The 57,671-nt window shown below is 71.6% G+C and carries 41 protein-coding genes (1 of these 41 running past the window's edge); 26 read left to right on the forward strand and 15 right to left on the reverse strand.

Annotation, left to right across the window (positions count from 1 at the left end; genetic code table 11):
* Positions 1-204 precede the first annotated feature (204 nt).
* From asnB to Mco01_RS23425, 4 genes are all read right to left on the reverse strand, one after another.
* On the reverse strand, positions 205-2,121 hold the full coding sequence (gene asnB / locus Mco01_RS23410) for an asparagine synthase (glutamine-hydrolyzing) (RefSeq protein WP_204059055.1): 1,917 nt from the start codon (positions 2,119-2,121) through the stop codon (positions 205-207).
* 644 nt (positions 2,122-2,765) lie between these two features.
* A complete protein-coding gene (locus Mco01_RS23415) occupies positions 2,766-3,431 on the reverse strand; it encodes a YdcF family protein (RefSeq protein WP_239103860.1) in 666 nt (221 codons plus the stop codon).
* A 77-nt stretch (positions 3,432-3,508) separates the two neighbouring features.
* Positions 3,509-5,071, reverse strand: coding sequence for a Rieske 2Fe-2S domain-containing protein (locus Mco01_RS23420; RefSeq protein WP_204059056.1), 1,563 nt, complete (start codon positions 5,069-5,071; stop codon positions 3,509-3,511).
* Positions 5,072-5,296: 225 nt separating this feature from the next.
* Entirely contained in the window at positions 5,297-8,134 is a 2,838-nt protein-coding gene (locus Mco01_RS23425; RefSeq protein WP_239103861.1) for a DUF4082 domain-containing protein, read from the reverse strand.
* A gap of 1,136 nt (positions 8,135-9,270) precedes the next feature.
* Here Mco01_RS23425 and Mco01_RS23430 point away from each other — a divergent pair.
* The 3 genes from Mco01_RS23430 (at position 9,271) to Mco01_RS23440 (ending at position 13,252) form a co-directional block, all read left to right on the forward strand.
* The gene (locus tag Mco01_RS23430; RefSeq protein ID WP_204059058.1) at positions 9,271-11,244 is read left to right on the forward strand and encodes a DUF4082 domain-containing protein; all 1,974 of its coding nucleotides are present in this window, start codon (positions 9,271-9,273) and stop codon (positions 11,242-11,244) included.
* A gap of 95 nt (positions 11,245-11,339) precedes the next feature.
* Positions 11,340-12,497 carry a dTDP-4-amino-4,6-dideoxygalactose transaminase gene (gene rffA / locus Mco01_RS23435; protein ID WP_204059059.1) on the forward strand — a complete coding sequence of 386 codons (1,158 nt, stop codon included), beginning with the start codon at positions 11,340-11,342 and terminating at the stop codon, positions 12,495-12,497.
* Positions 12,494-13,252, forward strand: a complete 759-nt coding sequence (locus tag Mco01_RS23440; RefSeq protein WP_204059060.1) for a GNAT family N-acetyltransferase — start codon at positions 12,494-12,496, stop codon at positions 13,250-13,252. The genes rffA and Mco01_RS23440 overlap by 4 nt, the downstream gene beginning before the upstream one ends.
* Here the strand turns inward: Mco01_RS23440 and Mco01_RS23445 are convergent.
* A complete protein-coding gene (locus tag Mco01_RS23445) occupies positions 13,218-14,201 on the reverse strand; it encodes a glycosyltransferase family 2 protein (protein WP_204059061.1) in 984 nt (327 codons plus the stop codon). The genes Mco01_RS23440 and Mco01_RS23445 overlap by 35 nt on opposite strands.
* 78 nt (positions 14,202-14,279) lie before the next feature.
* Between Mco01_RS23445 and Mco01_RS23450 the strand changes: the two genes are divergently transcribed.
* The 4 genes from Mco01_RS23450 (at position 14,280) to Mco01_RS23465 (ending at position 18,251) form a co-directional block, all read left to right on the forward strand.
* Positions 14,280-14,735, forward strand: a complete 456-nt coding sequence (locus Mco01_RS23450) for a GtrA family protein (RefSeq protein WP_204059062.1) — start codon at positions 14,280-14,282, stop codon at positions 14,733-14,735.
* Positions 14,736-14,899: 164 nt separating this feature from the next.
* On the forward strand, positions 14,900-15,967 hold the full coding sequence (locus Mco01_RS23455) for a glucose-1-phosphate thymidylyltransferase (RefSeq protein ID WP_204059063.1): 1,068 nt from the start codon (positions 14,900-14,902) through the stop codon (positions 15,965-15,967).
* A complete protein-coding gene (gene rfbB / locus Mco01_RS23460) occupies positions 15,964-16,941 on the forward strand; it encodes a dTDP-glucose 4,6-dehydratase (protein ID WP_204059064.1) in 978 nt (325 codons plus the stop codon). Before Mco01_RS23455 ends, rfbB begins: the two co-directional genes overlap by 4 nt.
* Positions 16,942-16,991: 50 nt before the next feature.
* The gene (locus Mco01_RS23465) at positions 16,992-18,251 is read left to right on the forward strand and encodes a nucleotide sugar dehydrogenase (RefSeq protein WP_204059065.1); all 1,260 of its coding nucleotides are present in this window, start codon (positions 16,992-16,994) and stop codon (positions 18,249-18,251) included.
* Between the two features lie 26 nt (positions 18,252-18,277).
* Here the strand turns inward: Mco01_RS23465 and Mco01_RS23470 are convergent, their stop codons facing one another.
* The 4 genes from Mco01_RS23470 to def all read right to left on the reverse strand — a co-directional run bounded on the left by Mco01_RS23470 (position 18,278) and on the right by def (position 24,902).
* Positions 18,278-21,829: a lipopolysaccharide biosynthesis protein gene (locus Mco01_RS23470; RefSeq protein ID WP_204059066.1), complete on the reverse strand. Its 3,552-nt coding sequence runs from the start codon at positions 21,827-21,829 to the stop codon at positions 18,278-18,280.
* A gap of 300 nt (positions 21,830-22,129) precedes the next feature.
* Positions 22,130-22,885 (reverse strand): glycosyltransferase family 2 protein, encoded by a 756-nt coding sequence (locus tag Mco01_RS23475; protein WP_239103862.1) that lies wholly within the window; start codon positions 22,883-22,885, stop codon positions 22,130-22,132.
* 517 nt (positions 22,886-23,402) lie between these two features.
* The gene (locus Mco01_RS23480; RefSeq protein ID WP_204059126.1) at positions 23,403-24,209 is read right to left on the reverse strand and encodes a peptidoglycan recognition protein family protein; all 807 of its coding nucleotides are present in this window, start codon (positions 24,207-24,209) and stop codon (positions 23,403-23,405) included.
* Between the two features lie 216 nt (positions 24,210-24,425).
* Positions 24,426-24,902: a peptide deformylase gene (gene def, locus Mco01_RS23485; protein ID WP_204059067.1), complete on the reverse strand. Its 477-nt coding sequence runs from the start codon at positions 24,900-24,902 to the stop codon at positions 24,426-24,428.
* Positions 24,903-25,124: 222 nt separating this feature from the next.
* Between def and Mco01_RS23490 the strand changes: the two genes are divergently transcribed.
* From Mco01_RS23490 to Mco01_RS23520, 7 genes are all read left to right on the forward strand, one after another.
* On the forward strand, positions 25,125-26,486 hold the full coding sequence (locus Mco01_RS23490; RefSeq protein WP_204059068.1) for an MFS transporter: 1,362 nt from the start codon (positions 25,125-25,127) through the stop codon (positions 26,484-26,486).
* A gap of 254 nt (positions 26,487-26,740) precedes the next feature.
* Positions 26,741-28,852 (forward strand): molybdopterin oxidoreductase family protein, encoded by a 2,112-nt coding sequence (locus tag Mco01_RS23495; protein ID WP_204059069.1) that lies wholly within the window; start codon positions 26,741-26,743, stop codon positions 28,850-28,852.
* Complete coding sequence (locus tag Mco01_RS23500; protein WP_204059070.1) at positions 28,849-30,249, forward strand: FAD-dependent oxidoreductase; 1,401 nt, start codon at positions 28,849-28,851, stop codon at positions 30,247-30,249. The genes Mco01_RS23495 and Mco01_RS23500 overlap by 4 nt, the downstream gene beginning before the upstream one ends.
* Complete coding sequence (gene nirB, locus Mco01_RS23505; RefSeq protein WP_204059071.1) at positions 30,246-32,699, forward strand: nitrite reductase large subunit NirB; 2,454 nt, start codon at positions 30,246-30,248, stop codon at positions 32,697-32,699. Before Mco01_RS23500 ends, nirB begins: the two co-directional genes overlap by 4 nt.
* Positions 32,696-33,055, forward strand: coding sequence for a nitrite reductase small subunit NirD (nirD, locus tag Mco01_RS23510; RefSeq protein ID WP_204059072.1), 360 nt, complete (start codon positions 32,696-32,698; stop codon positions 33,053-33,055). Before nirB ends, nirD begins: the two co-directional genes overlap by 4 nt.
* Complete coding sequence (locus Mco01_RS23515; protein ID WP_051457568.1) at positions 33,052-34,215, forward strand: uroporphyrinogen-III synthase; 1,164 nt, start codon at positions 33,052-33,054, stop codon at positions 34,213-34,215. Before nirD ends, Mco01_RS23515 begins: the two co-directional genes overlap by 4 nt.
* Positions 34,212-34,970 carry a sirohydrochlorin chelatase gene (locus Mco01_RS23520; protein ID WP_204059073.1) on the forward strand — a complete coding sequence of 253 codons (759 nt, stop codon included), beginning with the start codon at positions 34,212-34,214 and terminating at the stop codon, positions 34,968-34,970. The genes Mco01_RS23515 and Mco01_RS23520 overlap by 4 nt, the downstream gene beginning before the upstream one ends.
* 154 nt (positions 34,971-35,124) lie before the next feature.
* Here the strand turns inward: Mco01_RS23520 and Mco01_RS23525 are convergent, their stop codons facing one another.
* Complete coding sequence (locus Mco01_RS23525) at positions 35,125-35,979, reverse strand: PAC2 family protein (RefSeq protein ID WP_036318679.1); 855 nt, start codon at positions 35,977-35,979, stop codon at positions 35,125-35,127.
* Between the two features lie 198 nt (positions 35,980-36,177).
* On the opposite strand from Mco01_RS23525, the gene metH reads away from it, so the two are divergent.
* The 8 genes from metH to Mco01_RS23565 all read left to right on the forward strand — a co-directional run bounded on the left by metH (position 36,178) and on the right by Mco01_RS23565 (position 47,269).
* Complete coding sequence (metH, locus tag Mco01_RS23530; protein ID WP_204059074.1) at positions 36,178-39,642, forward strand: methionine synthase; 3,465 nt, start codon at positions 36,178-36,180, stop codon at positions 39,640-39,642.
* 85 nt (positions 39,643-39,727) lie between these two features.
* Positions 39,728-40,369 carry an HAD family hydrolase gene (locus Mco01_RS23535; protein WP_239103863.1) on the forward strand — a complete coding sequence of 214 codons (642 nt, stop codon included), beginning with the start codon at positions 39,728-39,730 and terminating at the stop codon, positions 40,367-40,369.
* Positions 40,370-40,450: 81 nt separating this feature from the next.
* Positions 40,451-40,933, forward strand: a complete 483-nt coding sequence (locus tag Mco01_RS23540; RefSeq protein ID WP_204059075.1) for a cellulose synthase — start codon at positions 40,451-40,453, stop codon at positions 40,931-40,933.
* Positions 40,934-41,239: 306 nt separating this feature from the next.
* Positions 41,240-42,235, forward strand: coding sequence for an ABC transporter permease (locus Mco01_RS23545; RefSeq protein WP_036318687.1), 996 nt, complete (start codon positions 41,240-41,242; stop codon positions 42,233-42,235).
* Positions 42,236-42,289: 54 nt separating this feature from the next.
* Positions 42,290-44,074, forward strand: coding sequence for an ABC transporter substrate-binding protein (locus tag Mco01_RS23550; protein WP_204059076.1), 1,785 nt, complete (start codon positions 42,290-42,292; stop codon positions 44,072-44,074).
* 95 nt (positions 44,075-44,169) lie between these two features.
* Positions 44,170-45,189 (forward strand): ABC transporter permease, encoded by a 1,020-nt coding sequence (locus tag Mco01_RS23555; RefSeq protein WP_036318692.1) that lies wholly within the window; start codon positions 44,170-44,172, stop codon positions 45,187-45,189.
* The gene (locus Mco01_RS23560; RefSeq protein ID WP_204059077.1) at positions 45,186-46,211 is read left to right on the forward strand and encodes an ABC transporter ATP-binding protein; all 1,026 of its coding nucleotides are present in this window, start codon (positions 45,186-45,188) and stop codon (positions 46,209-46,211) included. The genes Mco01_RS23555 and Mco01_RS23560 overlap by 4 nt, the downstream gene beginning before the upstream one ends.
* Complete coding sequence (locus Mco01_RS23565; RefSeq protein ID WP_204059078.1) at positions 46,208-47,269, forward strand: ABC transporter ATP-binding protein; 1,062 nt, start codon at positions 46,208-46,210, stop codon at positions 47,267-47,269. Before Mco01_RS23560 ends, Mco01_RS23565 begins: the two co-directional genes overlap by 4 nt.
* A 227-nt stretch (positions 47,270-47,496) precedes the next feature.
* On the opposite strand, the gene Mco01_RS23570 is transcribed toward Mco01_RS23565, so the two are convergent.
* The 3 genes from Mco01_RS23570 to Mco01_RS23580 form a co-directional block, all read right to left on the reverse strand.
* A complete protein-coding gene (locus Mco01_RS23570; protein ID WP_036318699.1) occupies positions 47,497-48,180 on the reverse strand; it encodes a response regulator in 684 nt (227 codons plus the stop codon).
* 43 nt (positions 48,181-48,223) lie between these two features.
* Complete coding sequence (locus Mco01_RS23575) at positions 48,224-49,426, reverse strand: sensor histidine kinase (protein ID WP_204059079.1); 1,203 nt, start codon at positions 49,424-49,426, stop codon at positions 48,224-48,226.
* A gap of 138 nt (positions 49,427-49,564) precedes the next feature.
* A complete protein-coding gene (locus Mco01_RS23580; protein WP_204059080.1) occupies positions 49,565-50,428 on the reverse strand; it encodes a RecB family exonuclease in 864 nt (287 codons plus the stop codon).
* 183 nt (positions 50,429-50,611) lie between these two features.
* On the opposite strand from Mco01_RS23580, the gene Mco01_RS23585 reads away from it, so the two are divergent.
* Both Mco01_RS23585 and Mco01_RS23590 read left to right on the forward strand, forming a co-directional pair.
* Positions 50,612-51,742, forward strand: coding sequence for a site-2 protease family protein (locus tag Mco01_RS23585; protein WP_036318708.1), 1,131 nt, complete (start codon positions 50,612-50,614; stop codon positions 51,740-51,742).
* Between the two features lie 220 nt (positions 51,743-51,962).
* Positions 51,963-53,579, forward strand: a complete 1,617-nt coding sequence (locus Mco01_RS23590) for an FHA domain-containing protein (protein WP_204059081.1) — start codon at positions 51,963-51,965, stop codon at positions 53,577-53,579.
* 80 nt (positions 53,580-53,659) lie between these two features.
* On the opposite strand, the gene Mco01_RS23595 is transcribed toward Mco01_RS23590, so the two are convergent.
* Complete coding sequence (locus Mco01_RS23595) at positions 53,660-54,250, reverse strand: TetR/AcrR family transcriptional regulator (protein WP_204059082.1); 591 nt, start codon at positions 54,248-54,250, stop codon at positions 53,660-53,662.
* A 58-nt stretch (positions 54,251-54,308) separates the two neighbouring features.
* Here Mco01_RS23595 and Mco01_RS23600 point away from each other — a divergent pair, with 58 nt between their 5' ends.
* Positions 54,309-55,214 (forward strand): carbohydrate kinase family protein, encoded by a 906-nt coding sequence (locus Mco01_RS23600; protein ID WP_204059083.1) that lies wholly within the window; start codon positions 54,309-54,311, stop codon positions 55,212-55,214.
* A gap of 186 nt (positions 55,215-55,400) precedes the next feature.
* Positions 55,401-56,624: an aminotransferase class III-fold pyridoxal phosphate-dependent enzyme gene (locus Mco01_RS23605; RefSeq protein WP_204059084.1), complete on the forward strand. Its 1,224-nt coding sequence runs from the start codon at positions 55,401-55,403 to the stop codon at positions 56,622-56,624.
* Between the two features lie 14 nt (positions 56,625-56,638).
* On the opposite strand, the gene Mco01_RS23610 is transcribed toward Mco01_RS23605, so the two are convergent.
* On the reverse strand, positions 56,639-57,671 hold the 3' portion of the coding sequence (locus Mco01_RS23610) for a GNAT family N-acetyltransferase (protein WP_204059085.1). Its footprint extends 77 nt past the window's final position; 1,033 of the gene's 1,110 nt are visible here — the last part of the coding sequence; the start codon falls outside the window, past its right edge; the stop codon is at positions 56,639-56,641.

Genomic DNA, 57,671 nt, shown 5'->3' on the forward strand with positions numbered 1-57,671 from the left:
TCAACGCCTCGCTCTTGCAGTTCCTGCGCGAGCAGGGTCAGTTGCCGCTCCGCGCCTCCCAGTCCCAGTTGCCCGTTCAGGAGCGCGACGCGACGGAGGCTGGCTTGCTTTCTCGCAGGCACGGCGGACTCTCCCCTTGCTGCTTTCTCTGCTGGTTGATCGTGCTCGTCGGGCGCCGCGAAAGACCGGCGGTCTTCGGGCCCGTCAAATGTCCGCGGGAGGGCAGTGAGCCTCGACCCCGACGAGCTCACTCGCCTCGGCGTGCGCTCGGTGCCACAGCTCGAACTGAATCAGGGTCCACAGGCGGGCGCTGTGGTCGGCGCCGGCCGCGTGCCCGCTGAGGAGATCCCGCACAACCTCTGGCCGGAACAGGCCCCTGCCCCGCGCGGTGTCGTCGGTCAGCACGTCATGAGCGAGGTCGCGCAGCTCGCCGCGGAGCCACGCGGCGAGCGGAACCCCGAACCCCCGCTTCGGATAGTCCAGCAGCTCAGGCGGCAGCCACGAGGCGACCGCGCGCTTGAGCAACATCTTGGTCCGGCCGCCACGGACGTGCAGTTTGGGAGGAAGCGCCGCTGCCCATTCCATCAGGCGCTGGTCCAGGAACGGCGATCTCGCCTCCAGAGAGTTGGCCATCGTGGTGATGTCCACCTTGACCAGGAGGTCGCCGGGCAGGTAACTCATGACGTCCACATCGAGGATCCGCCCGAGGTCGGTGCCCGCGGAGGAGTCACGGTAGATCGCGTCGAGGAGCAGGTGACTGTCCGTGTCCGTCAGCCGGTCACGCAGCGCGTCGCCGTAGATCTCGGCCTTCTGCTCGGAAGTGAAGCAGGACATGAGGCCGGCGTAGCGGCGGGAGGGCTGCTGCGCGGCGAACCGCATCAGCCGGCCGAGACGACGGGAGAAGGACCGGGAGTGGCTCCGCCGGATGATGAGGTCGCCGGTCCGCGTGGACATGGCCGCGAGCGGTCGAGGCAGGGCCGGGATCCTCCCGGCCTGGTTCATCAGGGCGTACCGCTGGTAGCCGCCGAAGGATTCGTCGCCTCCGTCGCCGTTGAGCACGACGGTGACGTGTTTCCGGCTCAGCTGGGCGACGTAGAAGCTGGGGATCGCCGAGGAGTCGGCGAAGGGTTCGTCGAAGTGCCAGGCCAGGCGGGGCAGGATGTCGAGCAGCTCGGCGGACACCACCAACTCGTGGTGGTCCGTGCCGTACCGCTCGGCGACCATGCGGGCCTTGCCCCGCTCGTCGTAACGGCTGTCCTCGAATCCGATGCAGAAGGTCTTCACTGGTTCGGAGCTCTGCATGGCCATGGCCGCGACGACGGCGGAGGAGTCGATGCCGCCGGAGAGGAAGGCGCCGATCGGACGCTCGCTGACCATGCGGATTCTGGTCGCCTCCAGCAGGAGCTCCCGGAGCTGTTCCTCGGCCTCCCGCTGGTCCACCGGTTTGCGGGCGGTCCGGTCGAGACTCCAGTAGCGGCGTACGGTGACCTTGCCTCGTTCCCAGATGAGGATGTGACCTGGCGAGAGCTTCTGCACCCCCTCGTAGATCGACCAGGGAGCGGGGACGTACTGGTAGGTCAGGTAGTGGTGCAGAGCGACGAGATCGATGTCGCGGGACATGCGGGGGTCCTGGGCGAGGGATTTGAGCTCGGAGGCGAAGTGGATGGTGGTGCCGTCGGCTCGCCAGTACAGGGGTTTCTTGCCGACGCGGTCCCTGGCGAGGATGAGGCGCTGACGAGTGCGGTCCCAGATGGCGAAGGCGAACATGCCGCGAAGGTGGTGGACGAGGTCCGTTCCGTGTTCTTCGTAGAGATGGACGAGGGTCTCTGAGTCGCCTCGGCCACGGAGGCGGTGGCCCTTGGCGACGAGTTCGCGCCGGAGCTGCGGGTAGTTGTAGATTTCGCCGTTGAAGACGGCGACGACGCTGCCGTCCTCGTTGCGGACGGGCTGGTCGCCGGTGGCGACGTCGATGATGGCCAGGCGGCGCATGCCGAGTGAGGCGTGCTGGTCGTCGTGGTAACCGGCGCCGTCGGGACCGCGGTGGACGATCACATTGCACATACGCCGGACCAGGTCGGGGTCCGGGACAAGGGTGGACGCCGTTCCGGCTATTCCGCACATCGATTCTCCTGTTGCTGCTTGCAAGGGTTCGGACGCCGCGGTCGCCGACGGGTCACATCACACCGCGAACGAGTACAGGCCGCGGTGACGCTCGATGGAGACGGAACTCCAAGGCCGTCGCCTCGGCGCCGGTCTCGCAGAGGATCTCGGTGAACCGCCCGTCACCGGTGCAGCATTCGAGCACGTGCCGCCCGCGCGGTTGCCCGGGTTGCCCGTGACACCGCGGGCAGCGGAGCTCGAACCACCCTCGCATTCCGGTGCCCGCGTCTTCGCGAACGCACTTCGATAGAGCCATTCGGGTCGCCTGTCTACGAGAAGAAAGACGGCGGCCGTGCCGCTGTCTCGCCATCGATATGGATTCCACCCCGGGACCGCCGGTCTTTTCCGGTCAGGCACGCCGGTTCCACCAGAGGACGGCGGGGCACGCCCTCGGGCATCCCGGGTCCTGCGAGCACCATCGCCGAAACACCGGAGCCGATTCGGCCCTACGGGTGTCAGTTTTGGTTGCGTGACGGCCGCCGACGGGGACCGCCGTGCAGGTGCGGTGGTGTCCTTGCCGCGGTTTTACGCGCTTCCGACGCGTTTTCATGTCGTGTAACTGCGCGTCTGAATGCGGTCCTGGCGGGCTGGCCGGCCCGGCGGCTCTAGACCAGGGACCTGCTGTCGAATCCGGCGCGAAGGAGGGCCTTGTAGGCGGAGTGCACGACCTCCGGTACTTCTTGCGCGATCGCGAATCCGCGCTCGGGATACTCGATGACGCGCTGCAGGTCGCCCACGAGCATGTCGATCACGAGCCTCTCGTCACCGATGGCCTTGGCGTACTCGTCCAGCGTCCACGGCTCGGAGGCGCACACGACTTCCACTTCGGGCCACAGCTTGCGGGTGGTGGCGTACGAGCGCCGCTCCATGTACGGCTTGGAGATGAGCAGCACCGACTGCGGACGGACCCCGGTGGCGGCCAGGACCTGACGTGACAGGGTGATGTTTTCTCCGGTGTTGGTGGCACCCGGCTCAAGCAGGATCACCTCGTCCGGGACGCCGAGTCGCAGGGCGTGCTCGCGATAGTGCACGGCCTCGCCGCGAGGGAACCGGGCGAGCGTCCCCGGGCTGTTGCCCCCGCTGAAGACCAGGCGGGGGAACAGCCCCTCGTGGTACAGCCGGGCGGCGTGCCCGGCCACGCCGAGGTCGTGGCTGCCCAGGCCGATGGCCACGTCGCAGGGCCGAGGCGAGTGGCCCATCCGGTGGTAGTCCCAGATGAGCTTCGCCTGCCGCCGGTGCTGTTCGGTGATGGCCTGCCGGTCGCCGTTCACGGTAGCTCCTGGTCGTGATCGTGGAGGCGCGGGCTCAGCCCGCGCCGGATGCCCTCGATACCGCGCAGCGGTCGTGCTCAGGACGCCGTGATCTCACGGGTCGTCAGGGGGTTGCAGCGTGCGTTCACGCATTCCCCTGTGGCCAGGTCGAAGGTGAAGAAGTGGCCGAGGCATTGGACCTTGCCGTCCTCGATGACAGCGCCCTCGGACAGGTCCTCACCCGCGTGCGGGCAGTACCTGGCGATCTCGAACGTCCGGTCGCCGTCGGTGACGACGATGCGATCGCCCTCGTCCCTGCCGGTCTCGTATTCCTCGATGGCCTGCAGGGCCGGTGCGTTGGCGTGCTTCAGCAGCCCGACCAGGTAGCCGTTGAACACGTCGGGGTCGCGGTGGAGGCGCATCCGCAGGGACAGCAGCAGGTCCTCCCATGCGAGCTCGCCGGCCAGGATCGGTTCGACCCAGCGTCCCTGCACGCTGATCGTGTAACCGGGCCGCTCGGTGGTCGCGGGGCCGATGGCCAGGCCGTCCGCGTTCATCCGGACGTCCCAGACGCCGCCGTTGGGTCCCGTGATCTCGAAACGCACCGTCATGTCGATGTGCTTGAGGAAGTACGTGCTGAGCGAGCCCAGCCGGACGAAGTGGTTGACGAAGCGCTCAGGGAAGTCGGGGCCCGGTTCGGGGTACTCGACGTGGAGCTTCTCGAGGATCTCCGCCCGGTCCTCGGCGTAGCGCTGGATGTACTCCTCGACTCCCTCGGTGAAGCTGAACCGCGCCGATACGGGGTCCCGCGTCACCTCGAGGGTCTCCAGATCGAGCCGGTCGCCTGGCTTCAGCGTCTGGAAGACCTGTCTGGGCAGGTGCTCGCTCAGCCAGCTCCTCGCGGCCTCCGGGTGGACGAAGGCTCCGTTCTCGGTGTCCAGCACCCAGTTGACGTCGCGCAACTCGGGGTCCAGGAAGCAGGGCGGGCCGGCGAAGGGGATGGCCAGCTCCGCCCCGGTGGCGCGGATCAGGCGCTGGACGGAGACCAGCTTGGCGATTCGCTTCTCCATGGCGATGCGCCGTTCCTCCTCCTCGTCGTAGGAGTAACGCATCGGATGCCAGGTCGCCGAGGAGGCCTGAACGGCCATGACGTCGAGCCGGCCGCCCGCCATGTGCTTGGCGCGGCGGGTCTGCGACGCGATCAGCTTGGCGTCGTTGCAATTCAGCACCGACCTGCCCTCGGCCACGATGAGGAACGCCGAATCGTGGTAGAGCGGAGACGGCTGGGGAATCGTGGTGATCCATGATTCCCCGTCGTTCAGGGTGAACCGCTCCCAGGGCGCGATTTTGACGATATTCGTGACGCCGGTCTCCCGGATTCGATCGATGAGCGTGTCCGACGGATATGTGGGGATCAGCACCGTGGTCTCGTCGCTGAGCTGTTCGAGGAACCAGAAGTCCATGTGGTCGAGATGTTCATGCGAAATCGCCACATAAGTCGCCGAGGTCAGGCTCTTGACGTCTATATGATCGTTGCGGGGGAACTGGAACCATGATCCCATGTAGGCGCCGTGCGGGCTCATCCACGGGTCGAACACCAGGGTGAACGCGGATGCCTCGACGGCGAGCCCGGCGTGGCCGATGGAGGTGAGGGTTGCCATATTCCTCGGTTTTCCTTACTCGGGCATTCGTCACTTCGACGAAAATATGTATGCCCGCTAGGTCATCAGGTGATTACTCTCCGGCGTCGCAGTAAATCACGCCTGTCAAGCGGCCGTGAGGGTGCCCTGCAACCACGGACTAAGTTCTGAGTAAATATTCACAATGCCGTTTCGCCCGGCTCCGACGGCGAGTTCGGGAACCGTGGTCGCCCGACGCGTAATCGACTACCGAATCGCCCCCTTGTGAGCTGCGCGGCGGAGCGCCCGGCGGGCCGCGCGGCTGGTGGTCTGGACCGGGTCGGGGTCGAACAACACGTCGACCCAGTAATTGGTGGCCTGGAAGGTGCTGGTCGGGAAGGCGTTCGTCGCGCTGTAGACATAGACCCCGTTACCGCCGTCGCTGCCGTCGGCCAGAGCGGTCAGCGGGCCGTTGGTGTACGCGGTGATGAAGTAGGGGCGGTCCACCGAGTAGAACCCGGACGTGGTGTGGTACGAGGCGACATACGTGGTGCCGGCGCTGATCGATATGGCGGGCGAGAACTCGACCTGCTGCCAGCCGCTCGCGGTCTCGTTGGTGAACGTCGCGCTCGCCAGCAACTGGCCGGTACGGGTCCACAGGCTGCCGACATGGGTTCCCGTGTTCTTCGGGCCCTTGTAGAACCTGATTCCCCGGATCTTGCCGGACCGCGAGGCCTGGAACTTGACGCCGAGGACGGTCGCCTTGCCGTCGGGCTGGGACACCGTGCTCGGTGTCGTTGTGTCGTCCCACAACGAGGTCGTGGGTGCGAAGACCACGTCGACCCAGTAATTGCTGGTCTGGTAGACACTGGTCGGGAACGCGCTCGCCGCGCCGTAGGTGTAGAGGCCGTTGCCTCCTCCGTCGCCGTTGGCCGGCGCGGTGATCAACCCGTTCGAGTACTGGGTGGTGAAGTAGGGCCTGGTCACCGAGTAGTAGCCGGGTGTGTGGTAGGAGGCGACGTAATCCACCCCGGCGGACACGAGTACCGGTGTGGAGAAGTTCACCTGCTGCCAGCCGCTGGCCGTCTCGTCGCTGAACGTCGCCTGCGCCAGCAGTTGGCCGGTCGCGCTCCACAGGCTCCCGACGTGCGTCCCGGTGTTCTGCGGCCCTTTGTAGAACCGGACGCCGGAGACGTAGCCGGGTGAGGTGGTGCGGAACCTGACGCCGAGCTCCACCGGTTTGTTGTCCGGCCAGTTCGCCTGTGCGGGCGTGGCGCCGGGCGGCCAGATCGTGCAGGGGCATCCCGCGTTGACGCCGTACGTCATCGAGGTCGGCGGGCTTTGCAGGTTCCCGAGGTCGTCGACCGCCCGCGACAGCACTGTGACGTTCTGGGACGTCGGCGTCTTCCACCGATACTGCCAGTTGCCGCGGCCCGTCGCGCGATGCCAGGTCGCGCCGCCGTCGACCGAGACCTCGACTCCGGCCACGACGCCGCCTCCGGTGTCGGCCGCCGTGCCGCTGACCGTGACGGTCGTCCCACCGGGGACCGAGGCACCGGCCGTGGGGGTGAGGATCGCCGACGTCGGCGGCGCGGTGTCGGGCGACTGCGTGGCCGGGACCAGGCCCGATTCGAGTGTGGCCGGTTGCACCCCCATCTCGGCGAAGAGGTTCACCGTCATCTGCTTCATCGAGATGTTGGTGGGGGTGCCGGGGCGGTCGTGGACGGCGTCGAGCCCCCAGGCCCACTGGGTGGTTCCCGCACCGAAGACGAGTGAGCGACTGGGGTTGCGGTAGAGCGTCAGGTGATGGACGGCGGTTCCCGCGCCGTACGTGCTGCCGTAGTCCAGCAGGTACTTGTCGTTGGTGAACACCGCCGCCTCGGAGAGCAGCACCAGTCCCGGCGGGGCGAAGCCGTTGTCCGGGGCCTCGTCCCACTCGTAGCCGAGGGTGCCCGTGGGGAAGACCACGCTTTCGCCGGGCTGGAGGTTCGCGACCGCGGTGTTGCGCCACAGCCGCATCGGCGCGTACGCCGCGGGGACGGTGATGGAGTTCGCGCTGATGCCGTTGACGCGGAAGAGCGTGCCGGTCATGCCGTTCTCCGGCCGGCCGCCGTCCGACGGCGGAGAGAAACGGGGGTCGCGCCATGTGCCGGTCCACTGCGTGCTCGGGTCGATCTTCCGGTTGGCAAGGGTCTCCTTGTAGCAGACGAGCGTGCGGAACGGAGTGCCCGAACCGTCGATGCTCGTCTCCCACCTCGTCTTCCAGAACGACTCGTTGCCGGAGAAGAAGGTGACGTTCACGCCGTTGTTCATCGCGCTGACGACGTTCGTCCGCATCTCATTCGACCAGTACTCGTCGTGCCCGGACGACATGAAGATCTTGTGATTGAGCAACTGTGCGGGGCGCGTGGCCGTATCGACGTTGGCGGTGTAGGCGACGTCGTAGCTGTTCAGCTCGAGCCACCTGACCATCGGGTACTCCGAGTCGAAGAAGTAGCTCTCCGATCGGTCGGCGCGCAGGACGAACGGACGGTTGTAGCTGACCTTGAAGGCGCGGCCCGCCGGACTGCCCTGATAGAGGCTGTTGCCGCCGTAGGTGTTGTACGCCTGCCAGGTGGCGTCCGAGGTCTGCACGAGGATGTCCGAGTTACGGGCGTCGTTGCGTACGACGAAGATGTACTGACTGACGCCGCTGGTGCCGTCGGTCCTGACGAAGTTGGCGAGGTAGACGCCGGAGACCGCGTTCGCCGGCACCGCCCAGGACGCGGAGACGGCCCAGTTGCCGCAGTCGGTCAGTCCCGTGGCCGAGTCGCTGAGACAGGCGGGCTGCGTCTGCGGCAGGGACGCGGACGGGGTGAGAGTGGTGATCTGCCGTGCTCCCAATCCCTGGTAGTAGCCCACGCGGTAGATGTCGATCCGGTAGGAGGTGACGTTCGGTGCGGACACCTTGAACTGCTGGGTCTCTCCGGCGTTGACGCTCATCTGGGTGGCGAAGCCGACGATCGCGCTGCTGCCCGCACCCGGCACGTCCCACTGGGACGGCGGGGTGCCCGGCAGGCTGTTCTCCAGGCAGATGATCGAGCTCGGCGGACACGCCGCACGCAAGGCCCGGGTACGGGCGCCGTGTGTGCCGCGCCCTTTCCGGCCGCTCCCGGCGGTCGCCGCCGGAGTGGGAAGCGGGGACCGGGAGACGGCGACTCCGGACGGAGACGGCGCCGGTGCCCCGCCTGCGGTGGGAACCGGCTGAGCGGGCGCACCGCCGGAGGGAGAGCTTTCGGGGGAGGCGCCGGACGAGGGGTCGTGAGGTCCGCCGGGAGAGGCTTCGGCAAAGTCGCCAGGGGAAAGGTCGCGAGGGTCGCCGGTTGAAGCCGCCGCAGGATGGCTGTCCCCGGGGCTGTCGTCGGGGCTGTCGTCGGGGCTGTCGTCGGGGCTGTCGTGAGGCACGGTGCCGGGGGAGACGCCGGGTGGGATCTCCACGATCTGCGCGCCGTCCGTGCCACCCCCGCCGTTCCCGGCATGTGGGGGAGCCCAGGCGGCCAGGAGCAGGACGGTCGTCGCCGCGCACACCGCTCCGGCCGTCCGCGTGGCCGCGGCCCGCCCTTTCCGGATCGGGCCGTTCCCGTTCCCCGAACTTCGCATGCCCACTCCACAACGAAATGGCGTGACCGGGGGAGGTGACGCAGGATAGCGGTCGGCGAACCTCGGGGTGACATCTCGCTATCGGCGAGTTCCCGGCCGATGTGAAAACATCTCCCCGTCATCCCGCCAGTCACATGTGTGGCGCCACAATATTGACAAATGTGCCATATTTCCCCGTTCGGGCCGTTTATCCAGCGGGAAAGCGGGAGTGGTGATCAGTGAAGGCTCAGGGTAGCGTCAACGCCGAGTCGGCGTTCGGGCAGCTCATGGCCGATCTCCCATAGATCATCGGCACAGGTGTGGCAATCAAGGAGCTCGGCCGTCCTATTCCGCGAGATCGTCGTACACCTCTTCGGTCCTGCCGGCTCGCGGTTCCAATACATTGACAACCCGCATTTGGTCGGTTCTCGCGGCGCGGGGGCGGGGAGCGTCGATTCGCATATAAGTCCCACAAGGCGTGCGTTCGCACCATCATGCTAGGTAGGTCGGAAATGAATGGCTCAGCCGCCGACAGACACGGGCGCGAGCCCGCAGCGGGGGACGGAACCCACGAACGCCGTCGCCGCGGTCTGTTCCGCAAGGCCCGTCGTCACCGGTTCGCGGTGGTTCTCGTCGCCACCCTCACCGCGGGCGCCGTCGTCGCGACGCCGGGGCAGGCCGTCGCGGCCCCGTCGCTGTCCCTCGGCCGCGCGGCGTCCTACGCTGTGCTGGCCTCGGTCTCGGTGACCAACACCGATTCCACTCAGGTCACGGGCAACCTCGGGGTGAGCCCCGGCACCTCGCTGAGCGGTTTCCCGCCTGGCACCGTCAGCGGGTCCGTCCACGTTGGCGACACCGCCGCCGCGAACGCGAGGGCCGACGCGGTCGCGGCGCGCAATCAGATCATCGGACTGTCCTCCACAGCCTCCATCGGGCCTGAGCTCGGTGAGACGACCAGAACCCCCGGCGTATACGAGTCGACCACCGATGACTTCTCGATCAACGGAACCCTCACGCTCGACGCGCAGAGCGACCCCGACGCGGTCTTCGTGTTCCGGGCCTCGACTCTCACCGTCGGCAGATCGAGCAACATCGCACTGGTCGGCGGCGCGCAGGAAGACAACGTGTACTGGCAGCTCGACGACACCGTTTCGCTGGGCATGTATCCCACCTTCCGGGGCAACGTCCTCGCCTCCGGCGACATCTCGGTGGGTCCCGTTTCGGCGGTCTACGGCCGGATGTTCTCCCTTGGCGGCACGGTCGCCATCACGGGGACCACCAGCATCCCGGCCACGCGCATCACCGTGCCGGACAACCCGCCCACGACCACGACTCTCACGTCCTCTCCCAACCCGTCGACGACGGGGCAGGCGGTCACCTTCACCGCCACCGTCCAGGCGCAGTCCGGCTCGGTCGTGCCGGCCGGAGACGTGGCCTTCAAGGACAACGGCGTGGTCATCGGCAAGGACCAGCACTACCAGGGCCATCCCGCCACGTTGACAACATCGGGGCTCTCACCGGGACAGCACCGGATCACCGCCGTCTACCTCGGCGGGCCCACGTTCGACCACGAGGCCGTCATCTACTTCGCGCCCAGCACGTCGCCCGAACTCGTGCAGTCCGTGTCGAGCACCAGCCTGTGGAGCGGCAGCGCGACGCCGGCCGTCGCCTCCCAGAACGATCCGAATTCCGTCGTGCTAGGAGTGAAGTTCCGCTCCACGCAGGACGGCCTGATCACCGGCATCAAGTTCTACAAAGGCGCGCAGAACACCGGAACCCACACCGGCAGCTTATGGGCGGCCGACGGCCGGCGGCTCGCGAGCGTCACCTTCACGAACGAGACCGCGTCCGGCTGGCAGCGCATGGACTTCGATTCCCCCGTCGCCATCTCCGCGAACACGACGTACATCGCCTCCTACCACACGACGTCGGGGTTCTACTCGGTCACCCGGGACTACTTCACCTCCCCGTACGTCAACGCGCCGCTGACCGCCCTCGCCGACGGGTCCTCGGGTGGGAACGGCGTGTACGCCTACAGCCCGGCCGACACCTTCCCCGTCAACTCCCACCGCTCCTCGAACTACTGGGTCGACGTCATGTTCACCCCGGCGCAGACCCTGTGGGACGACGGGACGGACCCGGCCGTCGGCTCGCAGAGCGACGCGAACCCCGTGGTGCTCGGCGTGAAGTTCCAGTCGACCCAGGCCGGCAGGGTCATCGCCGTCCGGTTCCGCAAGAGCCCGCAGAACACCGGCACCCACATCGGCAGCCTCTGGACGGCCGGCGGGGCCAAGCTCGCGAGCGTGACCTTCACCGACGAGACCCCGGCGGGGTGGCAGCAGGCGAACTTCGCCACACCCGTCGCCATCTCCGCGAACACGACCTACGTCGTGTCGTACCACACGACTGCGGGGCGCTACTCGGTCGACCGGAACTACTTCGACTCCCAGCACGTCAAAGGCGCCCTCGTCGGCCTCGGCAACGACGTCTCGGGCGGCAACGGCGTGTACACCTACAGCGCGACCGACACCTTCCCCGTGAGCTCGTACCGCGCCTCGAACTACTGGGTCCAGCCCGTGGTCCAGTACGGAAGCTGACGCCCGGCCCCGGCGCGTAAGGCTTGCTCAATGAAATCCCCACGACGGGCGGTCCCGGGCCTTCCGGGCCGCCCGTCCGATGTTCACTACCGGAGGTGAGCACAACCAGCCTGACCGCGGTTCCCTTCAACCGGACCCACGTCTGCGACAACGAGGTCGGCTACCTCACGGAGGCCGTGCGCCAGGGGTCGACCTGCGGGGACGGGCCGTTCACCGGGAGGGCCCGCGCACTCCTGTGCGACATCACCGGTGCCGGCCACGCCCTGCTGACCACCTCCTGCACGCACGCGCTGGAGATGACGGCGATCCTGCTGGACCTGCGGCCCGGCGACGAGGTCATCATGCCGTCGTTCACCTTCGTGTCCACCGCCAACGCCTACGCGCTGCGCGGGGCGGTGCCGGTCTTCGTCGACTGCCGCCCCGACACCCTCAACATCGACGAACGCCGGATCGAGGCCGCCGTCACCGGCCGGACGCGCGCGGTGGTGGTCGTCCACTACGGCGGAGTCGCCTGCGCGATGGAGGCGGTCCACGCGGTCGCGGAGCGGCACGGCCTGGCCGTGATCGAGGACAACGCGCACGGCCTGGGCGGGTTCTACCGGGACAGACCCCTGGGGTCGTTCGGGCTGATGGCGGCGCAGAGCTTCCATGCGACGAAGAACGTGCAGTGCGGGGAGGGCGGGGCCCTGCTCCTGAACGACGCCCGTCTCGCCGCCCGCGCCGAGATCATCCGAGAGAAGGGCACCGACCGCGGCCGGTTCTTCCGCGGCCAGGTCGACAAGTACCAGTGGGTGGACATCGGCTCCAGCTACCTGCCGTCCGACGTCCTCGCCGCCATGCTGACGGCGCAACTGGAGTCGTTCGACCGCATCCAGGCCCTGCGCCACCGCGTATGGCGGGCCTACCACGAGGGGCTGTCCGAGTGGGCGGCCGAGAACGGCGTCGTCCAGCCCGTGGTGCCGGACGGCTGCCGGCACCCGGCACACCTCTACTACCTGCTGCTGCCCGGCTTGGGCGACCGCCAGGCGTTCATCGCCCACCTCGCCGCGGCGGGCGTCCAGGCGGCGTTCCACTACCAGCCGCTGCACAACGCCCCCGCAGGGCTGCGGTACGGGCGCACCGCTCCGGGCGGCTGCCCGGTCACCGAGGACGTCGCGGACCGGCTCGTACGGCTGCCGCTGTTCGCCGGGCTGGACGACACGGACGTCACGCGGGTGATCGAGGCCGTGCGCGGCTACCGGACGGCTCGATGAACCGGCACGACGTCGTCGAGTCGGAGGCGGTGCGGACCGGCCCGTCGCCCCTGGAGTCCGCGAGGTTCGGCCGCTCCATCGAGCGCCTCACCGTCCCCGCCGGATCCGGGGCGCCGTTCCCCGAGGTGCGTGAGGCGGTCGCGCGGTCGGAGGCGGACGTCGTCATCCTGCGCTACCCGGCCGAGCACGTGGGATGGTTCGCCGGGCTGACCGCGCTCGGGCGCACGGCGGTGCTGGCCGACACGCTCGTGTACTGGCGGTTGCGCGCGGGGGAGGGCAGAGCGCCCGAGCCCGTCCCCCACCTGGCCGCGGGCGGCCCCCTCGGGGCCGACGAGGTGCGCGCCTTCGTCAGGGAGACCTTCGCCGCATACGGCAACCACTACGCGGCCAATCCGCTCCTCGATCCGGCCGCCGCGTCCGAGGGGTACGTGGAGTGGGCGCTGATGTCGGCGGCCCGGGACGCGTGCGTGGTGGTGCGGGGCGCGGCCGGCGTGCAGGCGCTCGCCACAGTGGAGGAGGACGGGGCGCGCACGGAGATCCTGCTCGCCGGTGTGGCGCCCGCGGCGCAGGGACGCGGCGTCTACGCGCATCTCCTCAGGGAGGTCGAGGACCGGGCCGTCTCACGCGGGGCGGCCGAGATCGTGATCTCCACCCAGGGGCACAACACGCGGGTGCAGCGGGCCTGGGCGCGATACGGATTCGAGCCGGTGCACACCCTCGTCACCGTTCATCTGATCCGGAACCCGCCGTGGTGACGACGGCGTCGCCCGGCGGCCGGAAGCCCTGACCCGCGCGTTCCCGCACCACATAGGTGGGGCGGCCCATCCCGCCTCCGTGGATTCGCCCGATGTACTCCCCGAGCACCCCGATCGACATCAGCTGGGCCGACGAGAAGAGGGCGACCATGGAGGCCAGCGTGGTGAACCCCGCGACGGTGATGCCTCCGGTGAGGAAGCGCCACAGCACGACCCCGGCGAGCAGCAGTCCGAGGACCCCGGCGAGAAACCCCAGGAGGCTGGCCGCTCTGAGAGGGGCGGAGCTGTAGCCGACCAGCATGTTCACCGTGTGCCGGACCAGCAGGCGAGGGGTGTAGTTGGACCTGCCGTCGCCGCGCCGCCTCATGTGCACCCGGACGGACCCGACGCGTGTGGTGGCCCACGAGAGCGCCACGTCGACGGAGGCGTGCGGACCGCGCAGCCCGTCGAACCCGTCCCGGAGCCGGGTGCGGAACGCGCGGAACGCGCTGATCTCCCGCGCGGCGCCGATGCCGAGCGCGGCCGCCATCCCCGCCTTGACCGACCGGGACGCGAGACTGCGCAGACAGCCGTGCTCCTCCTGGTGCGGCACGCCGTACACGAGATCGAGCCGCTCGCCCTCCAGAGTGGACAGCAGGAGGGGGATCTGCTCCGGCGGGTGCTGCAGGTCGTCGTCCATCGTCACGACCACGTCGCCCCGGGCGTCCCTGATGCCGGCGACGAGGGCGTTGTGCTGGCCGTAGTTGCGGGACAGGTGGATGGCCCGCACGCCGTCCACGTCACGCGCGAGGCGGGACGCGGCCGCCCACGTGTCGTCCGGGCTCCCGTCGACGACGAGGATCACCTCATGGTCGGGGGAGACCTCGCGCAGCACCGGCATGAGCCCGGCCACCAGCCGCGGAAGCGTCCGCGCGGAGCGATAGCAGGGAATTACCACCGACACCGACATCGATTCCCCCGGTTCATTCTCGCCGCCGATTACACTCCCCTTGATCGGCGTCGACGGCAGATCCGGAGTGACCGCGTTATGCTCGAATCGAAAACCCGGGGACCCCACACAGTCCGTGGCGCGTGGGCCGCCATCCCGGCTCTTCTCGGCCAGCGCATCACATATCTGCTGGCCGGTGCCATGACGGCGGGGGTGTATTACGCTCTTCTTGTCGTGGGATTGCTGGTCACAAAGAATGCGGTGCCCTATCTTTTCCTCGTCGTGGCCGGGCACCTCCTCACCGTCCTGATCGTCTATCCGCTGTACCGCCTGGTCGTCTTCCAGGCGCACGGGATCGGCTGGGTCCGCGGCTACCTGCGCTTCTATGCCGTCGGGCTGACGTTCCTCGGTGCGTCAGCCGTCGGCCTGCCGATCCTCGTGCAGATCGCGGGCGTCCCGCTCCTGGCGGCGCAGGCGCTGATAATCCTGCTCAACCCGCCGCTCAGCTATGCGGTGAACCGGGCCTGGACCTTCCGGGAGCCGGGGAACGCCTGATTCCGGCAACCTCTGGGACGCCGTACGGCAAAACGAAGAAGCCACTGCGCGTGTATTTGACGATCCCAGCTATTTTCGGAATCGAACGGCCGCCGCGGCCGATGCTTCATCGGTGGACCCATGCGCGTTCCGCCGGTGACAATCCTGGAAGGACTCCAACAGGGGTGAAGGCGCTCGTTCTGGCGGGGGGTAAGGGCACGAGACTGCGCCCGCTTACCCATACCTCGGCCAAACAACTCGTCCCCGTCGCGAACAAGCCCGTGCTCTTCTACGGCCTCGAGGCGATCAGGGACGCCGGCATCACCAGCGTGGGGATCGTCGTCGGCGACACGGGGCGCGAGGTCCGCGAGGCGGTCGGCGACGGCTCCGCGTTCGGCATCGATGTCACCTACATCGAGCAGGAGGCGCCGCTCGGGCTGGCGCACTGCGTACTCATCGCGAGGGAGTTCCTCGCGGACGACCCGTTCGTGATGTACCTGGGCGACAACTTCCTCGTCGACGGCATCTCCGGCCTGGTCGACGCCTTCCGCGGCACGGACTGCGACGCCCGCATCCTGCTCACCCGGGTGAGCGAGCCGCGGTTCTACGGCGTGGCGGAACTCGGCCCGGACGGGGAGATCGTCGCGCTGGAGGAGAAGCCGGAGCATCCCCGCAGTGATCTGGCCATCGTCGGGGTCTACACGTTCTCTCCGGCGATCCACGAGGCCGTACGCGCCATCACGCCGTCCTCCCGGGGCGAGCTCGAGATCACCGACGCCATCACGTGGCTGATCGACACCGGCCGCCGGGTCCAGTCGCACTTCGTCACCGGTTACTGGCGGGACACCGGCCGGCTCCAGGACATGCTCGAATGCAACCGCATCGTGCTGGAGGCGATCGAGACCGACCTCGGGGGGACGGTGGACGGACTGTCGGACGTGACCGGCCGCGTCGTCGTCGCCCCCGGCGCGGTCGTGGAGGGCTCGGTGATCCGCGGGCCGGTGGTGATCGGCGCCGACGCCAAGATCAGCCGGACGTACATCGGCCCGTACACCTCGATCGGGGAGCGCTGCGTGCTGGAGGACACCGAGGTGGACTACAGCATCGTGCTCGGCGACTCCGCGATCAGGGGGGTCAGCGGCCTGACCCACTCCCTCATCGGACGCAACGTCGAGGTGACGCGGGCCACGGGGGTGCCCAACACCCACCAGCTCATGGTCGGCGACCACAGCAGGGTGCAGGTGCGGGCATGAGGATCCTCGTCGCCGGCGGCGCCGGGTTCATCGGCTCCCACTACGTCCGCTCCCTGCTGTCGGGCGCCTACCCCGGGTACGAGGGCGCCCGGGTCACCGTGCTGGACAAGCTCACCTACGCGGGCAACCCGGCCAACCTGGCCCCGGTCTCGGCCGACACCGCCCTCACCTTCGTACGGGGAGACGTCAACGATCGCGGTCTGCTCCGGGATCTGGTCCCCGGGCACGACCTCGTGGTGAACTTCGCCGCGGAGACGCACGTCGACCGGTCCATCGGCCGCGCCGGCGACTTCGTGACGGCCAACGTGCAGGGCGCCCAGCGGCTGCTCCAGGCCGCCCTGGAGGCCGGCGTCCGCACCTTTCTCCAGGTCTCCACCGACGAGGTCTACGGGTCGATCGAGGAGGGGGCGTGGACGGAGTCGGAGCCGCCGCTGCCGAACTCGCCCTACTCGGCGGCCAAGGCCGGCGCCGACCTGCTCTGCCGGGCCTACCACCGCACGTACGGGCTCGACGTCCGGGTGACCCGGTGCTCGAACAACTACGGCCCCTACCAGTACCCCGAGAAGGTCATACCGCTGTTCGTCACCAACCTGATCGACGGACGGCCTCTGCCCCTCTACGGGGACGGCCGCAACACGCGCGAGTGGCTGCACGTCGACGACCACTGCCGGGGAATCCAGCTCGTCCTGGACAAGGGCGCGCCGGGCGAGATCTACAACATCGGCGGCGGCGCCGAGCTGACCAACCTCGAACTCACGCGGCGGATCCTCGCGGCCTTCGGCGCGGGGTGGGAGATGGTCACGCAGGTGCCCGACCGGCCCGGTCACGACCGGCGCTACGCGCTGGACACCGGCAAAATCCGCGCGATCGGCTACGAGCCCCGGCTGGACTTCGAGGAGGGGCTCGCCGACGTGGTGCGGTGGTACCGCGACCACCAGGACTGGTGGCGGCCCCTGCTGGGCGGCCGAGGGTGAGGGGCGCGCGCCAATCTGTTCAGGACGAAGGCAACATGAGGGACGGTCTTATGAGCGAGAAGCTGGTCGTCGTCGGCCAGGGGTACGTCGGCCTGCCACTGGCCGTCCGGGCTGTGCAGGCCGGGTTCCGGGTCGTCGGCGTCGACGTCGACGAGTGGCGGGTCAAGCGCCTCAACGCCGGCGAGTCGTACGTCGAGGACGTCACCGACGAGGCGCTGGCCGCGGCCCACCGGACGGGCCGGTACCTGGCCAGCGCGGACGTCGCCGACGCCGCCGGCTTCGACGTCTGTGTGATCACCGTGCCCACGCCGCTGCGCGAGGGCGTCCCCGACCTCAGCCACATCGGGTCGGCCGGACGGTCCATCGCTCCCTTCCTGCGGCCGGGCGCGACCGTGGTCCTCGAGTCGACCACCTATCCGGGGACCACGGAGGAGTATCTGCGGCCGATACTCGAGGAGGGCTCGGGGCTCAGCGCCCCCGGGGACTTCTTCCTCGGGTACAGCCCCGAGCGGATCGACCCCGGAAACCCGCGATGGCGCCTGGAGAACACGCCGAAGGTCGTCTCCGGTGTGGACGAGGCATCCCTGGCCCGGGTGCGCGCCTTCTACGAAGCCGTCGTCGAGCAGGTCGTCCCGGTGTCCGCGCCACAGGTGGCCGAGCTGTGCAAGCTCCTCGAGAACACGTTCCGGCACGTCAACATCGCGCTGGTGAACGAGCTGTCGGTCTTCGCGAGGCAGCTCGGCATCGACGTCTGGGAGGCCATCGACGCGGCGTCGACCAAGCCGTTCGGCTACATGCGCTTCACCCCGGGCCCGGGCGTCGGAGGCCACTGCCTGCCGATCGACCCGTCTTACCTGTCCTGGAAGGTCAAGCGCACGCTGGGGCACAACTTCCGGTTCGTGGAGCTCGCCAACGACGTGAACGACCACATGCCGGCCCACGTCGTCGGCCGGCTGACCCTGGCGCTGAACGATCGGCGCAGGGCCGTGAACGGCAGCCGTGTGCTCCTGCTGGGCCTGTCGTACAAGAAGAACGCCGGAGACTGCCGCGAGTCCCCGGCGCTGGACGTGGCCCGGCGCCTGCGCAGGCTGGGGGCGGACGTCCGGGCGGCGGATCCGCACGTCGACCTCGCCCTCGTCCCGGAGGGCGTGGCGCTGGCCGAACCGTCGCGGGCGGAGCTGGCCGCGGCCGACGCCGTCGTGATCCTCACCGACCACGACAGCTTCGACTACGGGCTCGTCCAGCGCGAGAGCGCCTTCGTCTTCGACACGCGCAACCGCTGCCGCGGCCCCAACGTCGAACGGCTGTGATCGCAGGGCCGCCGCCTGTCCCGGTCTCAGATGCCCAGCGTGACGAACCGCTCGACGACGACGGCGATCGTGACCAGGCCCATGAGCACCACCAGCCGGACCAGGCGGCGGCGCAGCCGGACGCCGCCCGAGCCGGTGATGGCGAGCAGCTCGACGGTGACGAGCGCGGCCAGCCCGATCCCGAACGCGGCGAGCCCGACGGGCGTCCACGGGGTGTACCAGGGAGGCGTCAGCGTGAAGTCGGGCGCCGGCGGCACCGACCCCGGCGGCTGGTCGCGCAGCGCGTAGACGGCCGCGTCGTCGTTGGCGTACAACGTCACCAGCTGCGGCGAGGACGACAGGGCGGCCCGGATCCGCGGGCCCCAGTCGTCCGGGATCCCTTCGCCGAGCGGGTCGGTGACCTCGAGCATCGTGTCCTGGCTGCGGGTGGCCAGCAGGTACGACCCCGGCCCCAGCGTGCGCAGCGCGGCGGCGACGGGCGCGACGTCGGACGGGTCGGGCGGGGGCGGGGTGCTGGCCCACTCCACCCGCTCGACGTGCTTCTCCCGCCACGGCACCACGCTGTAGCCGACGTCGTCGCTGACCCCGCCGAGCTTGGCGTCGCTCGGCGACAGCAGCAGGATACGGGCGCTGGGCTTGTCGCGGGCGTAGATGTAGTCGAGCGCCGCCGCCTCGCCGGTCGTCACCCGCTCGAACTGCTCGTTGCCGTACCGGGCGACGAAGAAGCCCCCCGCGAGCGCGAGCACGGTGACGCACGCGAGCGGCAGCGCCAGCCGCGCGCGGAGCAGGTCGAGCAGGGACGGCCTGCCGACCACCTGCCGCATGCCGCGCATGCTGCCGGGGGACTCGGGGAAGAACGCGTACGCCGCGAGCAGGCAGGCGCCGGGCAGCATGAAGAAGTAGACCCGCAGGCCCATCTCGCCGCCGTAGCTCTGCATGGCCATCGCCGAGACCGGGGTGATGGTGAGCACCATCGCGACCCGGTCGATGACCTTGCGGCGCAGCCGCCGGGCCACGCCCACGCCCGCCATCACGACCAGGATCAGCGCGAAGCCCAGCCGCAGCTTCAGGACGTACGGGTGGATGGGGTCGCCGGTGGAGGCGGCGATGCGGCCGGTGGTGTTCGCGCTCAGGTTGCTGAGGAGCGACCCGATGCCGCCGAGCATGTCGTCGATGTGCCCGTACCAGTACGGCGTGGCCAGGTAGCTGACCCAGCCCACCGCGAACCCGGCGACGATCCAGGGGATCGTGCCGAGTGTGCACCGCCGGACGAGCACCAGCGCGAGCGACGCCGAGACCATCATGAACGGGGTGATCTGGTGCGCGGCGGTCGCGGCGGCGCCCAGCAGGATCAGCACGGCGTACAGGACGATCCGGGTGACCTTGTCGGCCGGGCGGGACGTGAACTCGCCGGGCTCGGCCTCGTCCAGGTGGCGCGCGATGCGGCGCAGCAGCCCGCCGGGCTCCTCGGGCTCTGGTCGCGTCTCCTGCCGCCCGAACCACGTCACGAGGACGGCCAGGAACAGCAGATACATGAAGTAGGTCGTGCCCTGCGGGGAGAAGTAGTCCTGGCCGATCCACTGCAGCGTGACGAACAGGACGGCGGCCAGCCACTTGGCCCGCCGGTCGGCCCGCATCCGGCGCAGGATCAGCAGCAGCGGCACGAGGTAGAGGAGGTTCGAGGCGACCGGGACCCAGTTGACGAACTCGCGGAAGTTCTCCATCCCCATCGCGCCGCTGACGAAGGCGAACACCGCGAAGAAGCCGGGCCAGCTGAACCGCGCGTCGAGGCCGGGCAGGGTGCCGCCGGTCCGCGCGATGTACTCGATGAACCCCACGTGCAGCCACGCCGTCGGGAAGCGTGGCTCGGTCGAGATGAGCGCGGACGCGCCGTGTAAGCAGAACGTGATGGCGAACAGCTGGACCAGCAGCAGCACCGGGCGGTAGCGCCGCTGGGCCAGCGTGGCGAAGAACGCCACGATCAGCAGCGCGAGCCCGCCGACGGCGGCGGGCGGCAGCACGGAGACGAGCCCGAGGCCGTTCATCCGGTCGGGGTTCACCCCGGTCAGGCGGCTCACCGGGCCGAGCAGGGCGACCAGGTAGATGCCGAACCCCTCGGCCGCCAGCAGGGGGAGCAGCCATCCCTTGGCCCGCTCCGGCCGGATCGCGGGGACCGCCAGGAGCCTGTGCCACGCCGTCGTCGCACGGTCGGCCATCGTCGTCACGATGACCATGATGCGGTACGGCGGGGCGCCCCCGGGATCACCCGGGACGACCAGCGCCCGCAGCAGCGGCGGGGTCACCGCGGCGGCCGTGATGAGCTGCGCGACCAGCAGGGCGACGCCCACGCCGTTGATGCCGAGGCGGGGGAGCAGCACGACCGTCCCGGCGAACGCCAGGGCGCACATCGCCCCCTGGACGTACGCCAGCTTCCTTGGGCGGCTCTTGGCCCGCAGCACGCCGAGGTACAGCTCGATGACCGCGCGCGGCAGCGTGGCCAGGGCGGTCAGCCGCAGCAGCGTCGTCGCGTGCTCCCGGTGCGCCGGGCTGAACGCGGCCATCACGTACGGCGCCAGGACCACCGCGCCGAGGACGATCGGGCAGAGGATCACGAACGTCCGGGTGAGCGCCCGGCGGCCGTTCTCGGCCAGCCTGGCCCTGTCGAACGCGCCCTCGACGGTCAGCGAGGTGGCCATCGTGATCGCGAGCGTCTCGAGGATCGCCCCGAGCATCCCGACGCTGTAGTAGTAGTTGAAGGTCGCGGCGTCGACGAACGCGCCCACGATCACCGGCAGCAGGTAGGTGATCGCCAGGACGAACGTCGACCCGAGGTAGTCGCCCGCGAGGAATCGGGAGAGCGTGCGGACCGCCGGGGGCCGCCGCCCGGCCGTCTCCCGCGCGTGCTGGGGGACCAGCCGCCCGAACACGAGCAGGTTGACCGGCAGCAGCGTGACGGCCACCGGCACGACCCACGACACCGTGATGCCGTCGCCCGGCAGCGCCTTCGCGAGCGCGACCAGCATCACGATCTTGACGATTCCGAACGATATGTTCTCGATCGGCACCCAGGTCGCCTTGCGCAGCCCGGTGAGCGCGACGTCCTGCAGCGTGAAGACGACCCACGTCAGCACCGCGCCGACGAACAGCAGGCCCGGCCCGAGGCCGGCGAGGCTGCGGTAGTTGTCGCCCCACTTGTCGAGCGTCAGCAGGAACACCACGGTGGCCATCGCCGCGGCGCCCATGGACACCAGGTAGACGCCGCCGATGAACCGCGCCGTCGCCCGGCCCGTGTCGGCGATGAACCGGGTGAGCGTCCCGACGAAGCCGAGCGACGTGACGGCCGCGAGCAGGCGCATGGCACCGATGACGGCCATCGCCCTGCCGCCGTCCGCCGTGTCGTACAGGCGGGCCGCCAGGACCCAGTAGACGAGGCCGAGCACGCCCGACGCCCCCGCGTTCACCATCAGGGCGTACGCGTTCTTGAAGAGCGGGTCGTTCAGGCCGAAGGAGAACCGGCGGCGGGCGGGTGCGCCGTCGCTGGCCGCGGCGCTCTCGGCGCGGGGGAGGGTCTCGGTCACGGCGCCGCGCCCGCCCTGTGCCCCGCCGCCCGGTGCCCCGGCCCCGCCGGGGTGGTTCGGGCCGGGTGGAGGAGGTCGAGGCGGCGTGTCCCGGCGCCGTACGGCGGCAGGGCGGGCGTCCGCCACACCGCTACCCGGCGGGGGCGCGTCTCCTGCGGACGCGCCTGCGGACGAGACACAGCCAACCCCCCTGGACGGCGACGACGGGACCTGCCCGCCTGGACGGCGGGCCTCACGCGGCCGCCGGGCGGCGCGCCCCCCTGGCGCGGCCGTCCGGACGGAGCGGGAGATCCGGCGCGGTCACGCGGCCCCCTGGTCGGCCGCCTGGGAGGGCGCCGGGGAGGGGGCGGTCGCGGCGGACCGGGCGGACACTGGGACCCTACCGCCACGCTCCCTCAGGATGGTCTTCAGGACCCGCCAGCCGTCGCGGACCGCGCGCAGGTTGCTGGAGCCGTGGATGCGGTTGCGCTCGTGGCTCGGGATCTCGTGGACGCGCAGCCCCGCCTTGGCGGCGCGGATGTTCATCAGCGTCTCCACCTCGAACCCGGCGCAGTCGGGGGTGAGCGCGTCGAGGTGCCGCGCCCAGAAGGCGTTGTAGCCGTAGCACAGGTCGGTGTAGCGGGTGCCGTACATCCGGTTGACCAGCGTGCTCAGCACGTAGTTGCCCAGGCGCCTGCTGGGCGTGATGTCGTCGCTGCCGCCGCCGTTGAGGAAGCGCGAGCCCTTCGCGTAGTCGGCCCCGGCCACCAGTGCGCCGACGAAGCGGACGATCTCACGTCCGTCGGTCGAGCCGTCGGCGTCGATCATCACGATGATGTCGCCGGTGCAGGCCGCGAACCCCTCGGCCAGCGCGTCGCCCTTGCCCGTGCCCCGCTGCCGCACCACCCGGAGGCTCGGCCGCAGCATCCGGGCCACCTCCACGGTGTCGTCGGTGGAGTTCCCGTCGACGAGCACCACCTCGTGCACCCATCGCGGCAGCGTCGCGAACACGTGGGGCAGGTTCTCGGCCTCGTTCATGGCCGGCACCACCACGCTGACGCGTGGTGAGATCGCCATCAAGGGTGAAATCCGGATATATCCATCTGCAGCGGGCTTTACGGCGAACGACCCTAAAGGGGAGAGGGGGAGAGGGCGGGTGCTCTCGGGGTTCATGGCGTGTGGATCCTCCGGGGCATTGTGCTGGCGGCGTCGTTGCACGTGGCACGGGCCCGTCGCGATAGGCGCGAGGGAATGGGACGTACCGGGGTGGCTTTCGCTGCGATCGCGGGAGCCGGACGGCGTGACCGTCCGAAAACCCGCGGAAACCCGAGATTACCGTCCCGATCTTGACTTGCGCGCGATGCCACGCGAATCGGCCGTCACCGTGATTTCGGTCCGGAACGTCATCGATGCCCCCACCCTCGCCGATAGCTGAAGAACGTCAGGCCCGCCCGTCGGCTCCGATCTCGGGGGACGAGCAGCGTAACCCGGGCGGCCGCTGATCGTTATACCTATCTGACCAAGTGCCTGAGCGGCTGTCAACGCGGACGTTCGACGCCCCCTTCGCGTGCACCGCCGTGGCCGAATCGTGACGTCAGGGCGCCAACCCGGCGGCCCGCGCCGCACGGTCGCGGGGGCCGACGGCCGGCCCGTGCTCGTATGGCCGGATCGCCTCCGGAGGCGGCGCCGGCGGCAGGGCGAGCCGCGGCGCCTCGGGCTCGGCGAGCCGGGTGGGCCTGCGGCCGAGCCTGCGGGCGACGTCGTCGCGCAGCCGGGGCAGGTAGTCGTACAGGCGGTCGCCCGGGCAGGAGGTGCGGTTGAGGTCGCGGTGGCCGACGATCGCCTGCTCCGGGTCGAGACGGTAGCAGGCGCACAGCCAGGCGAGCAGCGCGGTGAGCGAGCCCAGCTGGGCGGCCGGGGGGAGCTCCGTCATGTACGTCCCCTCGGTCTCGATTCCGAGGGTGTGGTCGTTGTGGTCGGCCGCCTGGGCCCCGACCGCGAGCCCGCCCGCGGCCAGGGCGGGCAGCGTGCGGTTGCGGCCCTCCATGATGTGGCCGCCGCGGCTGACGGTGAACTGCTCGCCGATGTCCTCCCAGCCGTTGTGGCCCATGTGGTAGCGCTGGATGGAGCGCGACAGCCGGAAGGCGGCGTCGAGGTCGCAGTCGTCGGTGTTGGCCGTGGCCGTGTGGTGGACGACGAGCCGGTCGGGGGCGTGGCCCACCACATCGGCCTTGCTCTTCGGCGGTGCGGCCCCCCACTCCGTGCGGTTGTAGACGCGGGGGCGGCGCGGCCGGCCCCGCAGCGGCACGGCGGCCGACGCCTCCGCCGCGCCGCACGCGAGGACGACGAGACCGCCCCCCGCGGACGCGGACGCGGCCGACAGGAACGCCCGGCGTGTCATCGCTGGCAAATGCGCCCTCCCCTGTGAGCGCGGGCCCTCGGGGGCGCGCGTCCGGCGGGAGGTTGCATCGATATCCCCGGCCGTCGCCGCGGATATTCATGCGGACCGGAAACCGGTCACATGTCGACCGATATGTCCGGGCCATCCCCGGTTCCCGAATACCGCGACCGCCGCACGGAATGGCGATACCGGGCACAGAGGAGATAAATGGAAACGTCAGGAAATGGACGCCAAGAAACGGAGCCGGTCCTCGTCCGGCAGATGGTCGACGAACAGGACCCCGTCGAGGTGGTCGGCCTCGTGCTGGAGGACCCTGGCCAGCATGCCGACGGCCCGCAGGGTCACCGGCCGCCCGTGCATGTCCCTGCCCCTCGCCACCACGGAGAACGCCCGCTCCCTCGGCCACCAGACCCCGGGCGCGGACAGGCAGGCCTCGTCGGCCACGACCGTGCGCCCGGAACGTTCGAGCCGGGGGTTGACGAGGTGGCCGGACCGGCCGTCCACGTCGTACGCGAGGACCCGGAGGGGGACCCCGACCTGCGGGGCGGCGAGCCCGGCGCGGCCCGGTCCGGCCCGCATGGTGGCGGTGAGCGACCTGACGAGGTCGCGGAGCGGGCGATCGAACTCGGTGACGGGCTCGGCCACGTGGCGTAACGACGGATCGGTGAACATGCGGATCGGCCGGACAGTCATGCACGCTCCCCACGGCGACGATGACACGAGAACGGAATTCCCCGTCCAGGGAGCGGGCAATCTTTGTTAAATCCATGTTGCATTCGTTATGCGTATGGATTGCCTGTTTCGCCCGTGCGAGACATGTAACTGGTGCACAGTCGCACTTCGCCGAAGTGCGTAACGCGATCCTCCTAGTTTCGGTACGGCTCCCGACAAGCAGCCGGACACGCAGGAGGAACGATGACGGTGGCACAGGTGGCGTCCGCGACCCCGGCCAAGGGCCGGTGGATCGCCGACTGGCGGCCCGACGACCCCGCCTTCTGGGCGGGCGGCGGCCGGCGCGTGGCCCGGCGGAACCTCGTCCTGTCGATAGCCGCCGAGCACCTCGGCTTCACGATGTGGACGGTCTGGAGCATCGTCGCCGTGAAGCTCGGCGCCTACCGGTTCTCCACCGACCAGCTGTTCTGGATCGTGTCGCTGCCCAACCTCGTGGGGTCGGCGCTGCGCTTCCCCTACACGTTCGCGCCCGCGCGGTTCGGCGGCCGGAACTGGACGGTCGTGAGTGCCCTGCTGCTGCTCGTGCCCGCGGTCCTCCTCGCGGTCGCGGTGAGCGACCCCGCCACGCCGTACTGGGCCTTCCTCGTCATCGCGGCGACGGCCGGGCTCGGCGGCGGCAACTTCGCCTCCAGCATGGCGAACATCACCTACTTCTATCCGCAGGACCGGCAGGGCGCGGCGCTCGGCCTGAACGCCGCCGGGGGCAACATCGGGGTCAGCTCGGTCCAGCTCGTGATGCCGCTGGTCATCGGCGGGCTGGGGCTGGCGGCGGCCGGGCTGTTCTGGGTGCCGTTCATCCTGGCCGCCGCGATCGGCGCGTACTTCCTGATGGACAACCTCACCGCGGCCAGGGCCGAGCCGAGGGAGATGGTCAAGGCGGCCGGCCGCGCCCAGACGTGGATCATGTCGGTCCTCTACATCGGGACGTTCGGCTCGTTCATCGGATACTCGACGGCCTTCCCGCTGCTCATCAAGTCGCAGTTCCCGGAGCGCGCCGGGCTGGTCTCGCTGGCCTTCCTCGGGCCGCTGGTCGGCTCGCTCATCCGGCCCGCCGGCGGCTGGCTGTCGGACCGGCTCGGCGGCGCGGCCGTGACGTTCTGGAACTTCGCCGCCATGATCGTCTCGGTGCTGCTCGTCTGGCGCGGGCTGGCCGGGCACTCCTTCGCCCTGTTCTTCGTCGCGTACATGCTGCTCATCGGCACGTCCGGGGTGGGCAACGGCTCGACGTACCGGATGATCCCGGCCATCTTCCGGGCCAAGGCCGTCGCCGGTCTGGAGGCCGGCACCCCCGAGCACGAGGAGGCCGCCCGGACCGCCCGGCGCGACTCGGCGGCGGCCATCGGCTTCATCTCTGCCATCGGCGCGTTCGGCGGCTTCTTCATCAACCGCGGCTTCGGCAGCTCCATCGCGGCGACCGGGGGCGCCGGCGCGGCCATCGCCGCCTTCGCGGCGTTCTACGCGGTGTGCTTCCCGATCACCTGGTTCTGCTACCTGCGGACGTCCGGCGCCGCGACGGCCCCCAGCCTCGCGGCGGCCCGCGTCTGAGCCCGGCCGCCTCCGCGCGGCCCGACGACGGCGGGCGCTCCCCTGAGCGCCCGCCCTTGCCGCGCGAGCGGAGGCGGCGGCAACTCCCGGCCCTCCCCGTCCACGAGTTCCCTCAGGCCGCGCACCGCGCGGCGGCGAGACGACGAGGTCTCTCACAGCCCGCGATCGCGGGTGTTAGCGCGGTTGGCGGCTTGTAGCACAGCGGTAACAGAAGGGACCCAGCGGTGAAACCGCCTGAAAGCACGATCGGATCCATGCCGATCTCACTGTCCGCTCCCGCTCCTGTGATGTCACAGGTGCCGGTGGGCTCGGCCACGCACTGCCCGTACTGCGCTCTGCAGTGCGGCATGCACGTGGCCGGCGGCGAGATCACGCCCCGCGAGGACGTCCCGGCCAACGCGGGCGCCCTGTGCCAGAAGGGGTGGACGGCCGCCGAGCTGCTGTCGTCGCCGGAACGGCTCACCACCCCGCTCCTGCACGGCCGGCCCGTCCCGTGGGACGAGGCGCTCGACTACGCCGCCGCCCGGATCAGGGCGCTGCAGGCCGAGCACGGGCCGGACGCCGTCGCCGTGTTCGGGGGCGGCGGCCTCACCAACGAGAAGGCGTACCTGCTGGGCAAGTTCGCCCGGGTGGCGCTGCGCACCAGCCAGGTCGACTACAACGGCCGGTTCTGCATGTCGTCGGCGGCCGCGGCGGCCAACCGGGCCTTCGGCATGGACCGCGGGCTGCCGTTCCCGATCACGGACATCGGCCGGGCGGACGCCGTCCTGCTCGCCGGCGGCAACGTCGCGGAGACCATGCCCCCTTTCGTGCGGCACCTGTCCGCGATGCGGGCGCGCGGCGGACGGCTCGTCGTCGCCGACCCCCGGCTCACCCCGACGGCCCGGCTGGCCGACCTCCACCTGCAGGTGACGCCGGGCACCGACCTCGCGCTCGCGCTCGGGCTGCTGCACATCGCGATCGCCGAGGGGCACGCCGACCTCGGCTACCTCGCGGCCCGCACGACGGGGTTCGAGCAGGTGCGCACGTCGGTGTCCGCCTGGTGGCCCGAGCGGGTGGAGCGGATCACCGGGGTGCCGGTCGCGCAGATGCGCGAGGCCGTGCGCATCCTCGGCGAGGCGCCCCGCGCGATGGTCCTCACCGGCCGCGGGGCGGAGCAGCACGCGAAGGGCACCGACACCGTCACCGCGTTCATCAACCTGGCGCTCACGCTCGGCTTGCCGGGGGGTGAGGGCTCCGGGTACGGCTGCGTCACCGGCCAGGGGAACGGCCAGGGCGGACGGGAGCACGGGCAGAAGGCCGACCAGCTCCCGGGCTACCGCAGGATCGACGACCCGGCGGCTCGGGAGCACGTCGCGGCCGTGTGGGGGGTGGACCCCGGCGACCTGCCCGGGCCGGGGCGGTCCGCATACGAGCTGCTCGACGCGCTGGGCACGCCCGGCGGGCCGAGGGCCCTGCTGCTGTTCGGCTCCAACCCGGCCGTGTCCGCCCCGGACGCGGGCCGGATCGCGCGCCGCCTGGCCGGCCTCGACCTCCTCGTGGTGTCCGACTTCGTGCTGTCGGAGACCGCGGCGGCGGCCGACGTCGTGCTGCCCACCACCCAGTGGGCCGAGGAGGCGGGCACGATGACCAACCTGGAGGGCAGGGTGCTGCTGCGCCGCCAGGCCGCCGCGCCGCCGCCGGGCGCGCGCAGCGACCTGGAGATCCTCCGGGGCCTCGCCGAACGCCTGGGCTGGGGCGACCGGTTCCCCGCCGACCCGCGCACCGTCTTCGACGAGCTCCGGGCGGCCTCGGCCGGGGGCCTCGCCGACTACTCGGGCATCACCTACGAGCGGATCGCCGCCGAGACCGGGGTGTTCTGGCCCTGCCCCGACACCGGCCCCGGCGGCGCGCCGCACCCCGGCACCCCGCGGCCGTTCCTCGACCGGTTCCCGACCCCCGACGGGCGGGCGCGGCTGGTCCCGGTCGAGCACCGGCCGGCCGCCGAGGACGTGGACGAGGAGTTCCCCGTCTACCTGACCACCGGCCGGGTGCTGGCCCACTACCAGTCGGGCGCGCAGACCCGGCGGATCCGGCCGCTGACCGAGGCGTCGCCCGAGGTGTTCGTCGAGCTGCACCCCGACCTGGCCGAGCGGCTGGGCGTCGGGCCGGGCGACCTCGTGCGGGTGCGCAGCCGCCGCGGCAGCGCGGTCGGCACGGCCCGGGTGAGCGCGTCCATCCGTCCCGACACCGTGTTCATGCCGTTCCACTGGGAGGGCGCGAACCTGCTCACCAACCCGGCCCTCGACCCCACGTCGCGGATGCCGGAGTTCAAGGTGTGCGCGGCGGCGGTCGAGCGGTGCGACGACGGGGAGCGGGTGGCATGAGGCTTGTCGTGGTGGGGAACGGGATGGCCGGCGCCCGCCTGGTGAGCGAGGTGCGCGCCCGGTCCGCCGACGTGAGGATCACGGTGTTCGGGGCCGAGGCGTGGCAGCCGTACAACCGGGTGCTGCTGTCGAACGTGCTGGCCGGCACGTCGAGCCCGGACCAGGTCCGGCTGCTCGACCCGCGCTGGTACGCCGACCACGGCGTGACGGCGCGGCTCGGCGTCCCGGTGACGGCGATCGACCGCGACTGCCGGACCGTCATCGCGGCCGACGGGACGCGGGAGCCGTACGACGTGCTGGTGCTGGCGACCGGCAGCGAGCCGGTCGTCCCGCCGATCCCCGGGGCCGAACGGGCGACGGCGTTCCGCACGCTCGACGACTGCGACCGCATCCGGGAGGCGGCGGAGCGGGCCGGCGGCGCGGTGGTGGTCGGCGGGGGGCTGCTCGGCATCGAGGCGGCCCGGGGGCTCGCCGGGCGCGGCGTCCCCGTGACGCTGCTCCATCTGGCGGGCCACCTGATGGAGCGCCAGCTCGACGCGGAGGCCGGGCTCATCCTGCGGGAGACCCTCGGCGGTCTCGGCGTGGACATCCGCACGGGCGTCACGGTGAGCGCCGTACGGGAGCGGCACGTGGAGCTGTCCACGGGCGAGCGGATGGACGCCGACCTCGTGGTGCTCGCGTGCGGCGTCCGCCCGGTGGTGGGACTCGCCCGCGACGCGGGCCTGGAGGTGGACCGCGGCGTCGTCGTGGACGACGAGCTGCGCACCGACGACCCCTCGATCTTCGCGATCGGCGAGTGCGCCCAGCACGCCGGTCACGTGTACGGCCTGGTGGCGCCGGCCTGGGAGCAGGCGTCGGTGGTGGCCGACCTGGTGACGGGGACCGACAAGGAGGCCCGCTACCGCGGCTCCCGGCTGGTCACCCGGCTCAAGGCGTCCAGCGTGGAGCTCGCCGCGATGGGCGAGACCCACCTGACCGAGGACGAGGCGGAGATCGTCCGCTTCTCCCACCGGCACAAGGGCACCTACCGCAAGCTCGTGATCCGCGACGGCCGGCTGGTCGGCGCGATCCTGCTGGGCGAGACGGCGGCGGTGGGCACGCTGACCCAGCTGTTCGACCGGGGAGGGCCGCTGCCCTTCGACCGCGCGGGACTGCTGTTCCCCGGCCTGGGCGGCGTCCCGGTGGCCGACAGCCCGACCCGGATGCCCGACGCGGCCCGGGTCTGCCAGTGCAACAACGTGACGAAGGGACAGATCCGCGCGTGCTGGGAGTCCGGCGCGCGGGACGTCGAAGCGGTGGCCGCCGCGACGAGGGCCACGACCGGATGCGGCGGCTGCCGCGACGCGGTCGAGGGCATCGTCGGCTGGCTGTGCGAGCAGGAGGGCGTGAGCGCATGAGACTCGTCGTTGTCGGGCTCGGCCCCACGGCGCACCGGCTGACCGAGACGCTCGTGGAACGGGGCTTCAGCGGGACGATCACGGTGATGGGGGAGGAGCCGCGCCCCGCGTACGACCGGGTCGCGCTCACCTCCTACCTGAGCGGCCGGACCGTGGAGGACCTCACCTACCCCGTGCCCGACGGGGTGACGCTCCGGCTCGGCGGCAGGGTGACCGCGATCGACCGGGAGCGGCGCACGGTCACGACCGAGGCGGGCGAGACCGAGCCGTACGACGTGCTGGTGCTGGCCACGGGGTCGGCGCCGTTCGTGCCGCCGGTCCCCGGCCGGGACCTGCCCGGGTGCTTCGTCTACCGCACCATCGAGGACCTGGACGCCATCAGGGAGGCCTCCCGGGGCGCGGGCGCCGGGATCGTCATCGGCGGCGGCCTGCTCGGGCTGGAGGCCGCCGACGCGCTGCGCGGGCTCGGCCTGGAGACCCACGTCGTCGAGATGAGCAAGTGGCTGATGCCCCGCCAGGTGGACGAGGGCGGCGGCTCGCTGCTGCGCCACCACATCGAGGCGCTCGGCCTGACCATCCACACGGGCGCCGGGGTGACGGCGATCGAGGCGGGCCCGGACGGCAGGGTGGCGCGGCTGGTCAAGCCGGACGGCGAGGTCATCGAGGCCGGGGTCGTGGTGTTCTCGGCGGGCGTGCGCCCGCGCGACGAGCTGGCCAGGGCCTGCGGCCTGGAGGTGGGCGAGCGCGGCGGCGTCGTCGTGGACGAGGGCATGCGCACCTCCGACCCGCGCGTCTACGCCATCGGGGAGTGCGCGCTGGCGGGCGGCATGGTCTACGGGCTCGTCGGGCCGTGCTTCGCGCAGGCGGAGGTGGCCGCCGACCGGATCCTGGGCGGCCCGGCGGTCTTCGAGGGTGCCGACATGTCCACCAAGCTGAAACTCCTCGGCGTGGAGGTGGCGCAGTTCGGGGCGATGTCGGGCGCGCTCGACGTCACCTACATGGACCCGGTGGCCGGCATCTACAAGAGGCTGTTCATCAGCGACGACGCCAAGACGCTGCTGGGCGGCATCTGCGTCGGCGACGCCGGGCCGTACAGCGCGCTGCGGCCCTTCGTGGGCAAGGCGCTCCCGGCGGCCCCGCACGACCTGCTGTTCGCCGGCGCGGGCTCGGCCCAGCTCGACCTGCCGGACGACGCCCAGGTCTGCTCGTGCAACAACGTCACGAAGGGCCGGATCTGCTCGGCCATCGCGGACAAGGGCCTGACCGACGTCCAGGGCATCAAGGACTGCACCCGGGCCGGCACCACCTGCGGAAGCTGCGTGCCGATGCTGAAGCAGCTCCTCGTGACGTCCGGCGTCGAGGTCAGCAAGGCGCTGTGCGAGCACTTCACGTACAGCAGGGCCGAGCTGTTCGACATCGTCCTGGTCCGCGGCATCACCACGTTCTCCCAGCTCATCGCCGAGCACGGCAGCGGGCGCGGCTGCGACATCTGCAAGCCGGCGGTGGCCTCGATCCTCGCCTCCCTCGGCAACGGCCACATCCTCGACGGGGAGCAGGCCGCGCTGCAGGACACCAACGACCACTTCCTGGCCAACATCCAGAAGAACGGCACCTACTCGGTCGTCCCGCGCATCCCCGGCGGCGAGATCACCCCGGAGAAGCTCATCGTGATCGGCGAGGTGGCCCGTGACTTCGGCCTCTACACCAAGATCACCGGAGGGCAGCGGATCGACCTGCTCGGCGCCCGCGTCGAGCAGCTTCCCCGCATCTGGCGGCGGCTCGTGGACGCCGGCTTCGAGTCCGGCCACGCGTACGGCAAGGCGCTGCGCACGGTGAAGTCGTGCGTCGGGTCCACGTGGTGCCGCTACGGCGTGCAGGACTCGGTCGGCCTGGCCATCGCCCTGGAGCTGCGCTACCGCGGGCTGCGCTCGCCGCACAAGCTCAAGGCGGCCGTGTCGGGCTGCGCCCGGGAGTGCGCCGAGGCCCGGTCGAAGGACTTCGGCGTCATCGCGACCGAGCAGGGCTGGAACCTGTACGTCGGCGGCAACGGGGGCTTCCGGCCCCGGCACGCCGACCTGCTCGCCGCCGACCTGAGCACCGACGACCTGGTCCGCGCCATCGACAGGTTCCTGATGTTCTACATCCGCACCGCCGACCGGCTGCAGCGGACCGCGGCCTGGCTGGAGAGCCTGGACGGCGGCCTCGACTACCTCCGGGCCGTCATCGTCGACGACTCGCTGGGGATCTGCGCCGACCTCGACGCCCAGATGGAGCGGCACGTCGCGACGTACGCCGACGAGTGGCGGGCCGCCATCGAGGACCCCGAGAAGCTGCGCAGGTTCGTCAGCTTCGTCAACGCCCCGGACGTCCCCGACCCCTCGATCTCGTTCGAGACCGAACGCGACCAGATCAAGCCCGTGTTCATCCCACTGGAGGTGGCACCGCGATGACCGTGCTCGAGACGGCCCCCCTGGCCGGCAGGCGCGAATGGACCCAGGTCTGCCCGTACACCGAACTGCTCCCCGAGCGCGGCGTGGCGGTCCTGGTTGACGGCAGACAGGTGGCGGTCTTCCGCACCTTCGACGGCGCGCTGTACGCGCTGGGCAACCACGACCCGTTCAGCGGCGCGTACGTGCTGTCGCGCGGCATCGTCGGCACCAGGAACGGCGAGCCGACCGTCGCGTCGCCGATGCACAAGCAGGTGTTCTCACTGGTGACGGGGGTGTCCGTGGACGACCCGGACATCGCCGTGCCGACCTACCCCGTCCGGGTCACGGACGGGAACGTGGAGGTGAGCGTGGCATGACCGCGCTGCTGGACGAACCCGTGGTCACCCTCGAGACGGCCCCCGACGCGCTCGCCGGGTTCACGATCGGGGTGACCGCGACCCGCCGCAGCGAGGAGCTGTCGGCGCTGCTGGAACGGCGCGGCGCGCGCGTGGTGCGGGCCCCCGCGATCCGCATCGTGCCGCTCGCCGAGGACACCGGCCTGCTGGCGGCCACCCGGGCCTGCCTGCAGGCGCCGGTGGACGACGTGGTGATCACCACGGGCGTCGGCTTCCGCGGCTGGATGGCGGCCGCCGAGGGATGGGGCCTGTCCTCGGACCTGAACGCCCACCTCGGCAAGGCCCGGCTGCTCGCCCGCGGCCCCAAGGCCAGGGGAGCGGTCCGGGCCGCCGGGCTGGCCGACTTCTGGACTCCGGCGACCGAGTCGTGCGAGGAGGTGAAGCAGTACCTGCTCGCCCAGGACCTGCGCGGCCGCCGCATCGCCGTGCAGCTCCACGGCGAGCCGCTGACCGGCTTCGTCGCCGCGCTGCGCGACGGGGGGGCCGAGGTCATCGAGGTGCCCGTGTACCGGTGGCTGCCCTACCGCGACACCTCCCCGCTGCGCCGCCTGGTCAGCCAGGCCGTCACGGGGGCCGTGGACGCGGTGGCCTTCACCAGCGCGCCGGCCGTGCTGGCCATGCTCCAGGCGGCCCGCGCCGACGGCCTCGAGGACGCCCTGCTGGCCGCGTTCGACACCCGGGTCGTGGCGGCCTGCGTCGGGCCGGTCACCGCCGGGCCCCTGACCTCCCGCGGCGTCCGGGCGGTCCAGCCGGACCGGGCCCGGCTCGGCGCCCTCGCCCGCACGCTCGCCCGCCACCTGCCCGCCAACAGCGTCACCCGGCTGGTCGCGGGCGGGCATGAGCTGGAGATCCGCGGCCACGCGGTCGCCGTCGACGGCGACCTGAAGCCGCTCCCGCCGGCGCCGATGGCCGTGCTGAAGCGGCTCGCCGAGCGGCCCGGGCACGTGGTGGCCCGGGCCGACCTGCGGGTCGTGCTCCCCGGCGGCCCCTCGCGCGACTCGGCCGAGCACGCGGTCGAGATGGCCATCACCCGCCTGCGCCGCGCCCTCGGCCCCGCCGGGATCGTCGAGACCGTGGTGAAGCGCGGCTACCGCCTGGCCTGCGGCCGGGACGAGCGATGACGGCACGCCAGGCGCGGGGGCGCGCCGCGGCCGCCCCCGCGCTGGTGCTGGCCGCCCACGGCGCCCGCAGCGGCCACTGGGAGTCCGTCATGGAGTCCCTGGCCGCCCGGGTCCGCCAGGCCCGCCCGGGCCGCCGGGTGGAGCTGGGTTTCCTGGAGATCAGCGAGCCCCCGCTCGCCGGCGTGCTCGCCGAGGTGCCCGGACCGGCGGTCGTGGTCCCGCTGCTGCTGGCCGGCGGGTACCACGTGCACATCGACCTGCCCGCCGTCGTCGCCCGCACCCGGCCGGACGCCGTGGTGGCCGGGCAGCTCGGCCCTCACCCGCTGCTCACATCCGTGCTGGCCCGCCGGCTGGCCGCCGCCGGGCTGCGGTCCTGCGACACCGTCGTCCTCGGCGCGGCCGGCTCGTCCGACCCGGCGGCCCTGGAGGACGTGCGCGCCGCCGCCCGCCTGCTGTCCGTACGGCTCTCGCGGCCCGTCACGGCCGCGTACGCGTCGGCCGGCGCCCCGAGCCTGGAGGAGGCGCTGCGGCACGCGAGGGAGGGCCTGGCGCCCCGGATCGCGGTGGCGTCCTACCTGCTGGCGCCCGGCCACTTCCACGACCGGCTGCTCGACGCCGGCGCCGACCTGGTCAGCGCGCCCATCGGCGCCGACGAGGACGTGGCCGCCCTGGTCTGGACCCGGTACGAGGAGGCCCTGGAGCGTCCGGCCGCCGTCCGGGCCGCCGCCCACCGCGCGCTGCGCGTCGTGTCCTGAGAGGCCGTCCGCTGAGAAGGCGTGCCCTGAGAGGCCGTCTTCTGAGAGGTCGTCTCTTGGGAAGCCGTCTCCTGAGAGGCCGTCTTCTGAGAGCCCGTCTTCTGAGAGGCGGCGGGCGCCGGCGCGTGCGGGGCGTCCGGCCGGGCGGCGGGCGTCAGCGGTCGGTGCCGCGGTCGCGGCGGCGCAGGTAGCGCTCGAACTCGGCCGCGATCGCGTCCCCGCTCGCCTCGGGCAGCTCGGCCGCGTCCTTGCGCTCCTCCAGCTCCCGCACGTACTCGGCCACCTCGGTGTCCTGGGCGGCCAGCTCGTCGACCCCGTGCTCCCAGGCGCGGGCCTCCTCCGCCAGGTCGCCGTACGGCATGGGGATGTCGAGCATGTCCTCGATCCGGCGCAGCAGCGCCAGCGTGGCCTTCGGGTTCGGCGGCTGCGCCACATAGTGGGGGACCGACGCCCACAGGGACACCGTCCGCACCCCGGCGCCGCCGAGCGTGTGCTGCAGGACGCCCACGATGCCCGTCGGGCCCTCGTACTTGGTGAGCTCCAGGTTGAGCGCCCGGGCCATGCCGGGGTCGCTCACCGAGCCGACGATCGGCACCGGCCGGGTGTGCGGCGAGTCGTTGAGCAGCGCGCCCAGCAGGATCGCCAGGTCGACGCCCAGGTCGTGGCACAGGCCGACGATCTCGGCGCAGAACGACCGCCACCGCATGTTGGGCTCGATGCCGCGCAGGAGGACGACGTCGCGCTTGGCGCCCGGGGGGCGGGCCAGCAGCAGCCGGGTGGTCGGCCACACGATCGACCGGGTGAGCCCGTCGCCCATCTCCACGATCGGCCGCGTCACCTGGAAGTCGTAGTAGTCCTCGGGGTCGAGCTCGACGAGGGGGGTGGCCTTCCACTCCGTCTCGAGATGCGCCAGCACGCCGCTGGACGCCTCGCCTGCGTCGTTCCACCCTTCGAACGCGGCGATCAGCACCGGGTCGACGAGCTCGGGGAGCCCTTCGAACTCGATCACGCGCCGCCTCCCTCGTTGGCCCACTGCAGTATGGCTCACTCCAAGACTATTCGGTGAGGAGGGCCGGGCGTCACTCCCCGCGGCCCGGCCGTCCCGCGTGGTGCGCGCGGGCGGCGGGAACGCCGCCGGGACCGGGCCTTCCGCCTGTAGCGCAATCAGGGCAAAGGATCCGCCTCGCGGGGCCGATAGTCTTGCTCCATGACCAGCAGACCGTCCTTCCGCGAAGTGCTGTCCGAGCGAATTCTGATCGCCGACGGAGCCATGGGGACGATGCTGCAGTCCTACGACCCCACGCTCGACGACTTCCAGGGCCACGAGGGCTGCAACGACGTGCTCAACGTGAGCCGTCCCGACATCGTGCGCGCCGTCCACGACGCCTACCTGGCCGTCGGCGTCGACTGCGTGGAGACCAACACCTTCAACGCCAACCGAGCGGCGCTGGGGGAGTACGGCATCGCCGACCGGATCTTCGAGCTGTCCGAGGCGGGGGCGCGCCTGGCCCGCGAGCGGGCCGACGAGTGGTCCACGCAGGACAGGCCGCGGTTCGTGCTCGGCTCGATGGGCCCGGGGACGAAGCTGCCGACCCTCGGCCACCTGCCGTACGAGACGCTGCGGGACGCCTACCGGGACAACGCGGCCGGGCTGATCGCGGGCGGCGCGGACGCCCTGATCATCGAGACCTGCCAGGACCTGCTGCAGGTCAAGGCCGCCGTCGTGGGGGCGAAGCGGGCCATCGAGGCGGCCGGGCGAGACGTGCCGATCATCACGCAGGTCACCATCGAGACCAACGGCGCCATGCTGCTCGGCTCGGAGATCGGCGCCGCCCTCACCGCGATCGAGCCGCTCGGCGTCGACCTGATCGGCCTCAACTGCGCCACCGGGCCCACGGAGATGAGCGAGCACCTGCGCTACCTGGCCCGCCACTCGCGGCTGCCGCTGTCGTGCATGCCGAACGCCGGCCTGCCGCAGCTCACCTCCGACGGCGCCTACTACCCGCTCAGCCCGGGCGAGCTGGCCGACGCCCACGACGCGTTCACCCGCGACTACGCGCTGGCGCTGGTGGGCGGCTGCTGCGGCACCACCCCCGAGCACCTGCGGCAGGTCGTGGAGCGCGTGGGCGGCCGTCCCAGGGGCACGCGCCGTCCCCGCCCCGAGGCCGGCGCGGCGTCGCTCTACCAGCACGTGCCGTTCCGGCAGGACACCTCCTACCTCGCGATCGGCGAGCGGACCAACGCCAACGGCTCCAAGGCGTTCCGCGAGGCGATGCTCGACGGCAACTACGAGGAGTGCGTCGAGATCGCCCGGGCCCAGGCCCGCGACGGCGCGCACATGCTCGACCTGTGCGTCGACTACGTGGGCCGCGACGGCGTGACCGACATGAAGGAGCTGGCCTTCCGGTTCGCCACGGCGTCCACGCTGCCGATCGTGATCGACTCGACCGAGCCGCCCGTGATCGAGGCCGGCCTGGAGATGCTCGGCGGCAGGGCCATCGTCAACTCCGTCAACTACGAGGACGGCGACGGGCCCGACTCCCGCTTCACCAAGGTGATGCGGCTGGTCAGGGAGCACGGCGCGGCCGTGGTCGCGCTGACCATCGACGAGGAGGGCCAGGCCCGCACAGCGGAGTGGAAGGTCCGCGTGGCGGTCCGCCTCATCGAGGACCTCGTCCGCAACTGGGGGATGCGGGTCGAGGACATCATCGTCGACTGCCTGACGTTCCCGATCGCCACCGGGCAGGAGGAGACCCGCCGGGACGCCATCGAGACGATCGAGGCGATCCGCGAGCTCAAGCGCCGCTACCCGGGCGTGCAGACCACGCTCGGCCTGTCGAACGTGTCGTTCGGCCTCAACCCGGCCGCCCGCATGGTCCTGAACTCGGTGTTCCTCAACGAGTGCGTGAACGCCGGGCTCGACTCGGCCATCGTGCACGCGTCCAAGATCCTGCCGATGGCCCGCATCCCCGACGAGCAGCGGCAGGTCGCGCTCGACCTCGTGTACGACCGCCGCCGCGACGGGTACGACCCGCTGCAGCGGTTCATGGAGCTGTTCGAGGGCGTCGACGCCGCGTCCATGAAGGCGGGCAAGGCGGCCGAGCTGGCCGGGCTGCCGCTGTGGGAGCGGCTCAAGCGGCGCATCGTGGACGGCGAGCGCAAGGGCCTGGAGGCCGACCTCGACGAGGCCCTCGCCCAGCGCCCGGCTCTGGAGATCATCAACGACGTCCTGCTCGACGGCATGAAGACGGTCGGCGAGCTGTTCGGGTCGGGCCAGATGCAGCTGCCGTTCGTGCTCCAGTCGGCCGAGGTCATGAAGACGGCCGTGGCCTACCTTGAGCCGTACATGGACCGGGTCGAGGGCGACTCCAAGGGCCGCATCGTGCTGGCCACGGTCAAGGGCGACGTCCATGACATCGGCAAGAACCTCGTCGACATCATCCTGTCCAACAACGGCTACGACGTGGTGAACCTCGGCATCAAGCAGCCGGTCTCGGCCATCCTGGAGGCCGCCGAGGAGAACAGGGCCGACGTGATCGGCATGTCGGGCCTGCTGGTGAAGTCGACGGTCGTCATGAAGGAGAACCTCGAGGAGATGAACTCCCGGGGCATCGCCGGCCGTTTCCCCGTGCTGCTCGGGGGCGCCGCGCTCACCCGCGCGTACGTCGAGCAGGACCTGGCCGACCTCTACCAGGGCGAGGTCCGCTACGCCAGGGACGCCTTCGAGGGCCTGCGGCTGATGGACGCGTTCATGGCGGTCAAGCGCGGCGAGGACGGCGCGACGCTGCCGCCCCTGCGCGAGCGGCGGGTGAAGACGGGCGCCGTGCTCAGGCGGACGGCCGAGGAGGACCTGCCGGCCCGATCCGACGTGGCGGCCGACAACCCCGTGCCCACGCCGCCGTTCCTGGGCGACCGGATCGTCAAGGGCATCCCGCTGGGCGACTACGCGGCCTTCCTCGACGAGCGGGCCACGTTCATGGGCCAATGGGGCCTCAAGGCGGCCCGCGGCGGCGACGGGCCGTCGTACGAGGAGCTGGTCGAGATCGAGGGACGGCCCCGGCTGCGGATGTGGCTGGACCGGCTCCAGACGGAGAACCTGCTGGAGGCGGCCGTCGTCTACGGCTACTTCCCCTGCGTCAGCGAGGGCGACAGCCTGATCGTCCTGGACGACGAGGGCAAGGAGCGGACCCGGTTCACCTTCCCCCGGCAGCGCCGCGACCGGCACCTGTGCCTGGCCGACTTCTTCCGGCCCCGGGAGTCCGGCGAGGTCGACGTGGTCGGGTTCCAGGTTGTCACCATGGGCAACCGGATCAGCGAGGCTGCCGCCGAGCTGTTCGCGAAGGACGCCTACCGCGACTACCTGGAGCTCCACGGTCTGTCCGTGCAGCTGACGGAGGCGCTGGCGGAGTACTGGCACGCGCGGGTGCGCTCGGAGCTCGGGATCGGCGGCGACGAGTCGCTGGCCGACATGCTGAAGGTGAACATCGCCGGCTGCCGCTACTCGTTCGGCTACCCCGCGTGTCCCAACCTGGAGGACCAGGTTCAGGTCATGGGGCTGCTCGACCCGTCCCGGATCGGCGTGACGCTGTCGGAGGAGTTCCAGCTCCACCCCGAACAGGCCACGTCGGCCCTGATCGCCCACCATCCCGAGGCCAAGTACTTCAACGTGTAGGCCCCTGCGCCGCGGGCGGGCCTCCGGCGGCCGTCTACCATGTTGCTCCCCCCTTTTCGGGGGCGTCGCCGGGGGAAGGGGCCACGTGGACGCTGTTCTGTTCGACATGGACGGACTGCTGGTCGACACGGAGGAGGTCTGGTTCGAGGTCGAGACCGAGGTGGTCGGGCGCCTCGGGGGGTCCTGGGGTCCCGAGCACCAGGAGCAGCTCGTCGGGGGCTCCTGGGAGCGGACGGTCGCGTACATGATGGAGCTGACGCGGGCGGACGTGGACCCGGCCCTCGTGGGCGAGTGGCTCATCGACGGGATGGAACGGCGCCTCGCGACGGGCGTGGTGCCCATGCCCGGCGCGCTGGACCTGCTGCGCGACCTCACGGACAACGGGGTGCGCACGGCCCTGGTCACCTCGTCCCTGCGGGTGATCGCCGACGCCGTGCTGAAGGCGGTCGGCCGGGAGCACTTCGAGGTGGTCGTGACGGCCGACGACGTCGTCCGCACCAAGCCCGACCCGGAGCCGTACCTGACGGCGGCGGCCCTGCTGGCGGTCGAGCCGGGCCGCTGCGTGGTGCTGGAGGACTCCCCGAACGGCGTCGCCTCGGCGACCGCGGCCGGGTGCCGGGTGGTGGCGGTGCCGAGCGTGCTGCCCATCTCGGCCGCCCCCGGGCGGCTGGTCATGCCGTCCCTCGTGGACGTCGACCTGGGCCTGCTCCGCTCACTGGTCGCCTGATCGGGAACGATCAAGATCACCGCCCGGCGGGCGGGCGTCCGGAGTGCCAGGATGGGGGTAACCGCGACGAGGGGGCCCGCCATGACATTCGACCAGATCGCCTGGCTGCCGCTGTGCGCCGGGCTGACCGCCGTGGGGGCCGCGCTGGCCTACCTGGCGTTCCGTCGCAGGGGGGTCACCGCGGGACTGCGCGGCACCGCCTGGGCGCTGCTGCCGCTCGCGGCCTATCTCACCGGCGCGCTGCGCACGCTGTGGACCATCGGCTCGGCGGCCGTCTCCTTCGTCACCGGGCTGGTCCTGTCGCCGTCGGTCTGGGCCGGGGTGGCGCTGACGGGGCTGTCGGCGGTGCTGTTCTTCGTCTCCGGCGCGCTGCGCGGGCGCACGCTGTCGCGCGCGCGGCGGTCGAAGGGCGGCGCCGCCCCGGCGGACGCGGGGACCGGTGCGCCGTCTGCCGCCGGAAGCCGGGACGTGACCCGGCCGATCGAGCTCAAGGCCGCTCAGCCTACCGCCAACGACGACTTTTCGGACATTGAGGACATCCTCAAGCGCCGCGGGATCAGCTGAGAATCCCACATGCCGGGACCAAGTTACCGGCCAGTGCAATGTCACAGTTCCGCGACACAACCGGAACGAGAAGCCGACAATCTCTTCAAGATCAATACGAATGAGTTTCGCATGAATCACAGTTGAGCCACAGGGGGCCTCCGGGGACTGGTCATCCCAGCTCAGCGCATACATTGTGCGTTCCAGAGGGCGCGGCTACGAGGCGGCGCCCACGGACAATGTCGTCTGGGATCCAGGGGGCCGACACCTCATGGCCACGCCACGGATGGTCAGCACTATGGTCGTGGGACCGACGAAGGAGGTTCCATGACCGCACCGATGGACGTCACCGGCTCTCAGACCGAGGCCACGCCGGAGAGCGTCCTCGACGGGGCGGGCGGCGCGAAGGCGATCCAGGGGCGCTCGCTCGGCCAGATCGCCTGGATGCGCCTCAAGCGCGACAAGGTCGCCCTCGCCGGCGGGCTCATCGTGGTCGTCCTCATCCTCGTCGCCGTGTTCGCCCCGCTGATCGTCGGCGCGTTCGGCCAGGACCCGACGCAGTTCAACTCCGACCTGATCGACTCCTCGACCATGGCGCCGAAGGGCGGCACGGGCATCAGCGCCCAGCACCTGTTCGGCCTGGAGCCGGTCAACGGCCGCGACATCTTCAGCCGGGTCGTGTACGGGGCGCGGATCTCCCTGCTGATCGCCTTCCTCGCCACGCTGCTGTCGGTGATCATCGGCACGCTCCTCGGCGTCACGGCCGGATACTTCGGCGGCCTGGTCGACTCGATCATCAGCAAGGCCATGGACGTCTTCCTGGCCTTCCCGCTGCTGGTCTTCGCCATCGCCCTGGCGGGCATCGTCCCCGACACGGCGTTCGGCCTCGCCGGCGACACGCTCCGGGTCGCGCTGCTGGTCTTCATCATCGGCTTCTTCAACTGGCCGTACGTGGGCCGCATCATCCGCGGGCAGACGCTGTCGCTGCGCGAGCGGGAGTTCGTCGACGCCGCCCGCAGCCTGGGCGCGCGCGGCCCGTACATCATCTTCCGGGAGATGCTGCCCAACCTGGTCGCGCCGATCCTCATCTACGCGACGCTGCTGATCCCGACGAACGTCCTGTTCGAGGCGGCGCTGTCGTTCCTCGGCGTCGGCGTGCGGCCGCCCACCCCCACGTGGGGCGGCATGCTGTCGGACGCGGTGCGCTTCTACACGATGCCGCACTTCATGTTCTTCCCCGGCATGGCGATCTTCATCACGGTCCTGGCGTTCAACCTGTTCGGCGACGGCCTGCGGGACGCACTCGACCCGAAGGCCCGCTGAGCGCTTCCTGGTTCCCCGTTAAGTCCCCGGCTCCTATAACCAAGGGGTTTGCAGATGCACAGAAGAAGACTGGGCATGGCCGCCATCGGCGCCGTGCTCGCCATCGGAGCGGCCGCCTGCGGCGGCGGCTCGGTTAACAGCCCGAGCGCCTCCGGAGGGGCCGCCTCCGGCGGCGCCGGGGCGGGCGCGACCGGCCAGTTCAACGCCGCGCTCTCCGCGGTGTTCAACCCGTCGGACAAGAAGGGCGGCACCCTCAAGTTCGCCAACTCCGGCGACTGGGACTCCCTCGACCCGGCCGACACCTACTACGCGTACTCGTGGAACTTCGTCCGCCTGTACGGCCGTTCGCTGACGATGTTCAAGTCGGCCCCCGGCGCCGAGGGCAACCAGCTCGTCCCGGACCTCGCGCAGGACATGGGCAAGCCCAGCGACGGCGCGAAGACGTGGACCTACAAGCTCCGCCCGGGCGTGAAGTTCGAGGACGGCACGCCGGTCACGTCGAAGGACGTCAAGTACGGGGTGCTGCGCTCGCTCGACAAGGAGACCTTCCCGAACGGGCCCACGTACTTCAACGACTTCCTGGACCTGCCGAAGGACTACAAGGGTCCGTACAAGTCCAAGGGCGTCAACACCGACAGCGCGATCGAGACGCCGGACGACCAGACGATCGTCTTCCACCTCAAGCAGCCGCTGAGCAACTTCGACTACTTCGCCCAGATCCCGTCCACGATGCCGGTCCAGGAGAGCAAGGACACGGGCGCGAAGTACAAGGAGCACGTGGTCTCCACCGGTCCGTACAAGTTCGAGTCGAACGAGATCGGCAAGGGCTTCAAGCTGGTCCGCAACGACCAGTGGGACCCGTCGACCGACCCGAACCGCAAGGCGCTCCCGGACAGCATCGAGGTCTCGACCAACGTCAACGCCGACGACATCGACAACCGGGTCCTCGCCGGCGACCTCGACGTCGACGTGGCGGGCACCGGTCTGCAGCCGGCCTCCCTCGGCCGGGTGCTGTCCGACCCGGCGATGAAGGCCAACACCGACAACCCGCTGAGCACGCGCCTCTGGTACACGTCGATCAACGGCAACGTCGCGCCGCTCGACAACCTCGACTGCCGCAAGGCCATCGAGTACGCCGCGGACAAGACCGCCTACCAGACCGCGTACGGAGGCGAGTTCTCCGGCGGCCAGATCGCGACCAGCCTGCTGCCGCCCACCATCCCGGGTCACCAGGACATCAACCCGTACCCGAGCGGCTCGGACAACAAGGGCGACCTGGCCAAGGCCAAGGAGGCCCTGCAGGCCTGCGGCCAGCCGAACGGCTTCGAGACGAACATCGCCTACCGCGCCGAGCGTCCGAAGGAGAAGGCGACCGCCGAGGCGCTGCAGCAGTCCCTCAGCCGGGTCGGCATCAAGCTCACGCTGAAGCCGTTCCCGCAGGCGGACTACTTCGCCCTGTACGCCGGCAAGCCGGGCTACGCCAAGGACAACAAGATCGGCCTGGCGCTCAACGGCTGGTCGGCCGACTGGCCCGACGGCTTCGGCTTCCTCCAGCAGATCGTCGACAGCCGCGTCATCCGTGACACCGGCGGCTCCTCCAACATCTCCGTCCGTGACCCGGAGGTCGACAAGATGATCGACCAGGCGATGCAGGAGACCGACAAGTCCGCCCGTGAGGGCATGTGGGCGGCGATCGACAAGAAGGTCATGGACGACGCCTTCATCCTGCCGGGCCTGTGGGCCAAGAGCCTGCTCGCGCGCAGCAAGAACGCGACGAACGTCTTCGTCAACGACGCGTTCGGCATGTACGACTACCTCGGCATGGGCGCCGCGAAGTAGCACCGCCCATCCCGCAGAACCGATAGATCCGACAGACGCGTGAACGCGGCAAGGGGGCCGGTCCGTCAGGGCCGGCCCCCGGAGCCGGGGGGACTGTGGTCACATACATCATCCGGCGGCTGATCTGGGCGGTCGTGATGCTCACCATCGTGAGCATCATCACGTTCGCCATCTTCTTCCTGGTGCCGCGCCTGGCCGGCGCGACCTCGGAGAGCCTGGCCACCCGCTACGTGGGGCGCACCGCCTCGGCGGCGGACGTCAAGATCGCGGCCGAGAAGCTGGGCTTCAACGATCCGCTGATCGTGCAGTACGGGCGGTTCGCCAAGGGCATCGTCGCCGGGGCGGACTACGACTACGGTCCCGGCGTGGAGCACTGCCCCGCGCCGTGCTTCGGGTACTCCTTCATCACCCGGCTCCCCGTCTGGCCGGACCTCATGGACCGGCTGCCCATCACCGTCTCGCTCGCCATAGGGGCCGCCGTCATCTGGGTGATCGCCGGTGTCGCCACCGGCGTGCTGTCCGCGCTGAGACGCGGCAGCTTCTTCGACCGGGCGGCGATGAGCGTCGCCCTGGCGGGCGTGTCGCTTCCCATCTTCTTCACCGGCATCGTCTCGCTGGTGTTGTTCAGCTACGGCCGCCCCTTCGCGATCTTCGCGCCCGGCGGCAGCTACACCCCGTTCGAGCAGAACCCCGTCACCTGGGCGTACGACCTGATCCTGCCGTGGGTCACGCTCGCGTTCCTGTACGCCGCCGGGTACGCGCGGCTCACCCGGGCGGGCATGCTGGAGACGATGAACGAGGACTACATCCGCACGGCGCGGGCCAAGGGCCTCAACGAACGGACCGTCGTGGTCAAGCACGGCCTGCGCGGCGCGCTCACCCCGATTCTGACGATCTTCGGCCTCGACCTCGGCCTGCTGCTCGGCGGCGCCGTGCTCACCGAGAGCACCTACTCGCTGCCCGGCATCGGCAAGTACGCCATCGACGCGATCACCAACCAGGACCTCCCGAAGGTCATGGGCGTGGTCCTCGTCGCCGCGTTCTTCGTGGTCTTCGCGAACCTGGTCGTCGACCTCCTGTACGCCGTCGTGGACCCGAGGGTGAGGCTGGCATGAGTTTCCTCGAGCTGAAGGACCTGCGGATCCACTTCCCGACCGACGACGGCCTGGTCAAGTCGGTCGACGGGCTGTCGTTCGCCCTTGATCGGGGCAAGACCCTCGGCATCGTGGGGGAGTCCGGCTCCGGCAAGAGCGTCACCAGCCTCGGCATCCTCGGACTGCACAAGGGCGGCCGCGCCCGCATCTCCGGCGAGATCTGGCTCGACGGCGAGGAACTCGTCGGCGCGAGCCAGGAGCACGTGCGGACGCTGCGGGGCAAGAAGATGGCGATGATCTTCCAGGACCCGCTGTCCGCCATGCACCCCTTCTACACGGTCGGCACCCAGATCATCGAGGCGTACCGGATCCACAACGACGTGAGCAAGAAGGTCGCGCGCAAGCACGCGATCGACATGCTCGGCCGCGTGGGCATCCCGCAGCCGGACCGGCGGGTCGACAGCTACCCCCACGAGTTCTCCGGCGGCATGCGGCAGCGTGCGATGATCGCCATGGCGCTGAGCTGCGACCCCGAGCTGCTGATCGCCGACGAGCCGACCACGGCGCTCGACGTGACCGTGCAGGCGCAGATCCTCGACCTCATGCGCGACCTGCAGCGCGACTTCAACGCCGCGCTCATCATCATCACGCACGACCTCGGCGTGGTGGCCGAGCTGTCCGACGACATCCTCGTGATGTACGGCGGCAAGTGCGTGGAGTACGGCACGACCGGCGACATCTTCGAACGGCCCGAGCACCCGTACACGTGGGGCCTGCTCGGCTCGATGCCGCGCCTCGACCGGGAGCCGACTGAGCGGCTGCTGCCGATCAAGGGCTCGCCGCCCTCGCTGATCAACGTGCCCGCGGGCTGCGCCTTCCACCCGCGCTGCGCCTTCGAGGGCCGGACGAACGGCCGCGCGACGACCGAGGTGCCGGAGCTGCGCGAGACCGAGGGCGGCCACCTGGTGCGCTGCCACATGCCGCGCGACGTCCGGCGCGCCATCTGGGAGAACGAGATCAAGCCCACCCTGGAGGCCTCATGACCGCCCCGAGCGAGCCCGCCATCGCCGACGGCGAGCCGCTGCTGTCCGTGCAGGGGCTGGAGAAGCACTTCCCGGTCACCAAGGGCCTGCTCAAGCGGCAGGTCGGCGCGGTCAGGGCGGTCGACGGCATCAGCTTCGACGTGGTCAAGGGCGAGACCCTCGGCCTGGTGGGGGAGTCGGGCTGCGGCAAGACGACCACCGGCCGTCTGGTCACCCGGCTCATCGAGCCGACCGGCGGGAAGGTCGTCTTCGAGGGGCAGGACATCACGCACATGTCGCAGGGCCGCATCCGGCCGCTGCGCCGCGACGTGCAGATGATCTTCCAGGACCCCTACAGCTCGCTGAACCCCCGGCACACGGTCGGCGCCATCGTCGGCGCGCCGTTCCGGATCCAGGGCATCAAGACCGAGCAGGGCACGAAGAAGGCGGTCCAGGAGATCCTGGAGCTCGTCGGGCTCAACCCCGAGCACTACAACCGCTACCCGCACGAGTTCTCCGGCGGCCAGCGGCAGCGCATCGGCATCGCCAGGACGCTGGCGCTCAAGCCGAAGCTGATCATCGCGGACGAGCCGGTCTCCGCGCTGGACGTGTCGATCCAGGCCCAGGTGGTCAACCTGCTGGAGGACCTGCAGAGGGAGCTCGACCTCACCTACGTGGTGATCGCGCACGACCTGTCGGTGGTCCGGCACATCAGCGACCGCGTCGCGGTCATGTACCTGGGCAAGATCGTCGAGCTGGCGGACCGCAAGAGCCTGTACGACTCGCCGATGCACCCGTACACGAACGCGCTGCTGTCGGCCGTCCCGATCCCCGACCCCAAGCGGCGGACCGAGCGGGAGCGGATCCGGCTGCAGGGCGACGTGCCGTCGCCGCTGAACCCGCCGCCGGCGTGCCGCTTCCACACCCGCTGCTGGAAGGCCCAGGAGATCTGCCGGACCGTCGAGCCGCCGCTGGAGACGCTCGCGGCCGGCCACCAGGTCGCCTGCCACTTCCCGGAGAACGCGCCGGTCGCCACGGGCTCGGCCGCGCCCGGCGCGACCGCGGCCGCGGCGGACTGAGGGCGTCTCCGCCGGTACGGCTTCCGCTGTCTTCCCCCCCAGACGGCCCGCGGAAGCCGTACCGGCGGCGCCCACACCCGGAACGCTATCGGGCCCGGCCGGGGCCGGGGATCGGCCTGCGGGACCGTCCTCGCCTGCGCCCACGGCAGGACGCCGGGTGCCTCGCCTCCTCCCTCGGGAGTAGGCACACGGGCCCGGCGGGTCGCCGGGAGCCCCAGGCGGAGCCGCTAGGAGAAGGCCCCCGGGATGATCAGCCCGGTCTCGTAGGCCAGCACGACCGCCTGCACCCGGTCGCGCAGCCCCAGCTTCGTCAGCACGTTGCCGACGTGGGTCTTCACGGTCGTCTCGCTGACGACCAGCTCGGCGGCGATCTCCGCGTTCGACATGCCCCTGGCGATCAGCCGGAGCACCTCGAGCTCGCGCTCGGTCAGCCGGTCGAGCCGGGCGGGCGTCGCCTGCTGGTGCGCGGAGGGCAGCCGCGTGGCGAACCTGTCGAGCAGCCGCCGGGTGACGCTCGGCGCCACGATCGCGTCACCGGCCGCCACCACCCGGATCGCCTGCACCAGGTCGTCCGGCGGCACGTCCTTGAGCAGGAACCCGCTCGCGCCCGCCCGCAGGGCCTCGACGATGTACTCGTCCAGGTCGAACGTCGTCAGCACGAGCACCTTCGGCACGTGCGCCGTCGGCGCGGCCTCCCGCACGATGCGGCGGGTGGCCTCGATGCCGTCCGTCCCCGGCATCCGGACGTCCATCAGCACGACGTCGGGCAGCAGGGCGCGCGACTGCTCCATCGCCATCGCCCCGTCGCCGGCCTCGCCGACGACCGTGACGTCCGGCTCGGCCTCCAGGATGAAGCGGAACCCCGTGCGCAGCAGCGGCTGGTCGTCGACAAGCAGCACCCGGATCGTCATGCGAGGGCCGCCGTCCGGCGGGCGTGGGGGAGCACGCTGATCGTCATGGTCTGTCCTTGAGGGGGAATCGGGCCCTGACCTCGAACCCGCCCCCGGTCCGGGGGCCGATTCGCAGGACTCCACCATAGAGCGCCACGCGCTCCCTGATGCCCACCAGGCCGTGGCCCTTCCCGGCGACCCGCGCGGGGCCGTCGGCGCCGCCCCGCCCGTCGTCCTCAACGTGGACGGACAGCTCGTTCTGCTCGTGCCGCACGGTCACCCAGGCCCGGGCGGCCGGGCCGGCGTGCCGCAGGCTGTTCGTGAGCGCCTCCTGGACGAGGCGGTAGGCGGCCAGGTCGATGCCGGGCGGCAGCCCCCGCCGCTCGCCCTCCACCCACAGCTGGGTGCGCAGCCCCGCCTCGCGCATCTGCTCGACCAGCGTCGGCAGGTCCTGCATGCCCGGCTGCGGCCCCAGCTCGGCCGGCCCGTCGGTGCGCAGCACGCCGACGATGTTGCGCATCTCCGCCATCGCCGTGCGGCCCATCTCCTCGATCGCGGTGAGCGCGTCGCGGGCGACCTCGGGATCGGCGTCGAGCATCTTGCGCGCAGCCGCGGCCTGCACGGTCATCACGCTCACGTGGTGGGCCACGACGTCGTGCAGCTCCCGGGCGATGCGGGAGCGCTCCTCGGCCCGCGCGGCCCGGGTGTCGGCCTCCCGCGCCCGCTCCAGCCGGTCGGCCCGCTGCATCAGCTCGGCCAGGTAGGCGCGGCGCAGCCGGACCGCCCTGCCGCACACCCAGCACAGCAGCGCGACCACGACGACGACCACGTGGTCGGTCCACGGCATCGGCCCGCGCCCGATCCCGGCGTCCACGCCGTACGCCAGCAGGTCGGCGACGATCGCGGCGAGGCTGAGCGCCAGGCCCCGGTGGGCGGCCACCGAGTAGAGCAGGACGAGCGGGCCCAGCCCGCTGAGGCCGTCGTCGTACCCCATCGCGTCGAGCGTCCACTGGGGGACGATCGTCGCGAGGAGCAGGACGAACGGCCACCGCCGCCGCAGCGCGACGGGCAGCGTGCAGGCCGCCGCCAGCACGAGGCCCAGCGGGTCGTACGGCCGTGTCGCGCCCGTCTGCCACTCGGCGGACCCGCCGCCCGCGAGCACGACGAGCGACAGCGAGGCCGTCGTCAGCACCACCGCGAGGATCGAGTCCGCGACCAGGGGATGGGCTCGTAGCCAGGGACGCGGACTGCCGGGGGTGGTGCGCACGTACCAAATCTAGGCCGTCGCCTGCGGTGTCCACCCTGCCCGGGAGGGATATGGGTGCTCCTCCCCACGGAGGATCCGCCCGGCCCGATGGCCGCCCGGCCCCCTGGCTCCGGGACGGTTCCGGGCGGGCGGCGGGGGTCAGAGCTCGTCGGTGGCGGCCCTCCTGCCGCCGGCGCGGGAGGACAGGCCGGGCCGGCGGTCCGGCACGGGGGGCGGGGTGCCGCCGAACTCGGGGCACAGCGCCTGGTGGTCGCACCAGTCGCACAGCCGCGAGGGGCGGGCGCGCCACTCCCGGGTGCGCACGGCGCGCTCGATGGCGGCCCAGAGGGCCTCGACCTTGCGCTCGGTGGCCCGCAGGTCCGCCTCGTCAGGCGTGTACCGGACGATCTCGCCGTTGCCGAGGTACATGAGCTGGAGCATGCGCGGGACCCGCCCGTTCAGCCGCCACAGCGCGAGCGCGTAGAACTTCATCTGGAACAGCGCCTTGGCCTCGAAGTCGCGCCCCGGCGCCGTGCCCGTCTTGTAGTCGACGACCCTGACCTCGCCGGTGGGGGCGACGTCGAGGCGGTCGATGTAGCCGCGCAGCAGCAGGCCGCTGTCGAGCACGGTCTCGACGTACATCTCCCGCTCGGCCGGCTCCAGCCGCTGCGGGTCCTCCAGCGTGAAGTAGCGCTCGACCATGCCGCGGGCCTGGGCGAGCCACGCGTCGCGCTCCTCGTCGCCGGCGAACAGCCCGGCGTACTCCGGCTCCTCGGCCAGCAGCCGCGTCCACTGCGGCTCCAGCAGGTCCTGCGCGGCGGCGACCGTGCGGGCCTCGGCGGGAAGGTCGTACAGCCGCTCCAGGACGGCGTGGACGAGCGTGCCGCGCACCGCCGCCGGGGAGGGCTTCTCGGGGAGCTGGTCGATGACCCGGAACCGGTAGAGCAGCGGGCACGTCATGAAGTCACCGGCGCGGGAGGGGGACAGCGCGCCGATGATCGAGCGCTCTTCGGCGAGGGTCATGCCCGGAACTGTAGGACACGGGACCGACACTCCGCGCCGCGACGGCGACGGCCGGGCGGCGCCCTGGAGGCGTCCGGCTCGGCGGCGAACCGGCCTGGACGTACGCGGAGGGGCCGTCAGCTCTTAGGCTGATCTCACCTCGCGGCGCGTAGCATCGAGGTCAAGGGAGGGAAGGCGGCCATCATGAGCACACCTGTCAACGCGTCCCCGGGGCTGCGGATGGGCCGACCGTTCGGCATCCCGGTGTACGTCTCCCCGACGTGGCTCATCGTGGCGGCCTTCATCACCATCAGCTTCCAGCCGGTGTTCGCCGACAGCCTGCCCGGCTACAGCGACGTCGCGACATACGCGGTGGCGCTCGCCTTCGCCGTCCTGCTGTACGTCTCGGTGCTCCTGCACGAGCTCGCCCACTGCGTGGTGGCCAAGCACTACGGCCTGCCGGTGCGGCGCATCACCCTCTACCTGCTCGGCGGCGTGTCCGAGATCGAGCGCGAGCCGGAGACGGCCGGGCGGGAGTTCAACGTCGCCTTCGCCGGGCCGCTGCTGTCCTTGGGGCTCGCCGCCGTGGGCTTCCTGGTCTACAAGTTCGCCGTTCCGGCCGAGGGCATCGTCTCCGTGCTGGTCCTGCAGCTGTGGGGGTCCAACGCCATCGTGGGCGTGTTCAACCTGCTGCCGGGGCTGCCCCTCGACGGCGGCCGGATGCTCCGGGCGGCCGTGTGGAAGGTGACCCGCGACTCCGGCACGGGCACGCTGGCCGCCGCCTGGGTGGGCCGGGCCGTGGCCGTCGCGGTGGTCGCGGTGCCGCTGCTGCTCAACCTGATGTCCGGCCAGGACACCGGCTTCGGGCAGATGCTCTGGTCGATCGTGCTCGCCTCGTTCATCTGGGTCGGGGCGTCGCAGTCGCTGCGGGTGGCCCGGGTGCGGGCCCGGCTGCCGCAGCTGCGCGCCCGGCTGCTGGCCCGCCGCGCCATCCCGGTGACCGCCGAGGTGCCGCTGTCGGAGGCGCTGCGCCGGGCCAGGGAGGCGGGCGCGGGCGCGATGGTCCTGGTCGACCACGACGGCCACCCGATCGGCATCGTCAACGAGGCCGCCGTGAACGCCACCCCCGAGCACCGCCGCCCCTGGGTGACCGTCGGCTCGGTCGCCCGCAGCCTGGAGCCCTCGCTCGTGCTCGGCGCCGACCTGGAGGGGGAGTCGCTGCTCGACGCCATGCGGGGCACCCCGGCGGCGGAGTACCTGCTCGTCGAGCGGGGCGGCGAGATCTACGGCGTGCTCGCCACCGCCGACGTCAACCGCATGTTCACCGGTGTCTGACCGCCCGCCCACCCCCTCGTCTTCCCGCCCGGCGGGGACTAGTGTGGCGTCGGCGCAGGGTGCGTCGAGACCAGGGCCGACGGCCGTACGGTCTGGTACGCCCAGCTCCGGAAGGCCGGTTCACCGCTCTTTTTGCTACGTTCTGGGGTGATCGATCCGGCACACGGTGGTGCCGACGAGGGTGCCGGTCATCCGGTGGCGTTTCCGGAGGGAGAGTTCTGTGACGGAACAGGGCGTGGGGGTGGTCCGCCCGCTGCCGGGGGAGGGCGTGGTCGCCCATCTGAACAACCTGCTGCTCGTGTGCGCCGCCGGCGACCAGGCGGTGGACGAACTGCTGCGCGCGCTGAGCGAGACGGCCACGACGGGCGGCGACGGCCGGGCGCTCGCCCGCCGGGTGGCCGGGGTCCTCGCCCGGGCGATGGACCGGTCGATCGGCGGTGAGCCGATCGCCTGCGCCGTCGCGGGCCCGGCGGGCGGCGGCGTCGCCGTGCTCGTCAGCGGAGCCGCGTTCGCCAGCGTCCAGGGCGGCCCCGACGGCGAGGTCCGGCTGGCCGGCCGCGACGCCCTCACGTGGACCGACCGGCTCGTCAACGGCCCGGTCTCCCGCATCGAGCTCCGCCTCCCCAACGCCGGCCCGTCGAGCCCCTACGCCCGCCTCGACGGCGGGGTCGTCACCGGAGCCGGCCTCGAATGCGACTTCACCCAGGCGGGGGACCTCGCGTTCCCGCCGCTGCCGCCCCGGCCGCCGCAGGGCCAGCACCAGCAGCAGCACCCGCAGTTCGGGGCGCCGGAGCCCATCGGGGCCCGCGGCCCGGTGGTGCCGCCGCCGCCCCCGCCGCCCGGCCCGGGGTCGCCCGTCGGCCCGCCGCCCGAGCCGGTTCCCGGCCCGCCGCACCTGGCGCCGGGCGGCCCGTCCCTTCCCCCGCCGTACCACTCCCAGCCCTCGCAGCCGCTGCCGCCTCCGCCGGGGTACCCCTCCGACCCCGGCCTGGGCGGGCCCTCCGGGCCGCTGTTCCCCCCGCCGCCCGACCAGCAGGGGCCGCACGACCCGCTCGGCCTCCACGGGCCCCAGGGCGCGCAGGGCCCCGCCCCGGTCGCCGAACCCGTCCCGGGTCCCGTCTCCGGCCCGCACGCCCTTCCCGACCCGCTCCACGACAGCCCGTACGGCGGTGCCGGCCGCCCGTACGGCGACGACCGGCCGGGCGGCGAGGACCGGGGACCGCTGCACGACCTCGGCGGGCCGCCGCCGTTCGACCCCGGCGCCTCGTTCGAGCAGGGGCCGTCGTTCGAGCAGGGGCCGCCGGCCGACCAGGACCCGGGCGAGGTGACCCAGCTCGACGCCACGCCCGAGCCCGAGCAGCGGCCCATGGTGTACGGCGTCGACTGCAAGAACGACCACTTCAACGACCCGCGAGCGCCGTACTGCGCGATCTGCGGGGTGCCGATCGACCAGCGGGCGGTGGTGCCGTACAAGGGCCCGCGGCCTCAGCTCGGGGTGCTGCTGCTCGACGACGGCATGGCGTTGCCGCTCGACGGCGACTACGTGCTGGGCCGCGACCCCGAGCGGGCGCCCGAGGTGCAGGCGGGCGAGGCCCGCCCCGCCAAGGTGACCAGCCCGGACGGCTCGGTGTCCCGGCGGCACCTGCGGGTGTTCCTCGACAACTGGGACGTCAACCTGCTCGACCTGGGCTCGGTGAACGGCACCCAGATCCAGCCGCCCGGCGACCCCAACTTCTACGACATCCCGCCGAACGAGCCCGTGCCGATCCTGCCCGGGACGACCGTCCGGGTCGGCGTGTCCCGCACGATGCGCTACGAGGGTCACCGCACCGCCTGACCCCCGACGCCCGGCCCGTACGCCACCGGGGCGGGCGGGCCGCGCGCGCCCGGCGGCCGTGGTGCGCGCGCGGCGGCAGGTCAGGCGGTCAGGTGGTCCAGCTCGCGCAGGATGAGCCGTTCGAGCCGGTCGCCGGGCACGCGATCGGGGTAGAGGAGGCGGTGCACGCTGAGGCCGTCGACGAGGGCGAGGAGGCGCTCGGCCGCGTCGTCGAGGTCCTCGTCCGCCCGGATCTCCCCGGCCGCGGCGGCCGAGCGGAGCAGGCTCACCACCACGTAGCGCAGCTCGGCCGCCTCGCGCCGCTGCACCTCCAGCAGATCGGGGCTGGTCAGGCTGCGCCCCCAGAACCCCACCTCGAGCCCGGTCTCGCGGACCCGCTCCTCGTCCAGCGGCACGTTGTCGAGCAGCACCTCCCGCAGGGCGGCCAGCCCGGTCAGGCCCGCCAGCTTCTCCCGCAGGCGCTCGGCGATGCGCCGGTGCGACGCCTCCAGCGCCGACACCAGGATGTCGTCCTTGTCGGCGAAGTAGTGGGTGAGGACCCCGTTGGAGTAGCCCGCCTCCTTGGCGATGGCGCGCGTTGTGGCCGCCTCGATGCCGTCCCGCAGGATGACCCGCCGCGCGGCGGCGACGACCTCGTCCCGGCGCTCCTCGTGGTTGACGATCTTCGGCATGGCGCCCACCTCCCCGTTTGGTTGACATTTTAGTCGGTCGCCCGTCTATTATCCGCACATGACGGTAGCGACGGTCGGCGTGCACATCGTCGACGTCCTGGCCAGGCCCGTGGAGTCGATTCCCGGGGGCCAGGACACCCACCTGCTGGAGCAGATCCGCATCACCGCAGCGGGCGCGGCGGCCGGCACGGCCGTGGACCTCGCGAAGATCGGCGTCCCGGTCGCGTCGTTCGGCGCCGTGGGCGACGACGAGCTGGGCGACTTCCTCCTGATGATCATGGAGAGGCGCGGCGTCGACGTCGGCGGCGTCGTCCGCAAGCCGGGCGAGCAGACGGCCGCCTCGATCCTGCCGATCCGCCCGGACGGCGGCCGGCCCTCGTTCCACGTGCCGGGGGCCAACCTGGGGCTGTCGCCCGCCGACCTCGACCAGGACCGGATCGCCGCCGCGAAGGTGGTGCACCTCGGCGGCATGGACGTGACCTGGGGCCTGCACGACCCCGCCTTTTACGCGCTGCTCGACAAGATCCGCGGCGACGGGGCGATCGTCACGATGGACCTGCTGTCGAACATGCCCGACCTCATGCCCGCCGTCCGGTCGTTCCTGCCCCACGTCGACTACCTGCTGCCCAACGAGGAGCAGGCACTGATGCTGACCGGGGCCGCCACCGCGGAGGAGGCCGCCGCGGCGCTGGTCGCCGAGGGCCTGCGCGGCGCGCTCGTCACCCTCGGCGGGGCCGGCAGCCTGGTCGTCACCGCCGACGGCGCCACCACCGTCCCGGCGCTCGACGTGCCCGTGGTCGACACGACCGGCTGCGGCGACGCGTACTGCGCCGGGTTCGTCGCCGGGCTGCTGGAGGGCCGCGACGTCCTGGGAGCCGCCCGCCTCGGCACCGCCGTGGCGGCCCGGGTCGCGGGCGGGCTCGGCTCCGACGCGGGCCTCGACGGCCCGGTGCACGCCGACTGACCGCGGGCCGCGCCAGCCCGTGCGCGCCACCCGGGCCGCACCCAGCCAGCCGCACCGGCCCGTGCGCACCCCACCCGCGGGGCCGCGCCGGCCCGCACGAAGCACCGGCCCCCACCGACCCTCACCGACGCCCACCGACGCCTCCGCGGCCCTCGCGGACGCCGACCTGTAGACGGGAGCATCCCCATGTCCCTCGACGCCTCCTTGCGGGCCCGCGCGGCCAAGGTCGTCCCCGGAGGGATGTACGGCCACCTCAACGCCGCCCTGCACGGCGAGCGCTACCCCCAGTTCTTCGCCAGGGCGGAGGGCGCCCGGCAGTGGGACGTCGACGGCCGGGAGTACGTCGACCTCATGTGCAGCTGGGGCCCGATGATCGTGGGCCACCGCAACCCGCGGGTGGAGGAGGCCGCCGCCGCGCAGCAGGCGCTCGGCGACTGCCTCAACGGCCCCGGCGCCGTGATGGTCGAGCTGGCCGAGCTGCTGGTGGACCTCATCCCCTCGGCCGACTGGGCCATGTTCTCCAAGAACGGCACCGACGCGACGACCCAGGCCCTCATGGTCGCCAGGGCGGCCACCGGCAGGACCAAGGTCCTGGTGGCGCACGGCGCCTACCACGGCGCCGATCCCTGGTGCACGCCCGGCCTGTCCGGCGTCACGCCCAACCAGCGGGCCGACACCATCGAGTTCGCCTACAACGACCTGGCGAGCGCGGAGGCGGCCGCCGCGCAGGCCGAGGGCGACGTGGCCGCCATTCTCGTCACGCCGTTCAAGCACGACTCGTTCGAGGACCAGGAGCCGGCCGACGAGGCGTTCGCGCGCGGCGTGCGCGCCCTGGCCGACCGCCTGGGCGCGGCCCTCGTCATCGACGACGTACGGGCGGGGTGGCGGCTCGACCTGCGGGGCTCCTGGGAGCCGCTGGGGGTCCGCCCCGACCTCACGGCGTGGAGCAAGGCCATGGCGAACGGCTTCCCCATCGCCGCGGTCACCGGCGTGGACGCGCTGCGGGGGGCGGCGCAGACCCTCTACTCGACCGGCTCGTTCTGGTTCTCCGCCGCCGCGATGGCGGCGGCGATCGCGACCATCGAGATCCTGCGGGAGACCGACGGCCCGGCGCTCATGCACCGCGCGGGGACGCGCCTGCGCGAGGGCCTGGCGGCGCAGGCGGCCTCGCACGGCTTCGTGATCCGCCAGACGGGCCCGGTGCAGATCCCGTGGCTGTCCTTCGAGGGCGACGCGACCCTGGAGAAGGGCATCGCGTGGGCCGGGCACTGCCTGGACGAGGGCGTGTACCTCCACCCCTGGCACAACTGGTTCCTGTCGGCGGCCCACACGGACGAGGAGATCGACCGCGCACTCCAGGGGACCGACGCCGCCTTCGGCAAGCTCCGGGCGGCGTACGGCGCCGACTGAGGCCCGCGCCGGGGTCAGCGCGAGCGGGCCCACTGGAGGTCGTCGACCCGGGTGCCGTCCGGGCCGGGCAGCAGCCCCCTCACGAGGAGCTCGCGGGTGAACCCGGCCCGCTCCAGCACCCGGTGGGACGCCGTGTTGCCCGGAGCCGTTCCGGCGACCAGCCTCCTGAGGGGCGTGCTCGCGAAGGCCCAGTCGGCCAGCAGCCGCACGGCCCGGGCGGTGAAGCCGCGCCCGCGGAACTCCGGGTGCAGGCTGTAGCCCACCATGGCCTGGTCCAGCGGGGGGACGACGTTGCTCAGCTGGACGTCCCCGGCGAGCGCGCCCGTCCGGGCGTCCCTGATCGCCATCTCGGCCTGCCGGCCCGCCAGCCACAGGTGCCCGTTGCGGCGGCACACGTCCAGGGTCGCGGCGTACGTGACGGGCGCGGGCGGGACCCGCGAGGCGGCGACGTCCGGCACGGTCCGCAGCCGGTGGCACTCCTCGGCGTCGTCCGTCGTCAGCGGCGTGAGCCGCACGACGCCGTCGGTGAGCTCCCCGCCGGGGAATCCGCCGGGGAGGAACGGCAGGTACGGCGTGACGGGGTCGCCCGGGTCGCCCGCGAGCCGGGCGTAGGCCGTCAGGTCCACCCGCCGGCCGTCCCTGCCGCCGGCGGCGCCGCGCTGCACGCCCTCCAGGGTGAAGCCGGAGCGCATCGCCACCCGCTGGCTGGGGACGTTCTCCACGTCGGCCAGCAGCGTGATCCGCGGCAGCCCGTGGGCGAAGCCCCACGCGGACAGGGCCCGCACGGCCTCGGTCGCCACGCCGCGCCCGCGCGCCCAGGGGGCGAGCCAGTAGCCGACCTCGCTGTTGCCGAACCGGTCCGGCGGCTTGAGGCCCACGGTGCCCAGAGCCCCGCCGGACGCCCCGTCGGCGATCAGGAAGTCCGCGCCGCCCGCCTCCCAGGTCGCCGGCACGGCCTTGGTGATCCAGTACAGCGCGTCGTCCCGCGAGTACGGCGACGGGACCAGCGGGATGTACCGGACGACGTCGGGGTCGGCGCACGCCCGC

The organism is Microbispora corallina (genome assembly GCF_016863035.1).
GTDB lineage: Bacteria > Actinomycetota > Actinomycetes > Streptosporangiales > Streptosporangiaceae > Microbispora > Microbispora corallina.

Coding starts and splice junctions, on each gene's coding strand:
- rfbB (WP_204059064.1), top strand. CDS start 15,964: ATGAGGATCCTCGTCGCCGGCGGCGCCGGGTTCATCGGCTCCCACTAC.
- Mco01_RS23495 (WP_204059069.1), top strand. CDS start 26,741: ATGCCGATCTCACTGTCCGCTCCCGCTCCTGTGATGTCACAGGTGCCG.
- Mco01_RS23565 (WP_204059078.1), top strand. CDS start 46,208: ATGACCGCCCCGAGCGAGCCCGCCATCGCCGACGGCGAGCCGCTGCTG.
- Mco01_RS23570 (WP_036318699.1), bottom strand. CDS start 48,180: ATGACGATCCGGGTGCTGCTTGTCGACGACCAGCCGCTGCTGCGCACG.
- Mco01_RS23440 (WP_204059060.1), top strand. CDS start 12,494: ATGAACCGGCACGACGTCGTCGAGTCGGAGGCGGTGCGGACCGGCCCG.
- Mco01_RS23585 (WP_036318708.1), top strand. CDS start 50,612: ATGAGCACACCTGTCAACGCGTCCCCGGGGCTGCGGATGGGCCGACCG.
- Mco01_RS23540 (WP_204059075.1), top strand. CDS start 40,451: ATGACATTCGACCAGATCGCCTGGCTGCCGCTGTGCGCCGGGCTGACC.
- Mco01_RS23480 (WP_204059126.1), bottom strand. CDS start 24,209: ATGACACGCCGGGCGTTCCTGTCGGCCGCGTCCGCGTCCGCGGGGGGC.
- Mco01_RS23605 (WP_204059084.1), top strand. CDS start 55,401: ATGTCCCTCGACGCCTCCTTGCGGGCCCGCGCGGCCAAGGTCGTCCCC.
- Mco01_RS23445 (WP_204059061.1), bottom strand. CDS start 14,201: ATGTCGGTGTCGGTGGTAATTCCCTGCTATCGCTCCGCGCGGACGCTT.
- nirB (WP_204059071.1), top strand. CDS start 30,246: ATGAGACTCGTCGTTGTCGGGCTCGGCCCCACGGCGCACCGGCTGACC.
- Mco01_RS23600 (WP_204059083.1), top strand. CDS start 54,309: ATGACGGTAGCGACGGTCGGCGTGCACATCGTCGACGTCCTGGCCAGG.
- asnB (WP_204059055.1), bottom strand. CDS start 2,121: ATGTGCGGAATAGCCGGAACGGCGTCCACCCTTGTCCCGGACCCCGAC.
- Mco01_RS23500 (WP_204059070.1), top strand. CDS start 28,849: ATGAGGCTTGTCGTGGTGGGGAACGGGATGGCCGGCGCCCGCCTGGTG.
- Mco01_RS23560 (WP_204059077.1), top strand. CDS start 45,186: ATGAGTTTCCTCGAGCTGAAGGACCTGCGGATCCACTTCCCGACCGAC.
- Mco01_RS23420 (WP_204059056.1), bottom strand. CDS start 5,071: ATGGCAACCCTCACCTCCATCGGCCACGCCGGGCTCGCCGTCGAGGCA.
- Mco01_RS23465 (WP_204059065.1), top strand. CDS start 16,992: ATGAGCGAGAAGCTGGTCGTCGTCGGCCAGGGGTACGTCGGCCTGCCA.
- Mco01_RS23545 (WP_036318687.1), top strand. CDS start 41,240: ATGACCGCACCGATGGACGTCACCGGCTCTCAGACCGAGGCCACGCCG.
- Mco01_RS23595 (WP_204059082.1), bottom strand. CDS start 54,250: ATGCCGAAGATCGTCAACCACGAGGAGCGCCGGGACGAGGTCGTCGCC.
- Mco01_RS23450 (WP_204059062.1), top strand. CDS start 14,280: ATGCTCGAATCGAAAACCCGGGGACCCCACACAGTCCGTGGCGCGTGG.
- Mco01_RS23475 (WP_239103862.1), bottom strand. CDS start 22,885: ATGGCGATCTCACCACGCGTCAGCGTGGTGGTGCCGGCCATGAACGAG.
- Mco01_RS23580 (WP_204059080.1), bottom strand. CDS start 50,428: ATGACCCTCGCCGAAGAGCGCTCGATCATCGGCGCGCTGTCCCCCTCC.
- nirD (WP_204059072.1), top strand. CDS start 32,696: ATGACCGTGCTCGAGACGGCCCCCCTGGCCGGCAGGCGCGAATGGACC.
- def (WP_204059067.1), bottom strand. CDS start 24,902: ATGACTGTCCGGCCGATCCGCATGTTCACCGATCCGTCGTTACGCCAC.
- Mco01_RS23515 (WP_051457568.1), top strand. CDS start 33,052: ATGACCGCGCTGCTGGACGAACCCGTGGTCACCCTCGAGACGGCCCCC.
- Mco01_RS23550 (WP_204059076.1), top strand. CDS start 42,290: ATGCACAGAAGAAGACTGGGCATGGCCGCCATCGGCGCCGTGCTCGCC.
- metH (WP_204059074.1), top strand. CDS start 36,178: ATGACCAGCAGACCGTCCTTCCGCGAAGTGCTGTCCGAGCGAATTCTG.
- Mco01_RS23520 (WP_204059073.1), top strand. CDS start 34,212: ATGACGGCACGCCAGGCGCGGGGGCGCGCCGCGGCCGCCCCCGCGCTG.
- Mco01_RS23490 (WP_204059068.1), top strand. CDS start 25,125: ATGACGGTGGCACAGGTGGCGTCCGCGACCCCGGCCAAGGGCCGGTGG.